48 protein-coding genes, 1 tRNA gene and 1 riboswitch (1 of these 50 only partly in view) are annotated in these 57,240 nt (G+C 67.5%); of the genes, 17 read left to right on the top strand and 32 right to left on the bottom strand.

Translation table 11 applies throughout. The features are described from left to right. Together HYV14_10935 and HYV14_10930 are read left to right on the top strand one after the other, a co-directional pair. Positions 1–181, top strand: partial view of a hypothetical protein gene (locus HYV14_10935; protein ID MBI2386515.1) — the end only. The gene continues 851 nt to the left of window position 1, outside the view; the window shows 181 of its 1,032 coding nt (coding positions 852–1,032); its start codon lies beyond the left edge, outside the window; its stop codon occupies positions 179–181. A gap of 452 nt (positions 182–633) precedes the next feature. Beyond that, positions 634–2,601, top strand: a complete 1,968-nt coding sequence (locus HYV14_10930) for a protein kinase (GenBank protein MBI2386514.1) — start codon at positions 634–636, stop codon at positions 2,599–2,601. A 29-nt stretch (positions 2,602–2,630) separates the two neighbouring features. On the opposite strand, the gene HYV14_10925 is transcribed toward HYV14_10930, so the two are convergent. The 11 genes from HYV14_10925 to HYV14_10875 form a co-directional block, all read right to left on the bottom strand. Next, positions 2,631–3,566, bottom strand: coding sequence for a hypothetical protein (locus tag HYV14_10925; protein ID MBI2386513.1), 936 nt, complete (start codon positions 3,564–3,566; stop codon positions 2,631–2,633). 80 nt (positions 3,567–3,646) lie between these two features. Further along, entirely contained in the window at positions 3,647–6,883 is a 3,237-nt protein-coding gene (carB, locus tag HYV14_10920; protein MBI2386512.1) for a carbamoyl-phosphate synthase large subunit, read from the bottom strand. Continuing rightward, entirely contained in the window at positions 6,861–7,442 is a 582-nt protein-coding gene (locus tag HYV14_10915) for a hypothetical protein (protein MBI2386511.1), read from the bottom strand. The genes carB and HYV14_10915 overlap by 23 nt, the downstream gene beginning before the upstream one ends. Further along, a complete protein-coding gene (carA, locus tag HYV14_10910) occupies positions 7,439–8,554 on the bottom strand; it encodes a glutamine-hydrolyzing carbamoyl-phosphate synthase small subunit (GenBank protein ID MBI2386510.1) in 1,116 nt (371 codons plus the stop codon). The genes HYV14_10915 and carA overlap by 4 nt, the downstream gene beginning before the upstream one ends. 161 nt (positions 8,555–8,715) lie before the next feature. Next, positions 8,716–10,902 carry a bifunctional phosphoribosylaminoimidazolecarboxamide formyltransferase/IMP cyclohydrolase gene (purH, locus tag HYV14_10905; protein MBI2386509.1) on the bottom strand — a complete coding sequence of 729 codons (2,187 nt, stop codon included), beginning with the start codon at positions 10,900–10,902 and terminating at the stop codon, positions 8,716–8,718. Continuing rightward, positions 10,902–11,879: a phosphoribosylformylglycinamidine cyclo-ligase gene (locus HYV14_10900; GenBank protein MBI2386508.1), complete on the bottom strand. Its 978-nt coding sequence runs from the start codon at positions 11,877–11,879 to the stop codon at positions 10,902–10,904. Before HYV14_10900 ends, purH begins: the two co-directional genes overlap by 1 nt. Continuing rightward, entirely contained in the window at positions 11,879–12,448 is a 570-nt protein-coding gene (locus HYV14_10895; GenBank protein MBI2386507.1) for an orotate phosphoribosyltransferase, read from the bottom strand. The genes HYV14_10900 and HYV14_10895 overlap by 1 nt, the downstream gene beginning before the upstream one ends. Beyond that, positions 12,445–13,152, bottom strand: coding sequence for an orotidine-5'-phosphate decarboxylase (gene pyrF, locus HYV14_10890; GenBank protein ID MBI2386506.1), 708 nt, complete (start codon positions 13,150–13,152; stop codon positions 12,445–12,447). The genes HYV14_10895 and pyrF overlap by 4 nt, the downstream gene beginning before the upstream one ends. Further along, the gene (locus HYV14_10885) at positions 13,149–14,147 is read right to left on the bottom strand and encodes a quinone-dependent dihydroorotate dehydrogenase (GenBank protein MBI2386505.1); all 999 of its coding nucleotides are present in this window, start codon (positions 14,145–14,147) and stop codon (positions 13,149–13,151) included. The genes pyrF and HYV14_10885 overlap by 4 nt, the downstream gene beginning before the upstream one ends. Next, on the bottom strand, positions 14,137–15,429 hold the full coding sequence (locus HYV14_10880; GenBank protein ID MBI2386504.1) for a dihydroorotase: 1,293 nt from the start codon (positions 15,427–15,429) through the stop codon (positions 14,137–14,139). Before HYV14_10880 ends, HYV14_10885 begins: the two co-directional genes overlap by 11 nt. Continuing rightward, complete coding sequence (locus HYV14_10875) at positions 15,422–16,345, bottom strand: aspartate carbamoyltransferase catalytic subunit (protein ID MBI2386503.1); 924 nt, start codon at positions 16,343–16,345, stop codon at positions 15,422–15,424. Before HYV14_10875 ends, HYV14_10880 begins: the two co-directional genes overlap by 8 nt. Positions 16,346–16,433: 88 nt before the next feature. On the opposite strand from HYV14_10875, the gene HYV14_10870 reads away from it, so the two are divergent. Further along, positions 16,434–16,733: a hypothetical protein gene (locus HYV14_10870; GenBank protein MBI2386502.1), complete on the top strand. Its 300-nt coding sequence runs from the start codon at positions 16,434–16,436 to the stop codon at positions 16,731–16,733. On the opposite strand, the gene HYV14_10865 is transcribed toward HYV14_10870, so the two are convergent. From HYV14_10865 to HYV14_10835, 7 genes are all read right to left on the bottom strand, one after another. Next, positions 16,730–17,350 carry a hypothetical protein gene (locus HYV14_10865; protein MBI2386501.1) on the bottom strand — a complete coding sequence of 207 codons (621 nt, stop codon included), beginning with the start codon at positions 17,348–17,350 and terminating at the stop codon, positions 16,730–16,732. The two genes, HYV14_10870 and HYV14_10865, sit on opposite strands and share 4 nt — an antisense overlap. A gap of 80 nt (positions 17,351–17,430) precedes the next feature. Continuing rightward, a complete protein-coding gene (gene hflB / locus HYV14_10860) occupies positions 17,431–20,286 on the bottom strand; it encodes an ATP-dependent zinc metalloprotease FtsH (GenBank protein ID MBI2386500.1) in 2,856 nt (951 codons plus the stop codon). A gap of 91 nt (positions 20,287–20,377) precedes the next feature. Then, positions 20,378–21,247 carry an EamA family transporter RarD gene (gene rarD / locus HYV14_10855; protein ID MBI2386499.1) on the bottom strand — a complete coding sequence of 290 codons (870 nt, stop codon included), beginning with the start codon at positions 21,245–21,247 and terminating at the stop codon, positions 20,378–20,380. Continuing rightward, positions 21,244–22,347 (bottom strand): 5-(carboxyamino)imidazole ribonucleotide synthase, encoded by a 1,104-nt coding sequence (gene purK, locus HYV14_10850; protein ID MBI2386498.1) that lies wholly within the window; start codon positions 22,345–22,347, stop codon positions 21,244–21,246. The genes rarD and purK overlap by 4 nt, the downstream gene beginning before the upstream one ends. Positions 22,348–22,355: 8 nt before the next feature. Next, entirely contained in the window at positions 22,356–22,811 is a 456-nt protein-coding gene (gene purE, locus HYV14_10845; protein ID MBI2386497.1) for a 5-(carboxyamino)imidazole ribonucleotide mutase, read from the bottom strand. 26 nt (positions 22,812–22,837) lie between these two features. Further along, positions 22,838–24,097: a phosphoribosylamine--glycine ligase gene (gene purD, locus HYV14_10840; protein MBI2386496.1), complete on the bottom strand. Its 1,260-nt coding sequence runs from the start codon at positions 24,095–24,097 to the stop codon at positions 22,838–22,840. A 23-nt stretch (positions 24,098–24,120) separates the two neighbouring features. Then, on the bottom strand, positions 24,121–25,998 hold the full coding sequence (locus HYV14_10835; GenBank protein ID MBI2386495.1) for a type II/IV secretion system protein: 1,878 nt from the start codon (positions 25,996–25,998) through the stop codon (positions 24,121–24,123). Between the two features lie 60 nt (positions 25,999–26,058). On the opposite strand from HYV14_10835, the gene HYV14_10830 reads away from it, so the two are divergent. Further along, positions 26,059–26,244 carry a hypothetical protein gene (locus HYV14_10830; protein ID MBI2386494.1) on the top strand — a complete coding sequence of 62 codons (186 nt, stop codon included), beginning with the start codon at positions 26,059–26,061 and terminating at the stop codon, positions 26,242–26,244. A gap of 81 nt (positions 26,245–26,325) precedes the next feature. On the opposite strand, the gene HYV14_10825 is transcribed toward HYV14_10830, so the two are convergent. From HYV14_10825 to HYV14_10780, 10 genes are all read right to left on the bottom strand, one after another. Continuing rightward, positions 26,326–27,624 (bottom strand): caspase family protein, encoded by a 1,299-nt coding sequence (locus HYV14_10825; protein MBI2386493.1) that lies wholly within the window; start codon positions 27,622–27,624, stop codon positions 26,326–26,328. Beyond that, entirely contained in the window at positions 27,621–28,991 is a 1,371-nt protein-coding gene (locus HYV14_10820; protein ID MBI2386492.1) for an amidophosphoribosyltransferase, read from the bottom strand. Before HYV14_10820 ends, HYV14_10825 begins: the two co-directional genes overlap by 4 nt. A 196-nt stretch (positions 28,992–29,187) precedes the next feature. Next, complete coding sequence (purQ, locus tag HYV14_10815; protein MBI2386491.1) at positions 29,188–29,961, bottom strand: phosphoribosylformylglycinamidine synthase I; 774 nt, start codon at positions 29,959–29,961, stop codon at positions 29,188–29,190. Beyond that, positions 29,958–32,381 (bottom strand): phosphoribosylformylglycinamidine synthase subunit PurL, encoded by a 2,424-nt coding sequence (gene purL, locus HYV14_10810; protein MBI2386490.1) that lies wholly within the window; start codon positions 32,379–32,381, stop codon positions 29,958–29,960. Before purL ends, purQ begins: the two co-directional genes overlap by 4 nt. Beyond that, positions 32,378–32,878, bottom strand: coding sequence for a phosphoribosylformylglycinamidine synthase subunit PurS (locus HYV14_10805; GenBank protein ID MBI2386489.1), 501 nt, complete (start codon positions 32,876–32,878; stop codon positions 32,378–32,380). The genes purL and HYV14_10805 overlap by 4 nt, the downstream gene beginning before the upstream one ends. Further along, positions 32,875–33,759 carry a phosphoribosylaminoimidazolesuccinocarboxamide synthase gene (locus HYV14_10800; GenBank protein ID MBI2386488.1) on the bottom strand — a complete coding sequence of 295 codons (885 nt, stop codon included), beginning with the start codon at positions 33,757–33,759 and terminating at the stop codon, positions 32,875–32,877. Before HYV14_10800 ends, HYV14_10805 begins: the two co-directional genes overlap by 4 nt. Next, positions 33,759–35,315 carry a glutamine-hydrolyzing GMP synthase gene (gene guaA / locus HYV14_10795; GenBank protein MBI2386487.1) on the bottom strand — a complete coding sequence of 519 codons (1,557 nt, stop codon included), beginning with the start codon at positions 35,313–35,315 and terminating at the stop codon, positions 33,759–33,761. The genes HYV14_10800 and guaA overlap by 1 nt, the downstream gene beginning before the upstream one ends. Position 35,316: 1 nt before the next feature. Next, positions 35,317–36,477: a GuaB3 family IMP dehydrogenase-related protein gene (locus HYV14_10790; GenBank protein MBI2386486.1), complete on the bottom strand. Its 1,161-nt coding sequence runs from the start codon at positions 36,475–36,477 to the stop codon at positions 35,317–35,319. 89 nt (positions 36,478–36,566) lie between these two features. Beyond that, on the bottom strand, positions 36,567–36,941 hold the full coding sequence (locus HYV14_10785) for a response regulator (protein ID MBI2386485.1): 375 nt from the start codon (positions 36,939–36,941) through the stop codon (positions 36,567–36,569). A 50-nt stretch (positions 36,942–36,991) separates the two neighbouring features. Further along, positions 36,992–37,441 (bottom strand): response regulator, encoded by a 450-nt coding sequence (locus HYV14_10780; protein ID MBI2386484.1) that lies wholly within the window; start codon positions 37,439–37,441, stop codon positions 36,992–36,994. 119 nt (positions 37,442–37,560) lie between these two features. Here HYV14_10780 and HYV14_10775 point away from each other — a divergent pair, with 119 nt between their 5' ends. The 6 genes from HYV14_10775 (at position 37,561) to HYV14_10750 (ending at position 43,219) form a co-directional block, all read left to right on the top strand. Continuing rightward, positions 37,561–39,498 (top strand): TIGR00730 family Rossman fold protein, encoded by a 1,938-nt coding sequence (locus tag HYV14_10775; protein ID MBI2386483.1) that lies wholly within the window; start codon positions 37,561–37,563, stop codon positions 39,496–39,498. 42 nt (positions 39,499–39,540) lie between these two features. Further along, positions 39,541–39,906: a DUF4234 domain-containing protein gene (locus tag HYV14_10770; protein MBI2386482.1), complete on the top strand. Its 366-nt coding sequence runs from the start codon at positions 39,541–39,543 to the stop codon at positions 39,904–39,906. Further along, complete coding sequence (locus tag HYV14_10765) at positions 39,903–40,208, top strand: DUF2752 domain-containing protein (protein MBI2386481.1); 306 nt, start codon at positions 39,903–39,905, stop codon at positions 40,206–40,208. The genes HYV14_10770 and HYV14_10765 overlap by 4 nt, the downstream gene beginning before the upstream one ends. Positions 40,209–40,220: 12 nt before the next feature. After that, positions 40,221–40,291, top strand: a tRNA-Gln gene (locus tag HYV14_10760). 70 nt (positions 40,292–40,361) lie between these two features. Beyond that, positions 40,362–41,408: a Fic family protein gene (locus HYV14_10755; protein MBI2386480.1), complete on the top strand. Its 1,047-nt coding sequence runs from the start codon at positions 40,362–40,364 to the stop codon at positions 41,406–41,408. Between the two features lie 83 nt (positions 41,409–41,491). Further along, a complete protein-coding gene (locus HYV14_10750) occupies positions 41,492–43,219 on the top strand; it encodes a hypothetical protein (GenBank protein MBI2386479.1) in 1,728 nt (575 codons plus the stop codon). 6 nt (positions 43,220–43,225) lie between these two features. On the opposite strand, the gene HYV14_10745 is transcribed toward HYV14_10750, so the two are convergent. Further along, the gene (locus HYV14_10745) at positions 43,226–43,453 is read right to left on the bottom strand and encodes a hypothetical protein (protein MBI2386478.1); all 228 of its coding nucleotides are present in this window, start codon (positions 43,451–43,453) and stop codon (positions 43,226–43,228) included. Positions 43,454–43,612: 159 nt separating this feature from the next. Beyond that, a complete protein-coding gene (locus HYV14_10740; protein ID MBI2386477.1) occupies positions 43,613–44,587 on the bottom strand; it encodes a hypothetical protein in 975 nt (324 codons plus the stop codon). Positions 44,588–44,925: 338 nt separating this feature from the next. Between HYV14_10740 and HYV14_10735 the strand changes: the two genes are divergently transcribed. From HYV14_10735 to HYV14_10720, 4 genes are all read left to right on the top strand, one after another. Beyond that, complete coding sequence (locus HYV14_10735; protein ID MBI2386476.1) at positions 44,926–47,661, top strand: hypothetical protein; 2,736 nt, start codon at positions 44,926–44,928, stop codon at positions 47,659–47,661. A 207-nt stretch (positions 47,662–47,868) separates the two neighbouring features. Next, on the top strand, positions 47,869–49,614 hold the full coding sequence (locus tag HYV14_10730; protein MBI2386475.1) for a glycoside hydrolase family 3 C-terminal domain-containing protein: 1,746 nt from the start codon (positions 47,869–47,871) through the stop codon (positions 49,612–49,614). Between the two features lie 168 nt (positions 49,615–49,782). Continuing rightward, positions 49,783–51,456: an ankyrin repeat domain-containing protein gene (locus tag HYV14_10725; protein MBI2386474.1), complete on the top strand. Its 1,674-nt coding sequence runs from the start codon at positions 49,783–49,785 to the stop codon at positions 51,454–51,456. Between the two features lie 329 nt (positions 51,457–51,785). Continuing rightward, positions 51,786–53,483, top strand: a complete 1,698-nt coding sequence (locus tag HYV14_10720; protein MBI2386473.1) for an ankyrin repeat domain-containing protein — start codon at positions 51,786–51,788, stop codon at positions 53,481–53,483. Between the two features lie 343 nt (positions 53,484–53,826). Here HYV14_10720 and HYV14_10715 read toward each other — a convergent pair whose 3' ends face one another. Together HYV14_10715 and HYV14_10710 are read right to left on the bottom strand one after the other, a co-directional pair. Further along, positions 53,827–54,351 (bottom strand): DUF1579 domain-containing protein, encoded by a 525-nt coding sequence (locus tag HYV14_10715; protein ID MBI2386472.1) that lies wholly within the window; start codon positions 54,349–54,351, stop codon positions 53,827–53,829. Next, the gene (locus HYV14_10710; protein MBI2386471.1) at positions 54,348–55,154 is read right to left on the bottom strand and encodes an HAD family phosphatase; all 807 of its coding nucleotides are present in this window, start codon (positions 55,152–55,154) and stop codon (positions 54,348–54,350) included. Before HYV14_10710 ends, HYV14_10715 begins: the two co-directional genes overlap by 4 nt. Continuing rightward, a riboswitch (TPP riboswitch) is annotated at positions 55,139–55,247 on the bottom strand. It overlaps the preceding gene by 16 nt. A 97-nt stretch (positions 55,248–55,344) precedes the next feature. Here HYV14_10710 and HYV14_10705 point away from each other — a divergent pair. The 3 genes from HYV14_10705 to HYV14_10695 are packed head-to-tail and all read left to right on the top strand — an operon-like array spanning position 55,345 to position 56,965. Then, positions 55,345–55,659 carry a helix-turn-helix transcriptional regulator gene (locus HYV14_10705; protein ID MBI2386470.1) on the top strand — a complete coding sequence of 105 codons (315 nt, stop codon included), beginning with the start codon at positions 55,345–55,347 and terminating at the stop codon, positions 55,657–55,659. 1 nt (position 55,660) lies between these two features. Then, positions 55,661–56,167 (top strand): SRPBCC family protein, encoded by a 507-nt coding sequence (locus HYV14_10700; protein MBI2386469.1) that lies wholly within the window; start codon positions 55,661–55,663, stop codon positions 56,165–56,167. A gap of 12 nt (positions 56,168–56,179) precedes the next feature. Continuing rightward, entirely contained in the window at positions 56,180–56,965 is a 786-nt protein-coding gene (locus HYV14_10695) for a DUF899 domain-containing protein (protein MBI2386468.1), read from the top strand. The last annotated feature ends 275 nt before the right edge of the window (positions 56,966–57,240 follow it).

Genomic DNA, 57,240 nt, shown 5'->3' with positions numbered 1-57,240 from the left:
GGTCATCGACTCCGCGGCGCTCGCCGCGGGGCTTCCCTGGGTCTGGGGCGCGGGTCCCAAGGCCGTGGCCCTCTATGCCGCGGCCGCCGTCTCGGTCATCGCCGCGCGCCAGGTTTGGCGCCGTCTGAGGCCCGTTCCCGAACCGAAGAAAGCCCGCCCGGGCTTCCAATACGACCGCTGAGGATTGCGTAAATTTTCGGTAAGCGGTATTGACGCCGCGGCTCTCGGGACGCATACTGTCGCATGGCGCATCCGGCGTATTCGGCCGTCGTCGTTCTCCTCCTCTGCGCTCCCGCCGCCCGAGCGCTTCCAAACGCCGATCAGGACGGCGGCGGGAATTTCTTCGAGCGTCTGTGGGAGCGTTTCGAGGATCGCTTCGGAGACTCGGGGTCGGGCTCAGGCACTGGAACGGGCAACACGGGGTCGGGAACGGGAACAGGCGACACGGGGTCGGGCACGGGAACGGGCGACACGGGGTCGGGCTCGGGCACGGGAACGGGCAATACGGGGTCGGGTACGGGTACTGGAACGGGCAACACGGGGTCGGGAACGGGCACGGGAACAGGCAACACAGGGTCGGGAACGGGAACGGGAACGGGCGACACGGGGTCGGGCACGGGAACGGGAAACGGCATGGGCACCGGGACGGGCACGCCGCCTGCCTCGGGCACGCCGCCCGCCTCCGGCACGCCGCCCGCCTCCGGCACGCCGCCTACCTCGGGCACGCCGCCCACCTCGGGCACGCCGCCCGCCTCCGGTACGCCGCCCGCCTCCGGCACGCCCCCCGCGTCCGGCACGCCTCCCGGTTCGCCCGCCTCGGGTGTTCCCGGGTCCGGCGGGCCTTACGGCGGCGCACCGTCGCCGGGGGCGTCCGACGGCGGCTCGGCCGCGGGGGCCGGACGCGGCCCCAAGGAGCCGATCTACGGCTTCAAGGGGCTCAAGAGCGGCATAAACTCCGATCCGCTCGCCGAGGCGCGAGAGGCCGCGGCCGCGCAGGCCGCCGCCGCCGAGGAGCAGCGGTTTCTTCACACCAAGGTCGGGGGCATCCCTCCGCCCGAGGGGAAGGTCGACCCGGTCGTCCGGGCCGCGGCGCTGATCAACTCGACGCGGAGCAAGCTCGATCTCGGCGACCGCGCGGAGGCGATCCGCGACGCGACCGCCGCGCTCGCGCTCGCGCCCGGCTCGCCGACGGCGCTGGGGCTTCGCGCCACGGCGTTGAACCTCTCCGGCCGCCACGTCGAGGCCGCCCGCGATTCGCGCGACGCCCTGAAGGCGCGGCCCGAGGAGGGGGCGCTGTGGGAGAATCTCGCGTGGGCGACCCTGCGCTCGGGCGATTACGCCGAGTCGGTCAGGGCGGCCGGCATGGCTTTGAAGATCAATCCGAAGAGCGCGCTGGCCCTCGCGACGCGCGGCTACGCCAAGCAGATGCTGGGCGACATGAAAGGCCTGCGCGAGGATCTGGAGGCCGCGGCCTCGCTCGACTCGCGTTTCGCCGATAAGGCCGCGCTGGCCCGCGCGGGGAAGAACGCCTACGACCCCGGCGCCGACGACGCGTCCTACCTGCTCGGCGCGGTCGCGGCGGTCGCGGGAGGCGCGTCGAAGAGCCTGCCGATGGCTCTCGGCGCCGCGGCGATGCTCATCGCCCTCGCGATCGTGGCCGGCTTCGGCTACGCTCTCGCCCGACGGGGAGACGCCCGGCGCGCGCCCAAGCTCGAGCCGCTGGCCGCGGCGCGCGCTCCCGCGGACAAGGGCCTGCTGGCCGGGAAGTACCGGCTCGAGGGCCTCGTCGGCAAAGGAGGCATGGGGGAGGTCCGCCGCGCGAAGGACATGACCTTGGGCCGGCCCGTCGCGATCAAGACCTTGGTCTCCGCGCTCGATCAGGGCCGCGAGGGCGCCGAGTGGCGCGCCCGCCTGCGCAAGGAGGCCATGACCGTGGCCGCCATCCATCACCCGGGCATCGTCGACATCTACGAGATCGTCGAGGAGGACGACGCGCTGCACCTCGTCTTCGAGTACCTCGAGGGCATCACCGTCCATTCGATGATCGCCCAGCAGCAGCGCCTGTCGCCGGCCCATTGCGCCCGCCTCCTGTCGCACGTCTGCGACGCGCTGGCGCACGCCCACTCCCGGGGGCTCGTCCATCGTGACCTGAAGCCGGGCAACATCATGGTCACCTCGACCGGGTACGTCAAGCTCCTCGATTTCGGCATCGCGCGGGCGCTGGGCGAGGCCGTCGGCGCGGGCGCCGCGCCGGGCGCCGCCGCGCCCGGCCTCCGCTTCGACCGCACCACGACGGTCGCGGGCACTCCCGTGTACATGTCGCCCGAGTCCGACCAGGGCATAGTGGGCCCCTCGGGCGACGTCTACTCCCTCGGCGTGTGTCTCTACGAGATGATGACCGGCCGCCGGCCCTATCCCGACGCGGCCACCTCCATGGAGAAGGCGTCGATCCACGTGACGCCGCCGAGCGCCCTGGCCCCCGGAGTGCCGCCGGCGCTCGACGCGCTGGTCGCGTCCGCCATGGCGGCGGACCCGGCCCGGCGGCCGCCGAACGTCGAGGCCTTCCGGGACGCCCTGAACGACGGCGTGCGCGGCGCATGAATCCGTTCCCCGGCTAGAGCCGGGGGCGCCTAAGCGCTGGTGGGAGAGGCGCCGTCGCGGCTGCGCTGGTGGTCGTGGCCGTCGCCGTGCTCGTGCTTGCCGTCCTGGTAGCCGAGCTTCTCGACGAGCTTCTTGAGCTCGTCTTCCTTGCCGTTCGTGGCGACGACGTCGGAGAGGTGCTCGAGGTAGACGATCGCCTCGTTCAGGGCGACGCGGACCTCGTCGTCGGACTCGCGCAGCGCCCAGAGCTTGAGCTGGCCGTGCAAGGTGAGCATGCGCTCCCCGCTCGGGTCCATCAGCTTGAGCCAATGATACTGGGTGCGGAAGGCGCTGATCTCGCCGGCGACCTCCTCCTCCGGGGTGAGCCGGCCCGCCTTTCGGTCGAGGGAGTGCTGGGCCTCGTGGGAGACGGTCGCGTAGGTGAAGGCGTCGCCGACGAGGATGCCGAGGATCTTCATGCGGTCGTTGAGCTTGACCAGGCCGCCGTCGAGGCGGTCGCGCATGTACTGGAAGATGCCCATCTGGTTCGGGGCCAGGACGCCCTCGGTGTCGTAGCTGAGGCTCTTGCTCTTCTGGAGCGCGACGGCCTGGGCGGCGGCGGCCTCGAGCGCGGGGGGCGGCGGCTCCTTATGCGTGCGCTTCCAGCGCTCGATGCGCAGCGCGGCCTCCTCGTTCATGCCGTCGATCGAGCCGACCTTGCCGGTGACCGGCTCGCGGTCCATGCGGCGGTAGTTCCCGACGGGAACCACGAGCTGCTGGTCGGGGAGCTTGTCGAAGAAGCCGTGGGCGCGCGTCTTGATCGAGACGTTGCTGACGGACAGGTCGGCGACGGCGTCGCGCAGGGCCTCGGCGCGGGCTTTCAGCGTCGCGGGATCGACGTATTCCCGCTCGGCGGGCGCGGGGGCCGGCTGGTCCGCGAGGACCGGGGCCGCCAGGAGCAGGAAAGCGAGGGCCTTGAGCGCCATCGTCTCAGTATATCGCAAGCCGCTCCTCGGGGCTCGGGCCCATGGGCCCAGGAATTGCGGGCCGTGAGGCCCACGCTCGACTAGGACTTAAGGCCTAGCTCGACCTCGTACGGCAAGGTCCGGTAATGCGCCTGGAGCGACTTGACCCCCATGCTCGCGCCCTGCAGCACCGCGATGGCGTGGACGGCCGCGCCGGCGCTGTGGAGGTTCGTGATGCAGGGGATGTTGAGCTCGAGCGCGGTGCGGCGGATGGAGAACCCGTCGGCGCGCGAGCGCTTGCCGGAGGGCGTGTTGATCACCAAGGACAAGGTCCGCTGCTTCATGAGGTCGACGACGTCGGGCTTGCCCTCGCCGACCTTCGCGACGCGCGTCGTCTCGAGGCCGTGACGGGTCAGGAAGTCGGCGGTGTTGCGCGTGGCCACCAAGGTGAACCCGAGCTGCCGCAGGGAGCGGGCCATGGGCACGATCTGGGCCTTGTCCTCGTCGCGCACGCTGACGAAGACGGAGCCGGAGGTCGGCAGCAGCATGCCCGCGGCCTCCTGCGACTTCGCGAACGAGCGGGGGAAGTCCGTGTCGAGGCCCATGACCTCGCCGGTGGACTTCATCTCCGGGCCGAGCCGGGGGTCCACGCCGGGGAACTTGATGAACGGCATCACGGCTTCCTTGGTCGCGGTGTAGGCCGGCTCCACGTCGCCCCGGAGCACGGCGGGCGCGAGGAGCTTCTTGAGCGGCTTGCCCATCATGACCCAGGTCGCGATGCGCGCGACGGGCAGGCCCGTGGCCTTGCTGACGAAGGGGACCGTGCGCGAGGCGCGCGGATTGGCCTCGAGGATGTAGACCGCGCCGTCCTTGACCGCGTACTGCACGTTCATCAGGCCGCGGACCTTGAGATGGAGCGCGAGCTTGCGGGTGTTCTCGCGTATCGTGACGAGCGCGGCGGGCGAGAGCGAGTGCGGGGGCAAGGTGCAGGCCGAGTCGCCGGAGTGGATGCCCGCCTCCTCGATGTGCTCCATGATGCCGGCGACCCAGACGTCCTTGCCGTCGCAGATCGCGTCGACGTCGACCTCGGTCGCGTCGGCGAGGAAGCGGTCGATGAGCAAGGACGGATGCGTCGCGGCCTTGAGCGCGCGGCCGACGTAGTCGACCAGGGACGGGTCGTCGTAGACGACCTCCATCATGCGGCCGCCCAGCACGTAGCTCGGCCGGACCATCACGGGGTAGCCGATGCGGCGCGCGATCTTGAGGGCGGCTTCCGCGGAGGCGGCGATGCCGGACTCGGGGGAGAGGATCTTGAGCTTCTTGAGGGCCGCGCCGAACAGGCGCCGGTCCTCGGCCATGTCGATGGCCGCGGGCAAGGTGCCGAGGATCGGAACGCCCGCTTTCTCGAGCTGGACCGCGAGGTTGAGCGGGGTCTGGCCTCCGAACTGGACGATGACGCCCATCGGCTTCTCGACGGCGATGATCTCGAGGGTGTCCTCCAGCGTCAGCGGCTCGAAGTACAAGCGGTCGGAGGAATCGTAGTCGGTCGACACGGTCTCGGGGTTGCAGTTGACCATCACCGACTGCCAGCCGTGCGCGCGCAGCGCCTTCGAGGCCTGGACGCAGCAGTAGTCGAACTCGATGCCCTGGCCGATGCGGTTCGGACCGGAGCCGAGGATGACCACCTTCTTGCCGCTCTTGGAGGGGAGCAGGTCGCCGGTCTCCTCGTAGGTCGAGTAGAAGTAGGGGGTGGTGGAGGGGAATTCTCCGGCGCAGGTATCGACGAGCTTGTAGGAAGGGCGGACCTTGAGGGCCCAACGGCGCTCGCGGATCTTTTGCTCTTTGACGCCCTTGGCCGACGCGATCTGGGCGTCGGAGAAGCCCAGGCGCTTCGCCGCGAACAGATGCTCGGCGTCCAACGGCATCGTTTTCAACGTCCTCTCGAAGTCGCAGATGTCCTGGAGCTGGTTGAGGAACCACGGGTCGACGCGGGAGACCTCGTGGATACGCTCGACGCTGAGGCCCTCGTCGAGGGCGGACTTGATGTGGTACAGGCGGCTCGAGGTCGGCGTGGCCACGCGCTGCAGGCGCGTCTCGGGATCGAGGGGCTCCGCCCCGCTCAGGCCCTTCTTGCCGCTCTCCAGGCCGCGCAGGGACTTCTGCAGGGCTTCCTTGAAGGTCCGGCCGATCGCCATCGCCTCGCCGACGGACTTCATCGCGGTGTCGAGCGTGAACTCCCCGAACTTCTCGGTCGCGAAGCGCGGGGCCTTCACGACGACGTAATCGATGGCCGGCTCGAAGCACGCGAGCGTGGCCTTCGTGATGTCGTTGGGCAGCTCGTCGAGGGCGTAGCCGACGGCGAGCTTCGCCGCCAGGCGGGCGATCGGGAAGCCGGTGGCCTTCGAGGCCAGGGCCGAGGAGCGCGACACGCGCGGGTTGATCTCGACGCAGATGCGGCGGCCGGTCTCGGGGTGGACGGCGAACTGGATGTTGCAGCCGCCGGTCTCGACCCCGACCTCGGAGATGATGCGCTTGGCGTCCTCGCGCATCTCCTGGTACTGCCGGTCGCTGAGGGTCTGGGCGGGGGCGACGGTGATCGAGTCGCCGGTGTGCACGCCCATCGGGTCGAAGTTCTCGATCGTGCAGACGACCACGAAGTTGTCCTTGTAGTCGCGCATCACCTCGAGCTCGTACTCCTTCCAGCCGAGCACGGACTCCTCGAGGAGGACCTTCTTGACGGGGCTCATCTCGAAGGCGGCGTGGACGCGGGTGCGCAGCTCGTCGTAGTGGTACGCGATGCCGCCGCCGGTGCCGCCGAGGGTGAACGACGCGCGCACGATGATCGGGAAGCCGAGGTCGCGGGAGACGGCCTTCAGGTCGCTCTCGTCGGTGACGACGACCGAGCGGGGGAGGTCGATGCCGATCTTCTGCATCGCCTGCTTGAACAGCTGGCGGTCCTCCGCCTTGCGGATCGTCTCCAGTCGCGCGCCGATGACCTCGACGCCGTGCTTCTTGAGGATGCCCTTCTCCGCGGCCGCGACGGTGAGGTTCAGGGCGGTCTGTCCGCCCAAGGTGGGGAGGATGGCCTGCGGCTTCTCGATGGCGATGACCTTCTCGAGGTACTCCGGCGTCAGCGGCTCGATGTAGGTCTGGTCCGCGAGCTCGGGGTCCGTCATGATCGTGGCCGGGTTGGAGTTGATCAGGCAGACTTCGTAGCCCTCTTCGCGGAGGGCCTTGATGCCCTGGGTGCCGGAGTAGTCGAACTCGCAGCCCTGGCCGATGACGATCGAGCCGGAGCCGACGACGAGGATTTTCTTAAGATCGCTTCGCTTGGGCATCGGGCATCGCTCCGCTCTTGGGGAAACTCTCGAGCCCGTCGGCGATCGCGCACAGCGCGCCGAGCAGGGCTTCCGTCTCGTTGAGGTCGCGCACGACGGGGACCTTCCAGACGACCCGGTACTGCTCTCCGACGAAGTCCACGGCGGGCAGCTCCGCGAGGCGCTGCTGCATGGTCGCGTCGAAGACGACGGAGCCGGCGTTCTTGTCCGAGCAGCGCGCGAGCAGCCGGTCGCGGAAGGCGGCCACGGCGGGCTCGAGCGCGTCGGGGACCACCATGCCGGCCCGCTTGGCCACGAGGTCCTTCGGCCCGCACTCGACGCGCAGGCTCGTCTCGGCGTTGAGCCAGGCGGTCACCGTGGCGCCGCCCTCGACGGACTCGATGGCGACCTTGCGTCCGTTCCAGGCGCCGCCGAGCCTCGGCGGATCGGACTCGTACTGGAGGCCGAGGACGCCCTTCATCGAGGGCCACTGCAGGGACGGGGTGTTGAGCTTGTGGTCGTGCCAGAAATACCAGCCGGCGGGCAGCGCGAAGGCGGCGAAGATGAGAAGTAAAGTCATCGGGAGCGGGCCTCCAGGCGGGCGAGCATCAGGTTCCGGAAGCGCTCGAACAGGTAGCGGCTGTCGTGCGGGCCCGCCGAGGCTTCGGGGTGGTACTGCACGGAGAAGGCCGGGAGCTCCGTGTGGGCCATGCCCTCGGAGGTGCCGTCGTTCAGGTTCACGTGCGTGGTCCTGACCGTCGACGGGAGCGTCTTGAGGTCCACGCAGAAGCCGTGGTTCTGGGAGGTGATCTCGATCTTGCCCGTCTCCAGGTCCTTCACCGGGTGGTTGGAGCCGTGATGGCCGAACTTGAGCTTGTAGGTCTTGCCGCCGAGCGCGAGGCCCAGCAGCTGATGGCCGAGGCATATGCCGAAGGTCGGCATGCGCTCGGCGAGGAGATGCTTGATCGTCTCGATCGCGTCGGTCACGGGCTCGGGGTCGCCGGGGCCGTTGCTGAGCAGGACGCCGTCGGGCTTGAGCTTGACGATCCGCTCCGCCGTCGTCGAGGCGGGGACCACGGTGACCTTGCAGCCCATCGCCGCGAGGCAGCGGAGTATCCCGTGCTTGACGCCGAAGTCCATGACGACGACGTGCAGCGGCCTCTCGGAGGGCTTGAAGCCGCCTTCCCAGGAGTAGGACTCCCCGCAGGTCACGACCTTCGCGAGGTTCAGGCCCGCCATCGAGGGAAGGGCCTTGGCCTTCGCCACCAGCCGCTTCTTGTCGCCGTCGAGGGTCGAGATGATGCCGCGCAGCGCGCCCTTCTCCCGCAGCTTCAGGGTCAGCGCGCGCGTGTCGATCTCCTCGATGCCCACGATGCCGTGCTTCTTGAGGAAGTCGCCGACCGGCTGCACCGACTCATGGTTGGAGGGGGTCTTGCACATCTCGCGCACGACGAAGCCCGACAGGCGGGGGCGGAGGGACTCGTTGTCCCCGGCCGTGATCCCGTAGTTGCCGATGAGCGGGTAGGTCATGACCACGCACTGCCCCGCGTACGAGGCGTCGGTCAGGATCTCCTGATAGCCGGTCATCGCCGTGTTGAACACGAACTCCCCGCCGGATTCTCCGGCGGAGCCGCACGCGCGGCCCGTGTAGACCGTCCCGTCCTCGAGCGCCAGCCAGGCTTTATCGTTCATGATCGTTCATTTTATCCACAAGGTGGGCTTCAACTGTTGTCGACAACAGTCGGTGATCGGCGGTGGATAACATTCCATACATTTTACAATTACTGCCGATGAAAAACTGTCGTTGACGACAGTTTTTGGAGTCCTCGCTGTGGACAGCGGGGATGACTTCTTCAATGCCGGAAGTGCCTCATGCCGGTCATCACCATCGCGAGACCGTGCTCGTCGGCGGCGGCGATCACCTCGGCGTCCTTGATGGAGCCGCCGGGGTGGATGATCGCGGAGATGCCGAGGGTGAAGGCGGCGTCGATGCCGTCGCGGAAGGGGAAGAAGGCGTCCGAGGCGAGCACGAGGGCGGACGGGCCCTCGTTGTCGCGCAGCCAGAGCTTGAACTTGACGCCGGCCATGTGGACCGAGTCCACGCGGGACATCTGGCCCGCGCCGATGCCGACGGTGCGGTCGGGGCCGGCGAGCACGATCGCGTTCGACTTCACGTGCTTGGCGGCGGTCCAGGCGAAACGGAGCGCGGCCTCCTCGTTCGCCGTCGGCGCGCGCTTGCTGACGACCTTCCAGTCGGGGCCGGCGACCGCCCGGTCGGGCTCGGTGACGAGGACCTCGTCGCCGATCGAGCGATATTGAAGCTCCGTCGTCGGTCGTCGCGTGCGGACTAGGAGCCGGACGTTGGGCTTCTTCGTGAGGATCTCGAGCGCCTCCGGCTCGTAGGCGGGGGCGACGAGGACCTCGACGAAGCGCTTGCTCAGCAGCTCCGCGATCGCGCGCGTGACCGGGCGGTTGAAGGCGAGCGCGCCGCCGAAGGCCGACAGGGGGTCGGTGGCCCAGGCCTTGTCGAAGGCGTGCTCGATCGTGTCCCCGGTCCCGATGCCGGCGGGCGTCACGTGCTTGAAAACGACGGCGGCCGGGACCTCGAAGTCGGAGACCGCGTCCCAGGTGCCGGCGGCGTCGAGGAGGTTGTTGTAGGAGAGCTCTTTGCCGTGGAGCTTGGAGAAGGACATGCCCGCCTCGGAGGCGTACAGCGCGGCCTTCTGGTGGGGGTTCTCGCCGTAGCGCAGGTCCTGGACCTTGATCAGGCGGCTCTCGAGCTTCGCCGGGAAGCCGCCGGCTTCCGGGGCGGCGGCGGAGCCTCCGCTCCAGGCGCCGGAGATCATCGCGTCGTATTCCGCGGTGTGGCGGAAGCCCGTCAGCGCCAGGCGCTTGCGCGTCTCCGGCGACAGGCGGCATTGCGCGGCGTTGAGCTCGGCCAGGACGCCCGCGTAGTCGGAGGGCGCGGTCAGCACGGCTACGTCCTCGAAGTTCTTGCTCGCGGCGCGGATCAGGGCCACGCCGCCGATGTCGATCTGCTCGATGACGTTCTGCTCGTATGGATCTTTCGACTCGGCCGCCGTCTTGGCGAACGGATAAAGGTTCACGACGACGAGATCGATGGGTTCGAGCCCGAAAAGCTCCGCTTCCCGCACCTGCTTGGGGTCCTTGCGGCGCAGCAGGATCGCCCCGTGGACGTGCGGATGGAGCGTCTTGACGCGGCCGTCGAGGATCTCGGGGAAGCCCGTCATCGTCTCGAGGGGTCTCACGGGAAGACCGGCCTGCACGAGGGCCTTGAAGGTTCCCGAAGTGGAGACGATCTCGACGCCCAGGTCGTGGAGGCCCTTGGCGAACTCGACCACGCCGGTCTTGTCCGACACCGAGATCAGGGCCCGCTTCAGGCGGGGCGAGGACTCGTGGGGGGAAGGCTTCACGACGAACTTCCCGTCCTCGATCCTGGCGCGGCCCTCGGCGAATAACGCCGCGGCGCGCGGATAGATCCAATGTTCCTGGGCGAGGACGCGCGCGGCCAAGGTCCCGGGCGTGTCGGTGGCGAGCACGGGCACGGTCGCCTGCAGGACGATCGGGCCGTGGTCGTACTCCTCGTCGACGACGTGGATCGTGGCGCCGCTGACCTTGGCGCCGGAGGCGACGACGGCCTCGTGCACCTTCTTGCCGTACATGCCCTGGCCGCCGAAGGCGGGGAGCAAGGCGGGGTGGACGTTGAGTATGCGCCCGGGATAAGCCTGGATGAGGGGGCGGGCGATCTTGAGCATGAAGCCCGCGAGGCAGATGAGCTCGACGCCGCGCTTCTTGCATTCCTGGGCGAGGAACGCGTTGTACTCGTCGGCGGTCGGGTGCTCGTTCTGCGGGCACACCAAGGTCTCGACGCCCAGGCGCTGGGCGCGGCGCACCGCGCCCGCGTCCTCCTTGTTCGAGACGACGAGGACGACCGACCCGCGCACGCGCCCGTCCGTGCAGGCGTCGAGCAGGGCCTGGAGGTTGGTGCCTTCTCCGGAGGCGAAGACCGCGATCTTCATCAGACGATCTCCACCTCGTGCTTGCCCTCGACGATCTCGCCGACGACGCGGGCCTCGGGGAGGGCCTTCTTCGCGGCGGCCAGGCTCTCGGGGCGGATGACGATGACGAGGCCGAGGCCCATGTTGAACGTGCGCCACATCTCCTTCTCGGGCACGTTGCCGCGGCGTTGGATCTCGCGGAACAGCGGGTTCATCTTCCAGGCGTCCTTGCGGAAGATCGCCTTCCTGCCGCGCGGGAGGATTCGGGGCACGTTCTCGACCAGGCCGCCGCCGGTGATGTGGGAGAGGCCCATGATGATGCCTTCCTCGGCGCGCAGCGCCTTCGCCAGCGCGTTGACCTCGTCGACGTAGATGCGCGTCGGGGTCAGGAGCGCTTTCCCGTATTTCGCGAGATCCTTGCCCTTGAACACCTGGCGCGCGAGCGAGTAGCCGTTGCTGTGGAGTCCCGACGAGGGAAGGGCGAGGATCAGGTCGCCGGGATAGATCTTGGAGCCGTCGATGACGTCCTGGCGCTTGACGATGCCGACGGCGAAGCCCGCGAGGTCGTACTCGTCCTTCGGGTACATGCCCGGCATCTCCGCGGTCTCTCCGCCGAGAAGGACGCAATGGCCCTGGCGGCAGCCTTCCATGATCCCGGCGATGATCTTCTTCGAGGTCTTCAGCTTCAATTTGCCGGTCGCGTAGTAGTCGAGGAAGATCAGGGGCTTGGCGCCGCAGCAGATCAGGTCGTTGACGGACATCGCGACGAGGTCGATGCCGATCGTGTCGTGCTTGTCGAGGGCGAAGGCGAGCTTGAGCTTCGTGCCGACGCCGTCGGTGCAGGCGACGAGGTCCCACGGCCCGCTGCCGTCGAGGTCGAGGGGGAACAGCCCCGCGAAGCCGCCGATGGCCGGGGCCTTCGCCTGGATGTGGTCGACGAGCTTGTCGGCGAGGTCGATGTTCACGCCGGATTTTCGGTAAGTGAGAGTGGCGGCCATTATTTTTTCTCCATGACGCGACTTCCAGGTTTTATGGCGGGAATGCCGGTCTTGCAAAGAGGGCATTCCTCGGGCTTCCAGGCCGTTATAGAAACTTTCCAGAGGGCGGAGTAAGGCGCTTTCAGATCGAGCGCCCCCTCCGTCCGGTCGATGATGGATAGGGCCCCGATCACATTCGCGCCGGAGGCGCGAATGACCTCGAACACTTCCTTGGTCGATTTCCCGGTGGTCACCACGTCCTCGACCACGACGACGTTCTCCCCCGGCTTGAGGGCGAATCCGCGCCGCAGCCGCACCACGCCGTCGACGCGCTCCGTGAAGAAGTGCCTCACGCCGAACGCCCTCGCGACCTCGTGCCCGATCATGAGCCCGCCCATCGCCGGGGACAGGACGAGGTCCGGCTTCACGGCGCTTTTCGCGGCGAGCGCCTTCCCGAGCCGCTCCGCCGCGCCGGGCTGCGCGAGCACGAGGGCGCACTGCAGGTAGCGGTCGCTGTGGAGGCCGGAGGAGAGCAGGAAATGGCCCTTGAGCAGGGCGCCGTTGTCGACGAAGAGCTGTTCGACGTTCATTCCTTGTCCAGCGCCTTGGGGGCGGCCGCCTTCATCTCGGCCAGGATGTCGAGCGCCGCCTTGCGCGGATCGGCCGCGTGGGTGATCGGGCGGCCGATCACGACGAAATCGATGCCGAGCTTCGCCGCCTCGCCGGGGGTCATCACGCGGCTCTGGTCGTTGAGGGCCGCGCCTTTGGGGCGGATGCCGGGCGTCACGAACTTCATGTCGAGATGAGGGAACGCCTTCTTCAGTATGCCCACTTCCTGGGGGGAGCAGATAGTCGCGTCCGCCCCGCCGACCCAGCCCTGCTTGGAGAGGGACTTCACCAATGAAGGGATCTTCGCCGAAGGCGAAAAAATCCTCACGTCCTTGGGGCCCATGCTCGTCAGGATGGTGACGCCCCAGAGCTTCGGCCGGGGCATGACCTCGGCGGCGGCGCGCAGCATGTCGGAGCCGCCCAGCAGATGGAGGGAGACCGCGTCGACGCCGAGCCTCTGGGCCTCGCGCACGGCGTGGGCGACGGTCTGCGGGATGTCGTGGAGCTTGAGGTCGAGGAAGACCTTCCCGCCGTGGCGCCGGACGATGTCGACGGCGCGCTTGCCGTGGGCGGTGAACAGCTGGAGGCCGACCTTGTACCAGACGATGGCGCCGTGGAGGGATTTAAGGAGGTCTTCCTGCTTCTTGATGGAGTCGACATCCAAGGCCACGATAATCTGCGTCACGACAAGCCTCGGGTGATCTTCTTCACCGTCGTCGGGCCGCCGTAAATCAGGCCGGTGTAGAGCTGGACGAGGTCGGCGCCCGCGTCCAGGCGTTCCTTGGCGTCCTCCGGAGCCTCGATGCCGCCGACGCCGATAATCGGAAGCTTCGTGAGCGAACGGACCTTGCGAACGAGCTCGGTCGCGCGGATCTTTAAAGGACGGCCGGAGAGGCCGCCGGCTTCATGCACATATCGCTCCGGGGTGCCTTCGCGGGAGATCGTCGTGTTCGAGACGACAAGGCCCTGAGCCGTTCGGCCGGCGACGTCGATGCACGCGTCGAGATCCTCGCCGGCCAAATCGGGGGATAGTTTCACGAGCACGGGCTTCCGCCCGGGATTCGATTCCTGGACGGTGCTTAATATATCCGCCAGATTCGTTGCCGTTTGCAGGTCGCGCAGGCCGGGAGTGTTCGGCGAGGACACGTTGATCACGAAGTAGTCGCCGTACTTCGCGAGGAGCTTGAAGGTCTGGGCGTAGCGTTTGGGCGCCAGGTTCGCGGGGGTGCCTTTGTTCAGGCCCAGATTGATGCCGAGCGGAACGGATGGTGGAGGACTCATGGACAAGCGCAACGCGACGGCCCGCGCGCCTTCCGAATTGAAGCCCATACGGTTCAGGATCGCGCCCTGTTCGACGAGCCTGAATAGGCGCGGTTTTGCATTTCCCGGTTGGGGCTCCAAAGTCACGGACCCGATCTCGAGAAAGCCGAAGCCTAGACCGGGGAGGATTGAAATTAATTTTCCATCCTTATCAAACCCTGCGGCCAGGCCGACCGGATTGGGAAATTTCATCCCGAACACCGTCTTCTCGAGATTCTGACCGCCATTCCCGGTCAATAGCGAGAGAACCTTATCGGCACCCGGAACGTGGGCCGCGAGGCCCATTAATCCCGACACCTCTTCGTGCACACGCTCCGCGTCGAGCGTGAACAGCCACGGCTTGATCGATTCATAAAGCATGAACCACGCGTCCGCCCGACAGTGTCGTCACGGCGCGACCCTTGAGCCTGCGTCCCGCGAACGGCGTGTTCCGGCTCTTGGAAAGGAACGGCGCCTCGGGCGTCCAGATCGCATCGGGGTCCACGACCACTACATCCGCGTCGGAGCCGGGGGCCAAAGTCCCCTTGGCCTTCAGGCCGAGGAGGCCCGCCGGTCCCGAGGACAGTCGCTCGACGAGCTTGCGGCGCGTGAGGACCTTCTTGTGGAACAGGTCGGTGAGAGCGACGGCGAGCGAGGTCTCGAGCCCGATGACTCCGAACGGCGCCAGGTCCATGCCGAGAGACTTGGCCGCGCACCCGTGCGGGGCGTGGTCGGTCGCGATGGCGTCGATCGTCCCGTCCGCCAGCCCGGCCAGCAAAGCCAGGCGGTCGTCGGCGCCGCGCAGCGGAGGGTTCATCTTCCAGTCGGCGTCGTAGCCGGGCAAATCTTTGTCGTTGAGGGCGAAGTGATGCGGGGCCGCCTCGGAGGTGATCCGGATCCCTCTTTTCTTCGCCGCTCGGATCGCGTCCACCGAGGCCGCGGCCGACACATGGGCTATGTGAAGCCGCGCTCCCGTGAGCTCCGCCAAGGCGATGTCCCGGACCACCTGGACGGTCTCCGCCGCCCACGGCGTTCCCTTCAGGCCCTTTCTCAAGGCCGCGGGTCCTTCGTGCACGCAGGCGCCGTTCGACAGGGAGAGGTCCTCGCAATGATCGATCACGAGCAGGCCCAGGTCCTTGGCGTACTCGAGCGCGCGGCGCAGGAGGCCGGCGTTCATCAGCGGGCGGCCGTCGTCGGACAGGGCGGCCGCGCCGGCGGCGCGCAGCTTGGCGAACTCGGTCAGCTTCTCGCCTTTCTGGCCGAGCGTGACGGCGCCGGCGAAGAGCACGGTGATTGCGGCGTCGGTCCGGGCCTTCGCGCGGAGGAAGGAGAGCTGGGAGGGGGTGTCGCAGACCGGCTCGGTGTTGGCCATCGCGAGCACGGTGGTCACGCCGCCGCGCGCCGCGGCCTTCGTGCCGGTCGCGATCGTCTCGTCGCCCTCGCGGCCGGGCTCGCGCAGGTGGACGTGCATGTCCACGAGGCCGGGGATGACCCACTTGCCCTTGGCGTCGATGGAGGGCACGCCCTTGAGCGAGGGCTTGCGGTGCAGCCCCGCGGCGACCGCGGAGATCCGTCCGTCCTCGATCAGCACGTCGCGCACCGCCTCGAGCTTGCGCGCGGGGTCGATGACGAGTCCGCCGGTGACGATCATCTGCTCAGGCAAGGGACCTTCCTTTCTCGCACAGCGAGAGCACGGCCATGCGCGCGAGGACGCCGTTGGCCACCTGCTCGAGGATCACGGAGCGGGGGCCGTCGGCCACCTCGGAGGCGATCTCGACGCCGCGGTTGATCGGGCCGGGATGCAGGACGAGCGCCTCGGGCTTCATCAGGTCGGCCCGGGCGGGCGTGAGCTGGTAGGAGAGCGCGTAGTCGGCCAGCGAGGGCACGAAGCCCTGGTCCATTCGCTCGATCTGAAGGCGAAGCACGTTGACGGCGTCGGCGCCCTTGAGGGCCTTCTCGACGTCGTGCTCGACGGTCGCGCCGAGAGCGGAGAAATCGTCGGGGCACAGCGGCGTCGGGCCGCAGAAGACGACCTTCGCCCCGAGCTTCTTGAGCGCGAACAGGTTCGAGCGGGCGACGCGGCTGTGGCGGATGTCGCCGAGGACGACGATCTTCCGGCCCTTGAAGCTCCCCCAGCGGTCGCGCAAGGTGAGCAGGTCGAGCAGGGCCTGCGTCGGGTGCTCGTGCCAGCCGTCGCCGGCGTTGATCACCGAGGCCTTGAGCAGAGGCGCCAGTTCCTCGAGCACGCCCGAGCGCTCGTGGCGCACCACGAAGTGCGTGACGCCGACGGCCTGCAGATTGAGGAAGGTGTCGAGCAAAGTCTCGCCTTTGGACAGGGAGGAGCCGACGGGCGAAAAGCTCAGCACGTCGGCGCCGAGGCGCTTGGCCGCCATCTCGAAAGAGGAGCGCGTGCGCGTCGAGGCTTCGGTGAAGATGAAGGCGACGGTGCGGCCCCCGAGGTCGTCGGCGGGAGGGGCGGTCTTGAACGAGGCGGCCAAATCGAGGATCGTCTCGATCTCTGCGGCGCTCAGCCCTTCCAGGCCGAGCAGGTCCTTTCTTTCCCAGGTAGTCGGCGCCAATTTTCCCCGGCGATGAAGTCCGCCTGAACGATTAGACTATTTTTAGAAAGCGCGCGTCCATCCGTCGGTTTGCTAAAATGGATCCGCCATGAGCTTCCATATCGAGCTGTCCAACGTCCGTCTCTTCGACGTCCTCCGCAACGCGCTGAACGGCGAGCTCGGCAGCGTCCTCGGCGTCGAGGGCGACAAGATCGCGCTGAAGCTCAAGACCGGCGAGATCGCGCGCTTCAAGTACGGCGAGCACTTCTTCCGGGTCTCCGAGGACGAGGCGATCGCCTTCCGCGCGGTGATCGCGGAGCTGCGCCGCCAGGCGTCCCTGCTCAAGCCGCGCAAGCGCGGCTCCCTGCGCAAGCCCGCCAAGAAAGCCGCCCCGAAGAAGAAAGCCTAGTCGAGGGGGCCCGGCTTCGCGGGCTTCTCCTTGGCGACGAACAGCAGCCGGTCGAAATAAGGCGAGGACTTCCCCGAGTCCCGCAGGCGCGCGGCGCTCCGCCGGAAGTCGGCCGCCTCCTGCGGCGTGCGCCGGCCCCGGAGGACCTCGTCCGCCAGGTTGAGGACGAGGAAGTTCTCGCTCTCGTCGTCGGAACGCGCGGTCAGCCGCTTCTCCGTCGCGTCGGCCTCGATCTTCTTGTCGAAACGGCCGAGGTCGTCGATCCTGCGCGCGGGCACTCGGTAGGCGACGGTCTGCTCGAGGCGGCCTCCGCCGCGCGTGAGGGTCCGCTGCATCGGCGGGACGCGGTAGACGACGGTCCGCTTCCACTGGCCGTTGCCTTCCCAGACGAGGCTGTGGTCCGTGGCTTGGCTCGGCTGGCCGTACTTGGCGATCATCAGGCGGGCCAGCCGGTAGGAGAAGGTCGGCCAGAGCAGGATGACCGATTCCGGGGTCTCGCCGGAGAGGGAAATCTCGGCGAGGTCCGGCTCCTCTCGGAACTGGGCGCGCGCCGCCGACGGGGCGCACGCGGCGAGCAGCAGGAGCCCCAAAGCCATTCTACACGCGGCGTCGTTCATGGGAGCCTCCACCGGAAAGCGGTCGAGTCCATTATACGGGCTGCGGCGTCGCCGCCCCATGGACGAAGAGTGAATTTATTTCAACGCTTCGGTCTCGGGTGCGCGATGGCCTCGATCTCGTCGGCCGACAGCGTCTCCTTGTCCATCAAGGCCTCGATCATCGCCTTGTGCTGGGCGGCGCCGGCGCGCAGGCGCGCCTCGGTCCTCTCCATGGAGGCCTTCAGGAGCTTGTTGACCTCCACGAGCGCCTTCGCGTCGGCCTCGCCGCCGAACGCGCTCTGCCCGTACTGGTTCGGGGCGGTCTGCGCGAGGCCCATGTCCTCGCTCATGCCGAGCTGCTGGACCATCGCCCGCGCCACGCGCGTCGCCGACTCGAGGTCCGAGCCGGGGCCGGTGGACCACTCGCCGTAGAAGATCTTCTCGGCGACGAGGCCGCCGAGCGCGGTGTCGAGGCGCGCCTCGAGCTCGGCGCGGGTATAAAGGTATTTGTCGCCCTCCTCGCTGCCGGACTCGGCGAAGCCGAGCGCCCCGGAGCCGTGGGGCATGATCGTGACCTTGTTGACGGGCACGCGCGCCTCCGCGTTCTCGTTGAGCAGGTTGGCCAGCACGTGGCCCGCCTCGTGCGCCGCGATGCGGCGCTTGAGGGGCTCGGACAGGCGCAGCGAGCGCTTGCCGCCGATCGTCGCGCGGTCGACGGCCTCGTCGATGTCGGCGCCGTTGATCGAGTCGGCGCCGCGGCGGGCGGCGAGCAGGGCCGCCTCGTTGATCACGTTCTCGAGGAACGCGCCGGAGAGCCCCGCGGTGCGGCGGGCGATCAGGCGCAGGTCCACCTCGGGGGCCAGGCGCGCCTTCTTCGCGTGCAGGGCCAGGATCGCCTCGCGGCCCATCGCCTCGGGCAGGCCGACGTGGATCTTGCGGTCGAAGCGGCCGGGGCGCGTCAGCGCCGCGTCGAGGGTGTCGGCGCGGTTGGTCGCGGCCACGACGAGGACGCCCGACGAGTTGTCGAAGCCGTCCATCTCCTTGAGGATCTGGTTGATCGTCTGCTCGCGCTCGTCGTTGCTCCCGCCGCCGGGGCCGCCGTCGCCGCGCTTCTTGCCGACGGCGTCGATCTCGTCGATGAAGATGATCGCGGGGGCGTTCTTGCGCGCCGTCTCGAAGAGCTCGCGCACGCGGCGCGCGCCCATGCCGACGTACAGCTCGACGAAGTCCGAGCCGGAGATCGAGATGAACGTGGCCGAGGTCTCGCCGGCGAGCGCGCGGGCGAGCAAGGTCTTGCCGGTGCCGGGAGGGCCTTCCATCAGGATGCCCTTGGGCATGCGGGCGCCGAGCTTCCTGAAGCGGGCGGGCTCGCGCAGGAAGTCGATGATCTCCTGGACCTCGACGAGGCTCTCGTCGATGCCGGCCACGTCGTCGAAGCGCGCGTTCGGCTTCTCGAGGTCCATCTTGGGGCGGGTGTTGATGCCGCCGGCCTGTCCTCCGGCGCCGCCGCCCATCATCCTCTTCATCAGCCAGACGAGCAGGAAGATCGGCAGGATCGCCATCGCGAGCATCATCAGGATGCCGCTCATGCTCGTGCCCTTGGGCTTGGCCATCTCCTCGGCGGCCTTGGCCGAGCGCTCGGCCGCGTCGGCGGTCCGCTTCGTGTCTCGGGCGATCTGCTCGAGGGCCGCGTCCTTCGGGTCCGCCTTGACCGAGTCCACGCCTGCGGGGGCCGTGATCGCGGCCGGGGCCTTGATCGTCTGCTCGATGGCGGGCGGCGCGACGGGCGGGGCCGACGGCGTGTTGTTGCTGAACGCCCACCAGCCGGCGAGGGCGGAGAAGAGGATGATCATCGGCAGCCACGAGCCCTTTTTCTTCGGGGCTTGCGGCGCGGAGGGGGCCGGTGCGGGCGAGAGGACCGGCTCGGGCGCGGGGCGGACGGAGTCGTAGCTGACCTCGGGCCCGGGGTCGACGCCGAGGGCGGTCAGGAGGCCGGCGGCGGCGAGGCGCACCGAGGCGTTGCGGTCCTTGTAGGAGGCCTTGATCAGGTCGTGGAGCGCGGGCGAGCCGGGCTTCAGGAAGGGGGCCTCGCGGGTCAGGCGCTTGAGGGCGGTGCGCTGGAGGTACCACCACGGATCGATGTGGACGTCCTTGGAGGTCTGGATGCCGGGACGGGCGGCGAGCGTGAGCAGGTCGAGGTAATGCGTCAGGGTCATCTCGATGGGCAGGGCGTCGAGTATGCGCTGCGCGCCGATCTTGACCTCGGCGCGGCGCTCCTTCTCGTCGACGATGGAGGCGGAGGCCGTCTTGAGCGCGGCGGCGGGGTCGGTCACGAGGAGCTTCTCCATCGCGGCGACGACGCGCGTCGCGGGAACGAACGGCTTTCGCGCGGGGCTCTTGGCGGCGGGCTTGGGCGCGGAGCGCGGCTGGGCGGGCTGGGGGCGGCCGAGTTCCGGTCCGCGGGGCGCGCCGCTCGGGCCTCCCGCGTCCACGGCGTCGACGGCGGGTCGGCGCACGAGAAGGCCGTCGAACAGGGAGGAGAGACGGCCGAGCGCGCCGTCGTTCTTGTCTCCGGCGGCGGGAGCCGTCAGCGCGGGAAGGGCGGCCGTCAGGGCGGCGGGCTTCGCGGCGAGAGGGGCCGCGGGAACGAGGGCGGCGGCGGGAACGGCGGCTATCGCGGGCGCGGCGGCCGGGGCCGCGGGAGCCGGAGCGAGGCTCGGGGCGGCGAGGGACGGAGCGGACGAAGTCAGCGCGGGGGTCGAGAGGAGTCCGGCGGCGGGGGTGAGCGACACGGCGGCTCCAGGGATCGCGCCGGCGGAGCCGGCGCGGGCCGACGCGGCGACCTGGCCCCAGGCCTGCGGGCCGGGCGCTCCGAGGACGAGGGAGGCCGTGAGGACCGAGGCGACGAGGCGGGAAAGCCGGATATTCATGAGATAAACCCCTGAAAAATTGATCACGGTCAATATTCTACGCGGGGCGGTCTCAAGGGAGGTTGGGCCGAACGGGACCGGAAAGGCCCGGCATAGGTCCCACGAAGCGCCGGGACTTTTAGGGCTTGGGCGGGAACCGCCGCGCCTTGATGGCCGCGTCGGCGCAATACAGGGCGACGGCGGCCCAGATCAGCGCGAAGCTGAGCAGGCGGCCGCGCGACAGCGGCTCGCCGAAGGCGAGGACCGCGATGAGGAACTGCAAAGTCGGGGAGAGGAACTGCAGGAAGCCCATGGTCTTGAGGTCGAGGCGGCGCGCGGCCTCGACGAACCAGAGCAGGGGGACGGCGGTGACTCCGGCGCCGCCCGCCAGCAGCAGCCAGGTCTTCGCGTCGGCGGGCGCGCGGCCGTGGCCGGCGAGCCAGGCCAGGCCGAGGATCGCGGGCCCCGCCAGGATGAAGGTCTCGAAGGAGAGGCCGACCAAGGCGTCCGCGTGAGAGACCTTCCGCAGCAGCGCGTACAGCGCGAAGGTCCCGGCCAGGGCGAGCGACAGCCAGGGCAGGTGGCCGTGTGCTTTCACGAGCCACAGCACGCCGGCCAGGGCGAGGACGGCGGCGGCGCCCTGCAGGCGGCGCATGCGCTCGCCGAGCACGAGGACGCCGAGCGCCACGTTGACGAGCGGGTTGATGTAGTAGCCGAGGCTCGAGTCGAGCACGCGCCGGTCCTCGATGGCCCGGATGTACAGGTACCAGTTCGCGCCGATGAGGGCGGTCGTCGCGAGGAGGGCGGCCGCGGTCTTCGGCTTGCCCGCCGCGCGGCGCAGGTCGCCCCAGCGGCCGCGCATGACGAACAGGAGGAAGAGCGCCGACCACGCGATGCGATGCATCAGGATCTCGAGCGCGGGCACGTGAGCCAGCAGGCGCCAGTACAGGGGGCTCAGGCCCCACAGCCCGAAGGCGCCCGCGGCGTAGGCCAGGCCGAGGCGGTTCATCCGCGGAGCTGTTGAAGCCGCTTGTCGGCCCGGTCGAACTCGGCCTCGGCGGCCGGGCCGACGACGGTGTAGTGCCCCATCTTGCGGCCGGGACGGGCGCCGGATTTCCCGTACAGGTGGAGCTTCGCCCCGGGGACGGCGTCGAGCGCGGACCACTTCGGCGCGCCCTTCTCCCACAGGTCGCCCAGGAGGTTGACCATCACGGCCGGTCCGGCGATCAGCTCCGCGGCGCCGAGGGGCAGGCCGCACACGGCGCGCACGTGCTGCTCGAACTGCGAGACGGCGCAGCCGCCCAAAGTGTAGTGGCCGCTGTTGTGGACGCGGGGGGCGATCTCGTTGACCAGGAGGGACTCGTCGTGCAGGAGGAACATCTCGACGGCCATCACGCCCACGTGGCCGAGCGCCTCGGCGACCTTCGTCGCGAGCGCGACGGCCTTGGCCGCCGTGTCGCGCGGGATCCGGGCGGGGGCGCGGGTGGCGTGGAGGACGCCGCCGCGGTGGACGTTCTCGGCGACCGGGTAGACGGCGATCTTCCCGTCGCGGCCGCGCGCGAGGATGACCGAGATCTCGGCCTTGAAATCGACCAGCTTCTCCCAGACGCAGGGCGCCTTGAGGACCTCGTCGGCCTTGGGCGCGTCGGCCTCGCTGCCGAGCCGGCACTGGCCCTTGCCGTCGTAGCCGTGGGAGCGCCGCTTGATGATCACCGGATATTTCCAGCCCGTCGCCGTCGCCGCCTCGCCGTAGGGGGTCTGCGGGAAGCCGTGGCGGCTGAGGAAATTCTTTTGGATCAGCCGGTCTTGGATGAGCCCGAGGACCGAGGGGGCCGGGAACAACGGCCGGACCTCCGCGACGGCCTCCAGGACCTTGACCGGTATGAGCTCCCATTCGAGCGTCACGACATCGGACGCCGAGGCGAGCTTCAAAGCCGCGGACGCGTCGTCGACCGCGCCGACGATCGGCATGTCCACGACCTGCAGCGCCGGGGAGGACGCGGAGGAGTCGAGCGCGGCGGTCCGGTAGCCGAGGGCCTTGGCGGCCTCGGCGATGAGGCGGCCGAGCTGGCCGCCGCCGAGTATGCCGAGGGTCTTCCCGGGCGCCAGCGGTCCCACTACAGCGAGTCCCGCAGGACCTTGCGCGTCTGCGCGTCGCGGAACTTCTTCACGCTCTTGGACAGCGAGGGATCGTTCAACGCGAGGATCTGCGCGGCGAGATGGCCCGCGTTGGCCGCCCCCGCCTCCCCGATCGCGAGCGTGGCGACGGCGACGCCGCGCGGCATCTGGTTGATCGACAACAGGGAGTCGAGGCCCTTGAGCGCGCGCGACTCGACGGGGACGCCGAGCACCGGGAGCCAGGTCATCGCCGCGGTCATGCCCGGCAGGTGCGCCGCGCCGCCGGCGCCGGCGATGATGACCTTGAGCCCCTTCTTCTCGGCCGAGGCGGCGTAGCTGAACAGCTTCAGCGGCGTGCGGTGGGCGGAGACGACCGAGGCCTCGTACGGCACTTTATAATCACGGAGAACGTCGGCGGCGGCCTTCATCGTCTTCCAGTCCGACTTGCTTCCCATGATGATGCCGACGAGCGGTTTCTTTCTCAAGCGAGGCTCCTTCCGAGGACTTTGGCGGCCACGTCCTTCCGCCAGCGCAGCCGCGGCCCGGCGACGCGGGGCAGGGCGGCGTAGGCGCGCTCGCGGGCGGCGGCGAGATCGGCGCCGAGGCCGACGACGGCGAGCACCCGCCCGCCCGCGGCGAGCCAGCGTTCCCCGTCCTTCTTCGTGCCCGCGTGGAACACCATCACGCCCTCGAGGCCGTCCGCGCCGCCGGGCGCGAGCTCCGCGCCGGCCTTCGGCGCCTCGGGGTAGCCCTCGGCGGCGACGACCACGGCCACGCAGGCTCCGGCGCGGGCCGGGACGCGGCTTTGGCGCAGCTCCCCTCGGGCGCAGGCGAGGCACAGCTCGAGGAAATCGGCGTCGAGCAGGGGGAGCACCGCCTGGGTCTCCGGATCGCCCAGGCGCGCGTTGAACTCGAGGAGCTTCGGCCCGTCGGGGGTGAGCATGAGCCCCGCGTACAGCACGCCCCGGAAATCGAGGCCGTCCTTCGCCAGCCCCGCGAGGGCGCGGTCGAACACCGTCTCCCGTATGGTCCGGAGCACGGCCTCGTCGAGCGGCACCGGGCACAGCGCGCCCATGCCGCCGGTGTTGGGGCCCAGGTCGCCGTCGAGCAGGCGCTTGTGGTCCTGGCTCGCGGGGAGCAGGGCGTAGGTCTTGCCGTCGAGCACGGCCATCATCGAGATCTCGGGGCCGCTCAGCAGCTCCTCGACGAGCAAGGTGCTGCCGGCGCCGGTGGCGGCGAGCGTCGCGACCGCCGCCTCGGCCTCCGGCAGCGCCGTGCAGACGATCACGCCCTTGCCGGCGGCGAGCCCGTCGGCCTTCACCGCGCAGGCGCCGCCGAACTCCCGGACCGCGGCGAGCGCCTCGGCCGCGCCGCCGACGCGCGCGCGCGCGGTCGGCAGGCCGTGGCGGAGCATGAAGTCCTTGGCGAAGGCCTTCGAGGATTCGAGCCGCGCGCCGTCCCGGCCCGGGCCGAACACGGGTATGCCCGCGGCGCGGACCGCGTCGGCGACGCCGGCGGCGAGCGGGGCTTCCGGGCCGATAATGACGAGCTCCACGCCCTTGCCGATACAAAAACGCGATACGGCCTTCGGGTCGAGGGGGTCGAGGGCGACGCGCTCGGCCAAGGCGCCCATGCCGTCGGAGCCCGGGGCGGCCCACAGCTTCGAGAGGCGGGGGCTCTTGGCCAACGCCCACGCCATCGCGTGTTCCCTGCCGCCGGAGCCGAGAAGGAGGACCTTCACGGCCTGATGATACCTAAATCGTCTTAGTCCGTCGAATCGACGACGCGGAACACCTCGGAGATCGAGATGGTCCCCGCGGCGGCCTTGCGCAGGCCGTCGGCGATCAGCGGGTCGTTGCCGTCCTTGAGCGCCGCCGCGCGCAGGTCGTCCAGGCCGGCCTTTTTCAGGATCAGCGACCGCAAAGTCGGGCTGACGGCGACGTACTCGAAGAGCAAAGTCCGGCCGAGGTAGCCGCTCTGGCGGCAGGCGGCGCAGCCCGCGCCGCGCTTGAGCCCCCTCATCAATCCGTCGGGCATGCGGATGCCGCCGCTTTTCACGCGGTGCTCGATCTCGGCGACCTCGGCGGCGGTCGGCTCGTAAGGCTGGGCGCAGGACTCGCACACGCGGCGGGCCAGGCGCTGGGCGGAGACGGCGGTCAGCGCGGAGGCGATCAGGAACGGCTCCAGGCCCATGTCGAAGAGGCGCGTGATCGCGCCGAGCGCGCTGTTGGTGTGCAAGGTCGTGAAGATCATGTGGCCGGTCAGGGAGGCCGACACCGCGATCTCCGCCGTCTCGAGGTCGCGGATCTCGCCGACCATGATCACGTTCGGGTCCTGGCGCAGGATCGCCCTCAGGCCCTCGGCGAAGCCGAAGCCGGCCTTGGGCTGGATCATCCCCTGGTTGATGCCCGGGATCTTCTTCTCGATCGGGTCCTCGAGGGTCACGATGTTCCGCGACGGGGAGTTGATCTGCTGGAGCAAGGTGTACAGCGTCGTGGACTTGCCGCTGCCCGTGGGGCCGGTCACGATGAACATGCCCTGGGGGCGGGTGCTCACCGCGCGCAGGGCGTCGGTGATCTTCGGATCCAGGCCGATCTCCTCGAGGGCCGGGACCTTCGAGTTCCGCGGGATCAGGCGCAGCACGGCCTTGTCCCCGTTCGGCGTCGGAAAGGTCGAGAGACGCAGGTCCACGTCCATGCCGTCCTGCGAGATGGACATGCGCGCGTCCTCGGGCCTGCTCGTGCCGATGCCGCGCTCCGGGTCCAGGCCGCAGTTGACCCGGATATGCGACACGATGCGCAGGTTCAGCGCGTTCGGGATCTGCATCATCTCCTCGAGGATGCCGTCGAGCCGGAACCTGACGCGCAGCGCGCTCTCCAGCGGCTCCAGGTGCACGTCCGAGGCGCGCAGCTTCACCGCCTCGCGCAGGATGCGCTGCACCGCGTCGGAGACGAGCTTCTCCTCCTCGGGCTTGGCCTTCCCTCCGCCGCCGAACATGCCGCCCTTCGTCGTCTCCTTGGCCCTCTTGACCATCTCGACGAACTCGGCCTGCAGCGGGAGGCGCTGCGGCTCGGCGCCCGCGGCGGGCGTCTTCACCGCGGCGGGCGTCTTCACTGCGGCGGGCGCCGGAGCGGGAGCGGCCGCGGGCGCCGGCGCGGGAGGCGGCGCCTCGGCGACGGCCGGTCCGGCGGAGTGGGTGGCGGGAGGCGCCGAATCGGGGACGGTCAGGTCCTGGAAGAGCTGGCTCGGCGGCTCGCCCGCGTCGGGCGAGGCCTGGCCGGGGCGTCCGGGCAGGTTGACCTCGACGGGAAGCGTGTCGGGGATCTTGTTGGGGATCTTCGGGCGCAGGTTCTCGAGCAGCCAGCGCTCGACGCCCTTGCGGACGACGGTGTCCACCTTGGCCCAGGTGACGAGCAGGGACTTGTCGCGCAGGGCCTGCAGCTCGGGTTCCGCGCGGCGCTCGGCGAGCTTCTCCCGGATCAGGCCCGAGCCCGCGCAGATCGCGGCGGGCTTATTGCCCCCGAGCCAGACCATGTAGACGCCCTCGAGGTTGTCGAAGTGCGGATCGTTCAGGTTGACGGCGTACAGCTCGCCCCAGACGTCGCCCTCGCAGCGGTTCCAATAGATCGGAAGTGAGGCCATGCTCTCCCTATATAGCCTCTCTCCCGGGAAAAAACAAGTCCCCTGCGGAGCGTTTATTTCTTGGGCTTGTCCTCGGCGGCGGGATCGCGCCATCCGCCGACATGGCGGGACGCCGTACAGATCCAGGTCGAGCTTGCCGGCGCGGGCCGGACTCGCGAGCAAAGCGGCGGCGACGATCAGGCGGGGATGACGGCGGCCGATGCGGAAAAATCCCTCGTTTTCCGCAAAATAAACATTATTTTTTAAGCGCTATTCACTTTCGGCGTCGGTGGTGAATAGCGCTTTGAATCTCGGCGCTATTTTTCGAAAAACGAGGGATTTTTCGCGTCAGCGCAGCGGCCAGGCCCCGTCGCCCTGAAGTTGGGGCGTCTGGTCGCGGTTGAGCCGGCGCGCCTCGTCCTGCACGCGCGGCGTCAGATACTCGGCGAGAGCCTTCGGGGTGGATTTGCCCGCGTTCATGCCCTCGAGCAGGAAATAGGTGAAGGCGCCGTGGCCCTTGTCGTCGAGCGAGCCCGAGATCTCGTTGGCGGCGGAGGCCGCGAGCACGGTCACCGTCGCGGGCGCCGCGCCGGTGTCGATCTTGGCGACGAGCGGCCGGGCGCCGGAGGCGAGCACCGAGCGCCCGCCCGCGCCCGAGAAGCAGGAGTCCATCGCGACGAGCACCTGCCGGGCGGGAAGCTCGCCGAGCTTTTTGTAGAGCTTGGCGACGGGATAGCCCGTGGACTCGAGGAAGTTCGGGTCGCCGTCCCACGGCACGAGGTAAGCCTGGCCGGTCTTCACGTCGGGCGCGCCGTGGCCGGAGAAATAGAAGTACACGCGGCTGTCGGCCTTGGCCATGCGGGGCAGCCACTGCTCGAGGTTCTTCTCGAGCGAGGCCTTCCCGGCCTTGGCTCCCTTGAGCAGGACGATGTTGCGCTCGGGCACGCCGAGGGCGCGGACGTGTGCCTTGAAGGCGTCCGCGTCGCGCTCGGCATAAGGGGCCTTCGACGCGATGTCGGAATAGGTCTCGATGCCGACGACGATCGCGAGGTCGTCGGGGCGCTCGGCGGCGGAGAAGCGCGGCGAGGGCGAGGCCGGGTAGGACGCGGCGGGCGCGGCCGCCGGGGCGGCGGCGTCTCCGCCCTTCACGGCCTTGGCGATGCGCTCGATGTCGGCCGAGCTGAGGCCCGAGGACGGGGCGGCGGGGGCCGGCCGTCCCGGGCGGCGGGCGAGGACGGCGTCGCCGGGGATGCTCTTGAACTTCTCCCCGTTCTCGTCGGAGAAGTCGGTGCACGCGGCCCGGGCGTTCATCTGGTAGCTGTTGGCGTCGTAGCGCGCCAGGACCTGACCGTTGTAAGCGGAGGAGACGATCGTCCGGTCGCTGAATGTCGCCGGGAAGTCGAAGGCGATGTCGCACTTGGACGGGTCCGGATTGCTCTCGAAGACGCCCGTGGCGAAGACCTCGCGCAGGCCCTGCATGCGGATATTGTTGATCATGCCCGGGCCGCCCTTCAGGCAAGCGCGCAGGGTCGAGCGGCAGGACGCGTCGCCGCCGACCTGCTGCATCAGGCCGGTGCCGGTGGTGGCGCAGGCGCCGAGGAAAAGTCCGAGGGGGAGCAGGGCGAGGGCGAGAAATCTCGAGCTCATTTGACGGCCTCCGTGACCTGATAATCGGGGATCGGGGTCGGGTAGCGGCGGGTGAAGCAGGCCGTGCACCAGCCGCTCTCGTCGCCCTTGCCGACCGCGCGCTGCATGCCCGCGAGGCTCAGGTAGTGGAGGCTGTCCACGCCGAGGTACTTCCGGATCTCCTCGATGGAGTTCTGGTTGGCGATGAGCTCGGCGGCGTAGGGCGTGTCGATGCCGTAGTAGCAGGGCGAGACGATGGGGGGCGAGGTGATCGCCATGTGGATCTCGCGCGCGCCGGCCTGGCGCAGCAGCTTGCAGATGCGCTTGCTCGTCGTCCCGCGCACGATCGAGTCGTCGACGAGGACGACGCGCTTGCCGCGCAAAGTCTCTGGAACGGGAGCCAGCTTGAGCATCGCCGCCTTCTCGCGCAGCTCCTGCGTGGGCTTGATGAAGGTGCGGCTGACGTAATGGGAGCGCATCAGGCCGATCTCGAAAGGCACGCCGCTTTCCTCGGAGAATCCCAGCGCGGCCGGTATGCCGGAGTCGGGCACGGGCACGACGATGTCGGCCTTCAGCCCGCTCATCTCGCGGGCCAGCGCCTTGCCCAGGTCCCGGCGCGCCGCCTGCACGCCGCGGTTGAAGATCATCGAGTCCGGGCGCGCGAAGTAGACCTGCTCGAAGATGCAGCGCGCGGGCGCGGGCACGGGCGGGAACGGCTTGAGCGACTTGACCGTGGTGCCCTCGACGATGACCATCTCGCCGGGCTCGAGCTCGCGCACGAGCTCGGCGCCGATGAGGTTGAGCGCGGTCGTCTCCGAGGCGAAGATGTGGGCGTCGCCGATGCGGCCGAGCACGAGCGGGCGGAACCCGTACGGGTCGCGCACCGCGATGAGCTTGTCGATCGTCAGCAGGAGCAACGAGTAGGCGCCCTCGACTTGGCGCAGGCTCGCGATCAAGGCGTCCTCGACGGGGCCCTCCTGGCGGGCGAGCAGGTGGATGATGACCTCGGAGTCGGTCGTGGACTGGAAGATGGCGCCGCGCCCCTCGAGCTTGTGCTTGAGCTGGATCGCGTTGGTCAGGTTGCCGTTGTGGGCGATGGCCAGCATGCCGTGGCCGGTCTTGTAGACGAGCGGCTGGGCGTTGCGGATGTGGCTTCCTCCGGTGGTCGCGTAGCGCACGTGGCCGATCGCGACGCGCCCGGGAAGGGCGGCGACGCCGTCGGCGAAGACCTCGGAGACGAGGCCCATGCCGATGCGCGTCTGGAACTCGCCGTTCTTGACGGTCACGATGCCCGCGCTCTCCTGGCCGCGGTGCTGTAAAGAGAAAAGGCCGAGCTGGGTCAGCTCGGCCGCGTCAGGACGCCCGGAGACGGCGAATATTCCGCACATACCTTAAGTATACCTGTTGAAAACGGGGCTGTCAGCGGGGCTCTTGCCGCCGGAGCCGTCTCTTTCTTGGTTCTTTGCTTTAAAGCATAACGGCCTTCGACAGCTCTAAATGAAGGCGTCTATTCCCCGTGGCTTTGCTTTAAAGCAAAGAACCAAAAGGGAGGTATGCCGGGGCAGCGGCGGCTCGTTCGCGGCGTCAGCGCGCGTAGTCGACGGCGTTCTTGAACATCTCCAGTCCGACGGGCGCCTTGCGGTAGGTCTGGCGCGTCCAGTTCGGATGGTGATGCAGCGACATGAACCGCTCGGGGTGGGGCATCAGGCCGAGGACGTTGCCCTCGGGGTTGGTGAGCCCGGCGATGTTGAAGATCGAGCCGTTGGGGTTGTGCGGGTAGCCCATCAGCTTGCCGTCCTCGGTGACGTATTGAAGGGCGATCGACTTCGTTTTCTTCAAGTCTTCGAGGTGGCGCGGGGATTTCAGCACGAGCTTGCCCTCGCCGTGGGCGACCGGCAGCTCGATCATCTCGGGCAGGCCCTTGAAGAACAGGCAGGAGGACTGGGTGTTGATGCGCAGATGGGTCCAGCGCGTCTCGAACTTGCCCGAGTCGTTGACGGTGAAGGAGGCGCTCTGGTCGCAGGCGTTGGAGTGCGGGAGGATGCCGGCCTTCACGAGGACCTGGAAGCCGTTGCAGATGCCGATGACGGGGCGGCCGAGGCGGACGAACTGGCGCAGGTCGGTCAAGGTGTGGCGCACCTGGTTGGCGAGGACCTTGCCCGCGCCGACGTCGTCGCCGTAGGAGAAGCCGCCGGGGATGGACAGGATCGCGTAGTCCATCAGCTTCTTCTTGCCGGAGCGCAGCTCCGTGATGTGGACGAGCTCCGGTTCCCCGCCGACGTGCTTGAACGCGTTCGCGGTCTCCAGCTCGCAGTTGACGCCGGCGGCGCGCAGGATCAGGACTTTGGGCTTTTTCATCCGAGGATCCTCGGCAGGGCGGTCTGCCACGCTTCCTTGAGCTCTTTGAGGGATTCCTCGAGGCACGTCGAGCCCTCGAGGCCCGTCACCTTGATGATCGGGTTGGCCGTGGTCTGGCCGACGCGGCGCACCATCGCGGACTTGGCGCTCTTGCCGAAGTGGCGCAGGAAGGCCGACTCGTCCTCGGGCTTCACCTCGACGAGTATCCGGGAAGGGGACTCCGAGAAGAGCAAGGTCTCGTTGGAATAGATGCGCGGGTCGCGCGGGCACTCGTCGAGGTCGAGCAGGCAGCCGAACTCGCCGGTGAATCCCATCTCCGCGGCGCACAGCGCCAGGCCGCCCTCGGAGAGGTCGTGCGCGGACAGGACGTGGCCGCGGGTCATCGCCGCGTGCAGCGCCTTGAAGCCGTCGATGGCGGAGGCGGGGTTGACCTTGGGGACTTCTCCCCCGACGCGTCCCAAGACGCGGTGATAAAGGGAGCCGCCGAGCTCGTCGTTGGTGCGGCCGATGAGGTAGAGGGCGTTGCCCGGGCCCTTGAAGTCCATGGTGACGGCCTTGCGCCCGTCGGGGACCGGGGCCACCGCCGAGACCAGCAAGGTCCCGGGGATCGGGAGCTCCTTGCCCTTCTCGTCCTTGGACTGGTTGAACATCGAGTCCTTGCCGGAGATGAAGGGGGCGGAGAAGCCCTTGGCCGCGTCGCGGCAGCCCTCGGCGGCGCGGACGAGCGCGCCGAGCTGCTTCGGGTCCTCGGGGCTGGCCCAGCAGAAGTTGTCGAGCAAGGCGGCGCGGGACGGGTCGGCGCCGACGCAGGTCAGGTTGCGCAGGGCCTCGTCGACCGCGGCCAGGGCCATCCAATACGGATCGATCCGGCCGTAGTCGGGGTTGAGGCCGTGGCCGACGGCGAAGCAGGAGAAGTCGTCCATGTCGCCGGTGGCGGCGTGCGGCCAGATCACGCAGGCGTCGCCGGGGCCGTCGTGGCGCACGCCCTGCAGCGGCTTGACGACGGTGCCGCCCTGGACCTCGTGGTCGTACTGGCGGATCACCCACTCGCGCGAGCAGACGTTGAGATGGCCGATCATCTCGCGCAGGGCGTCGCCGGCTTTCTTCGCGACGCCGCCAGCGGGCTTCGCGGCGTGGTTATTCGTCCAGACGGCCTCGCGCTCCACGCGCGGCAGGCCCTTGTGGAGGAACTTCATGTCGAGCTCGACGATCGTCCGCTCGTGGTGCGTGACCTCGAGCTTGCCGGTCCGGGTGAACTCGCCCAGGACGGCGAGTTCGCAACCCTCGGCGGCGAACACGGCCTCGAGCGCCTTGAGGCTCTTGGGATTGACGGCCAGGACCATGCGCTCCTGCGACTCGGACAGCCAGATCTCCCAGCTGTCGAGGTCGCTGACTTTCAGCGGGGCCTGCTCGAGGCGCACGCGCGCGCCGCAGTCCGCGCCGAGCTCGCCGATGGCCGAGGAGAAGCCGCCCGCGCCGCAGTCGGTGACCGAGCCGTAGAGCTTCTTGTCGCGCGCCGCGAGCAGGGCGTCGAGGACGCGCTTCTCCTGGATCGCGTGGCCGATCTGCACCGCGGAAGAGGGGGCGTCCGCGCCGAGGTTGGCCGAGGAGAACGTCGCGCCGTGGAGGCCGTCGCGTCCCGTGCGGCCGCCGACCGCGACGATCAGGTCGCCGGGCTTGACCTCTTTCTTGACGGCCCACTGGGGCATGATGCCGACGGTGCCGCAGAACACGAGCGGGTTGAGGCGGTAGTCGTCGTCGAACCAGATCCCGCCGCCGGCCGTGGGGATGCCCATGCGGTTGCCGTAGTCGCGCACGCCGGCGACCACGCCGCGCAAGGTGCGCGTCGGGTGATGCGCGCCTTCGGGGAGCGCGCCCTTGTAGTCCGGGCGGCCGAAGCAGAAGGTGTCGGTGTTGAGGACGGGCTTGGCGCCGAGGCCGACGCCCAGGATGTCGCGCACCACGCCGCCGACGCCGGTGGCCGCGCCGCCGTAGGGCTCGAGGGCCGAGGGATGATTGTGCGTCTCCACCTTGAACGCCAGCGCCCACTTCTTGCCGAACGCGACGACGCCCGCGTTGTCCTTGAACAGGGACAGGCACCAGGGCTTCTTGACGGCCTCGGTGGCGGCGACGATGGTCTCGGCGAAGAGGTTCTTGATCGTCCGCGTCTTCTTCCCTTCGACATACCTGATGGGAGAAGTGAAGGTCTTGTGCTTGCAGTGCTCGGACCAGGTCTGGGCGATGGTCTCGATCTCGGCGAGGGACGGCTCGCGCTTGAGGGTCTTGAAGTGGGCCTGGATCGCGCCCCACTCGGCGTCGGACAGGGAGAGGTGGCGCGAGTTGCCGATGACGCGCAGCTCCTTGGGCGACTTGCCGAGGATGGGGAACGAGTCTTGGGAGGTCTCGGCGAGCTGGCTCAAGGGTGGGCCTCGGTGACGACGACGCGGTGGATGAGAGGATTGGCCAGCGACTTGGCCACGGCCTTCTCGACCTGCGCCTTCACGGCGCGGCCGTTGAGCAGATAAAGCATCCCGCAGCGGGCGGAGGTCGGGCGCTGAAGGCCGCCCTCGGCGATCGCCTCGGCGACCGTCGCGCCGACGGGATCGGAGACGGTCGGCTTGAGCCAGACCTCGACGCGCCAGAAGTTCATCCCGTTCATCGGCGCGGGCGCGACGGGGACCAGGCGGAACTCCTGGGTCACGGCGTCGCAGAGGAGGTCCTTCGCGGCCTGGTGCGCCTGGTTGGCGGTCAGCGAGCCGGAGATCTCGTAGAGCCGGCCGGCCCGGACTTCCTTGAGGGCGCCCAGGCCCTGCTCCCGCAGGAGGGCGAAGGCCGCGGCGCCCTCGGCGTCGTTGAACTCGTTGCGGAGCTTGACCTCGATGAGGTGAACATTCTCCGCCTGGATCTTTATGCTCACTTGGTCACCTTTGCGAGGAAATCGCGATAGCGGGAGAGCGTGCCGTCCACGACGCTTTGAGGCAAAGCGGGGGCGGGGGGAAGCTTATTCCAGCCGGATTTCTCGAGATAATCACGCACGAATTGCTTGTCGAAGCCGTCCGGAGTCCTTCCGGGATGCCAATCCTTCTTCTCCCACACGCGGGACGAGTCGGGCGTGAGGATCTCGTCGATAAGACAAAGTTTTTCGTTGATGAACCCGAATTCGAATTTCGTATCGGCAAGAATGAGGTCTCTCTTCGCCAAGTGCTCGGCCGCGACGTTAAAAACCCGAAGGGTTAATCCTTCCAACGTCTTGGCAAGTTCCGGTCCTATCATCTCAGCCAAGCGTTCTCGCGAGATGTTCTCGTCGTGCCCCTCATCCGCCTTCGTCGCGGGCGTAAAAATGGGCGAAGGCAATTTGTCGGCCTCTTTGAGCCCCGCCGGAAGCGAGTGACCAACGACGTTGCCGTTGATTTTATATTCCTTCCAGCCCGACCCCGCGAGATACGCGCGCGCCACGCACTCGGCATCGATCCTTTTCGCCTTATGCACCAGCATCATCCGCCCGTCGAACCAGTTCTTATCCAGCTTCACGGGCAGTTGCTGTTGAATGGCGTCGAAATCAGCGGTGATCAAATGGTTCGGAACCACGTTTTTCGTCAGATCGAACCAGAACAGCGCCGCCGTGGTCAGGATCTTGCCTTTGTCCGGGATCGGCGTCGGCAGGACCACGTCGAACGCCGAGAGCCGGTCCGACGCCACGATGAGCAGCTTCTCTCCGAGGTCGTAGACGTCCCGGACCTTGCCCCGGCGCAGGAGCTTCAGTCCCGGTATGTCGACGGAGGAGGCGGTGCTCGTCATCATTCCCATTCGATGGTGGCGGGAGGCTTGGAGGAGATGTCGTAAGCGACGCGGTTCACGCCCTTGACCTCGCTGACGATGCGGCTGGAGATCTTCTGCATGAGGTCGTACGGGAGCCGCGACCAGTCGGCGGTCATGCCGTCGCGGCTGTCCACCGAGCGGACGACGACCGTGTTCTCGTAGGTGCGCCCGTCGCCCATCACGCCGACGGAGCGCACGGAGGGGAGGATCACCACGAACGCCTGCCAGACCTTGTCGTACCAGCCGGCGGCCTTGAGCTCCTGGCGCATGATCAGGTCGGCGTCGCGCAAGGTCTTGAGCAGCTCGGGGGTCACGGCGCCGAGCACGCGGATCGCGAGGCCGGGGCCGGGGAACGGGTGGGCGCCGAGCAGGTCCTGCGAGATCCCCATCTCCTTGCCGAGGAGGCGCACCTCGTCCTTGAAGAGCATCCGCAGCGGCTCGACCAGGCGCAGCTTCATTTTTTTCGGGAGCCCGCCGACGTTATGGTGGCTCTTGATGACGACGGAGGGCCCGTGCACCGACACGGATTCGATCACGTCCGGGTATAACGTTCCCTGGGCCAGGAAGGTCACCCCTTTGATCCGTTTCGCTTCTTTATCGAACACTTCGATAAACGTCTTCCCGATGATCTTCCGCTTCTTTTCCGGGTTCGAAACGCCCTTCAGCCGTCCGAGGAAGAGCTTCGACGCGTCCACGACCTTTAGATTGAGCTTCAGCTCCTGGCCGAGCACCTTCTCCGCGCGCTCGCGGTCGCCGTGGCGGCCGAGCCCGGTGTCCACGTAGATGCAGTAGAGGCGCGAGCCGATCGTCTTGGAGATCAGGGCCGCCGCGACGGAGGAGTCCACGCCGCCGGAGAGGGCGCAGACGACCTTGCCGTCGCCGACCTGCGTCTTAATCGCCGCGACCTGGGACTCGAGCAAGGACGACATGCTCCAGCGCTTCTCGAAGCGGCAGATGCGGCGCGCGAAGTTCTCGAGGACCTTCGCGCCGAGCGGCGTGTGCACCACTTCCGGGTGGAACTGGATGCCGTACTGGCGCTTCGCCTCGTCGGAGATCGCGGCGTAGGGCGCCGAGCCGGTGCGCGCGTCCACGCGGAAGCCGTTGTGCAGGCGCGAGGCGCTGTCGCCGTGGCTCATCCACACCTGCAGATGCCGGGGCAGGTCGGCGAACAGCGGGCTCTCGGCGACGATCTCGAGGTCGGCGTGGCCGTACTCGCGCTTCTTCGAGGGCAGGACCTTGCCGCCGTGCAGCTCGACGAGCAGCTGCATGCCGTAGCAGATGCCGAGCACCGGCACGCCCGCCTCGAACACGAACTTGTCCGGGCGCGGCGAGCCCTTCTCGTGGACCGACGCCGGCCCGCCGGACAGGATGATGCCGGCCGGCCTCGCCGCGAGGATCTGCTCCCGCGTCGCCTTGAAGGGCAGTATCTCGCAGTACACCTCGAGTTCGCGCAGGCGCCGCGCGATCAGCTGGGTGTACTGGCTCCCGAAGTCGAGGATCAGGATCTTCTCGGCTTCGAGAGCGGCGACGGTCATGCTACTTCCCCATCCCGATGCGCTGGGCCTTCTGGAAGATCTTGCCTTCCGTCTTGATCGAGGGAGCGATGATGATCTCGGTGGTCTGCATCTCGCGCATCGTCGAGGCTCCGACGGAGCCCATGCACGTGCGCAGGGCGCCGACGAGGTTCTGCGAGCCGTCGTCGAGGCGGGACGGCCCGTAGAGGATCTCCTCGAGGCTGCCGGTGATGCCGACCTGGATGCGGGTGCCGCGGGGCAGGTTGGCGTGCGGCGTGGCCATGCCCCAGTGGAAGCCCTGGCCGGGCGCTTCCTTCGCGCGCGCGAAGGCGGAGCCGACCATGACGCCGTCGGAGCCGCAGGCGATCGCCTTGCAGATGTCGCCGCCGGTGGACATGCCGCCGTCGGTGATGATCGGCACGTACTTGCCGGTGCGCTTGAAGTGGAAGTCGCGCGCCGCGGCGCAGTCGACCGTGCCCGTCACCTGCGGCACGCCGAGGCCGAGGACGCCGCGCGTGGTGCAGGCGGCTCCCGGTCCGACGCCGATCAGCAGGCCGGAGACGCCCGCGTCCATCAGCTCGGTGGCGACCGAGTAGGTCACGCAGTTGCCGACGACGACGGGGATCTTCATCGCCTTGCAGAACTTGGCGATGTCGAAGGGCGTGTACTTGGTCGCTTTGTGGCGGACGGTCGTGACGGTGGACTGCACGACGAAGATGTCGGCGCCGGCCTCCATCGCGATGCGGCCGTACTTCTCCGCGTTCTGCGGGATCGTGGAGATCGCGCAGGGCACGCCGGCCTTCTTGATCTGCTTGATGCGCTCGCCGATCAGCTCCTCCTTGACGGCGGGGCGGTACATCTCCTGCACGAGGCGGGTCGCCTCGTCGGGGGTGGCGCCGGCGATCTGGGAGACGACCTCGCGGGGCTTGTCGTAGCGCGTGCTGATCCCGTCGAGGTTCAGGACCCCGAGGCCGCCGAGCTTGCCCATCGCGATCGCGAACTCCGCGTCCACGACGCCGTCCATCGCCGAGGCGAGGAAGGGGATCTCGAGCTTGACGTGCCCGATCTGCAGGGTCGTGTCGACCTCGTCGGGGTTGACCGTCATGTCGCCGGGAACCAGCGCGATCTCGTCGAATCCGTAGGCCCTGCGGGCTTCACGGTCGCGTCCGATGAAAAAAGCCATCGTTATCCTCCGTCGGGAATGGGGTTGCGACGGCGATATGGTAACAAATTGCCGGGAGGAGCGTCTACGCGCGCGAGGACGCGGCTTCCTTAGGTCAGGGCCGCGGGAAGGAGCTCGGCGATCATCCCGTTGAGCTTCTCGAAGTCGAGAGGCTTCTCCAGGAAGCGCACGAGCGGATCGGAGGGCAGGCGGCGCGTCGCCCACTCCCTGTCGGCGGCGCTCATCAGGATGACGGGCGTATTCGCGGTGAGGTCGTTGCCGCGCAGGATCTCGATGACCCGGATGCCGTCCACGGACGGCATCCGCAGATCGAGGAGGATCAGGTCGGGGCGCTCCCAGGAGGCGACCTCGAGCGCGTCGGGGCCGTCCTTGGCGCCCAGTACGGTATGGCCCCTCTTCAGCAGGTGGACCGTGAGGAGCTCCACGCAGTCGGGGTCGTCGTCGACGATCAGAATCTTGGCCATCGCTAACTATAGTAAGTTAGCTGTCGCGGTTCGTCAAGGGCAATCTGGTCTCAGTCGAGGTCGAGGACGTCGCCGCCCCCGGAGCCGGCGAGGTCGTCGGGATCGTAGCGCGGGGCGGGCGGTGCCGCGGGCGCGCTCCCCGGAAGGAACTCGGACATGAGCTTCGACAGGTGGGCGAAGTCGACGGGCTTCTGCAGGAAGCGCGTGATGGCGTCGTCCTTGACCTGAGGCATGATCTGTCCGATCGGCGACGCGGTGAGGAAGATGATCGGCGTGGCGGCGGTGAAGCTGTTGCCGCGCAGGCGCTCGTGGACCTTCGCGCCGTTGGCCGCGGGCATGTTGAAGTCGAGTATGACCAGGTCCGGCTTCTCGCGCGAGGCGATCATCGGCGCCGACAGCCCGTCCAGCGCGACGACCACCTGATGTCCCGCCTCCGTCAGGCGCAGGCTCAGCAGCTCCACGATCGGCTGTTCGTCATCGATCACGAGGATCTTCGCCATATGAGGCTAGTGTACGGTTCGGGCCCCGATCCGTCAAGGACGCGCCTAGGACTTTTGCCGGGAAAAGAGGGGCCCGAGGGCCCAAGCGCTTCCTTACATAGGAGGCTATCCTCCTGGAGATGCCCATGAGATTGCTGCTGTCGGCGCTGCTGGCCTTCGGTTCCGCCGTTCCCGCCGCCGCGCAGGTCCACGCCGCCGTCCCCGGCTCGGTCTCCGTCGTTCCGTCCTTCTCTCCCGTCCTCTCGCCCGGCCTGGCGCCCTCGTTCTCGGGCCCCGCCCTGTCTCTGCCGTCGGCCCCCGGCCTCGCGGCGCCGTCGATCGCCCCGTCTCTCGTCCCGGCCCTCGCTCCCGCGGCGCTCGCGCCGATCCCCGCCCTCGCCGCCTCGGCGATCCCCGCGGCCGCCGCGTTCGTTCCCGCCGCGCTGTCGCACCCCGTCTCGGCGCCCGCCAAAGACGGCGGACGCCTCCGCAACGCGGGCACGAGCCTCAAGGACCTCGGCCGCCTCGTCGGCCTGTCCGAGGCGGGCGCCGCGGCCGCCGCCTTCGACGGCGCCGCCGCGAAGGCCGCCCTCGAGAACGCCGAGCCGGCCTCCCTCCCGCTCCCCCTCGGCGCGAAGAGCGTCTCCGTCGTCCGCCTCAACAGCGCCCGCGAGGCGAGCGGCGTCATCCCGCACACTCCGAACACCGAGCACTTCATCAACGAGCTCGCGTCGAAGTGGGACAAGATCGGCCATCTCGACCTGCGCGTCTACCGCGACTCGAAAGGCGACAGCTTCCGCGCCGTGGACCTGTCCGGCCGCCCCGAGCTCGCCGAGCACCTGCCCGAGGTCCAGGCGCACGAGGCCGCGCTGATCCGCAAGATCCAGCTGCACGCGAAGGACCTGCAGCTCGTCATCCGCGAGGAAGGCAAGACCCCCGACCTGATCGTCGAAGGCGTCGTCACCGAGATGAAGAGCCTGTTCCCCGGCGGCGAGTTCAAGGTCCAGCTCGCTCACGCTAACGAGCAGGTCCTCGCCCACGCGGCGCGACACCGCCTGGCTCCCGGCGCCGCCGCGATCAACCTGGAGTCCCGCGACGCCGTGCCCGTCGCCGAGCTGCGCTCCGTCATCAACGATTACGTCCGCACCGGCGCCCCGATCGGCCTGGCCAGCGTGTCGGTGTACGCGGGCAAGGACCGCCGGGTCTTCGTCCGCGGCAAGGACGGCCTGTTCAACGTCGAGGGCTCTCGCCTGCGCCGCCAGTCGGCCGCGAAGGCCGCCCTGCCCCTCGCCAAGCCCGCCGCCCGCTTCCTCGTCCCCGACGCCCTCGCCCTGGCCGCGATGCCGGACCCGGACGTCATCGTCCGCGAGCTGACCGAGCCCGCCCGCCGCCTGCGCGCCGCCGGCGTGCGCGCGACCGTCACCGTGTACGGCTCCGCCCGCATCCTGCAGCCCGACGTCGCCCGCGCCCGCCTCCAGGAGCTCGTCGACAAGTACGGCCGCAAGCCCAAGCGTCCCGAGGAGCGCAAGCTCGTGTACGCCGCGGTGCAGGCCGTCGAGATGTCCAAGTACTACGACATCGCCCGGCAGTTCGGCCGCCTCGTCGCCGAGGAGGGCGGCGGCGAGGTCGCCGTCGTCTCCGGCGGCGGCCCCGGCATCATGGAGGCCGCCAACCGCGGCGCCTTCGAGGCCAAGGGCCCGAGCGTGGGCTACAACATCATCCTCGACCACGAGCAGGGGTTGAACAAGTACGCGACGCCCGGCCTCGAGTTCGAGTTCACGAACTTCTCCACGCGCAAGATGGCCCTGCGCCACGGCTCGATGGGCCTCGTCTACTTCCCCGGCGGCTTCGGCACGATGGACGAGCTCTTCGAGGTGCTCACGTTGATGCAGACCGGCAAGATGCCGCGCGTGCCGATCGTGCTGGTCGGCGAGAAGGAGTACTGGGACAAGATCTTGGACTTCGACGAGTTCGCCCGCATGGGCCTCATCTCCTCCGGCGACCTGTCCCTCTTCCACTTCGCCGACACCGCGCGCGCCGCCTGGTCCGCGATCGTCGCCGTCCCCGCCGCCCGCTGACCGCGTCTTGACGGGCCGGGCCGGCCGTGGCATACTCACCCCATGACCACCGACAAGCCGCTGTCGTCCGAGCATCACATCGAGATCGCGATGGGCATCGTCCTGTCCATCATCACCTGCGGGATCTACAACATCTACTGGAACTACCGTCAGTTCCTGGCGATGAACGCGCTGCTCGGGCGCGAGGAGTTCAAGTTCGTCCCGTGGCTGCTCCTCTCCATCATCACCTGCGGCCTGTTCCACATCTACTACGAGTACAAGATGGGCGCCGAACTGTACGGCTGGCTCAAGGAGAACGGCCGGGACCCGAACCCGAACCTGCCCGTCATCGGCCTCGTGCTCGCCTGTCTCGGCCTGACCGTCATCACCGACGCCGTCTACCAGCACGAGATCAACAAGCTCTCATGAAGATCCGTCATCCCGTCCCGTTCTCCGTCGTCGCCGGCGCCGCGTGGCTCCTCTGCGCGGCGCAGGCGGTCACGGGCGCGGGGGGGAGCCTCGTGATATGTCCGTTCCGCCTGGCGACCGGACATATGTGCCCGGGCTGCGGCATGGGCCGCGCGGTCGTGGCCGCGATGCGGGGCGACTGGCTCGGGTCCTTCCACCTCCACCCGCTCGGGATACCCGTCCTCGCCGTCTGGACCGCCTGGCTCGCCGCCGAGGCCGTCAGGGCCGCCCGGTCTGGCGCGTCGGCCCGGTCAGTGCTATAATATCGTCATACTTGCGGGATGGTGAAATGGTATCACAGCGGACTCTGAATCCGCTTTTCTAGGTTCGAGTCCTAGTCCCGCAGAATTTAGACTGACAGTCGGAACGGAGCCCTCCTCTCGGAGGGCTTCTCGTTTTTGTAGACTCGTGGTCCGATGCCTTTTTTGCCGAAGTTCACGATCACCAACGCCGTCACGGCCGCCCTGACTCGGATCGAGCGGGCGCGCGGATTTCTGGATGCGGCCAAGCTCTCGGAGGACTGGATCTCCGAAATGCAGAACCGTGCGCTCCTCTTGGAAGCGCATCACACGACTCACATCGAGGGGACGCACCTGACCCTCGAGGAGTCGGAGAAGCTTCTTGCCGGTAAAAAGGTTCCCGGCGCTGATCCTGACGATACGCGGGAGCTCCTGAATTACCGCGACGCTTTCGATCTGGTAACCGAATACTTGGACAACGGGGAGCCCATCAGGGAGGCGCTGCTTCGCGAGATTCACAAACGGCTGGTCAAAGGCGTACGCGGCGACAAGGCGTCGCCCGGACAGTACCGCAAAGGCCAGAACTTCGTGGTCAATTCGAAGACCAAGCAGGTGATCTACACGCCGCCGCCTCCAGCCGAGGTTCCCGGGATGATGGCGGATTTGGTCGGCTGGCTGCGGACGGAGCACGGCGTCAACCCGGTTCTCGAAGCGGGCGTCGCTCAGTTCCAGCTTGTTCATATCCATCCCTTTGACGACGGCAACGGCCGGACCTCCCGGCTTCTATCGACCCTCTGCCTCTACCGCAAGGGCTACGACTTCAAGCGCCTGTTCACGATCAGTGAATACTATGACCGGGACCGGATCGCCTTCTACAAGGCTATCCAGGGCGTGCGCGAGCGGGGCATGGACCTGACGAACTGGCTGGAGTTTTTCACGGACGGCTTGGCGACTCAGATGCGGGAAGTCCAGGAGCGGGGCGAGAAGGTGATTCGGCTCGACCTCCTCGCGCGAAAGCATGCCCTAAACGACAGGCAACGAACGGCCTTGAGGCGCGCGGTCGAGCACGAGGGCCTGACTCTCAAGGACTTCATCGGACTCTTCAAGGATGCTCCGCGGCGGACTCTCCAGCGGGAACTAAAGGGCATGGTGGACAAAGGCCTGCTGATTCCCGAAGGGGCCACCAATAAACTCCGCTATCGGCCCGGCAAGTGGGCGGCCTAAACTTGCGCCAACTTGCGCCAAAACTTGCGCCAAACTCGCGCCAAGGCTTGCGCCTTGGAGGGCTTTGGAGAGGGAATTGACTCGTGGAAGAGCCATCCTTCGATGAGCTTTTAAGCCGGGAGACGCTGCGGGCCGCGGCCGGCGACACGTACTTCGAGCGCGGCGAGGACTACCTCGAGCAGGAGCTCGTGGAGCGCTTGCGCGTGCTGCCGGGCGTCATCACGGCGAAGGTGCAGGGTACGGAGACCTATGAGGTCCGTATCGCGGCGGCGAAGGGCGGGCTCGAATTCGACTGCACTTGCCCGTTGGGCGACGACGGCTCGGTCTGCAAGCATTGCGTGGCGGTCGGCTTGGCATGGATCGCCACGCGCGGTTCCTCCGACGAATACGCGGGCCAACTCGACGAAATCCGCCGCCATCTGACGGGTTTGGAGAAGCAGGCTCTCGTTGAGATGATCATGGGCCAGGTCGGCGATGACGACCGTTTCTTCCAAAGGTTGAGCTTGACCGCCCGGCGAGATGATCCCGGCGACCTCGCGGCGAGCTTCCGCAAGGCGATCGACCAGGCGACGAAGTCGGAGCGTTTCATCGACTACCGCTCGATGAGGGCCTTTTCACGCGGGCTGGAGGACTTGGTTCGCGAACTGTCGTCGGCGATTCCCTCTTATCCCGAGGAGTGCGTGGGGCTTGCGGAGTATTTCCTGAGCGGGATCGAGAAGAAGATCCATTCGTTGGACGACTCCGCCGGCTACATGCGGCCGATCATCGAGCGCATCGAGGAGCTGCATCACGCGGCTTGCGTCGCCGCCAAACCGGAGCCGAAGGCCTTGGCCCGGCGCTTGTTCGACCGGAGCCTTCATTCGGAGTGGGATGTATTTCATGGCGTGGTTCGGACCCATGCCGACGTGATGGGGCGGGAGGGATTGGCTGAATACCGGCGCCTCGCTCAGGCAGAGTGGGCGAAGATTCCTCAAAAAGAGCCCGGCGCAAAGAGCCAGTCCTCCGACGGGAGCTTTCGTATCAGGTCCATCATGGAGACGTTGGCCGAAGTCTCCGGCGACCTTGAGGAGTTGGTCGCGATCAAGAGCCGCGACCTGTCCAGCCCGTATTATTATCTTGGAATCGCGGAGCTTTACATGAAAGCGGGCCGCCACGATGAGGCGCTGGATTGGGCGGAGAGAGGCCTCAAAGCCTTTCCCAAGGAAGCCAATTCGCGACTTCGGAATTTTCTGGCGGGGGAGTATCATCGGCGCAAGCGTCACGATGAGGCCATGGAATTGATCTGGAAGAATTTCGGGGATAGCCCGGAACTGGGGACATACCAGGACTTGAAGGAGTATGCCGAGCGGGTGCGGCAGTGGCCGAAGTGGCGGGCGAAGGCCATCGGACTGCTGCGCGAGCGCTTCGAGACGGCTAAGCGCAAGAACTCGACGCAGTCATGGATGACGCCGGATCAATCCAGATTGGTCGAGATACTCCTTTGGGAGAAGGACGTGGATGGAGCCTGGGCCGAGGCCAAGGCCGGCGGATGCCACCCGGAATTCTGGATGACGCTGGCCCATCTTCGCGAGAAAGATCATCCCCAAGACGCCGTGCAGGTCTATCGCGCCGAGATCAGGCGGCTTCTGGAGAGAATGGGTAGTCCGGACTACGCCGGCGTCGTCCGTCTTATTCGCGCTGTCAGGGAGTTGATGAACGGCCTTAGCCGAGAGCGTGAATTCGCCGCGTATCTGAACGAGATGAGGACGGTCTACAAGCGCAAACGCAATTTTATGAAGCTGCTTGAGAGGGTGAAGTCCGTCGCGATCTGAACGGGATCAGAGTAGGCGTAAAATCTGATTGAGACGGGCCGTTGTCATGTCGAGCTGCTTGGCGATGTCCTTGCGCGTCAAGGCGGGGAAATTCAGCAGCTTCTGTTGGCACTCTCGGGCGAGAAGAATTTGATCCTTGAGTGAGCGAGTCTTGGGCCGAGTGAATTTTTCACGGGCGGCTTCGACGAATGCCTCATGCGTCAAGAGGCGCTTCTCGCCCTTGGCCGTGTTCATCGCACCGAAGGAAAACTCGAACATAAGGCCTTTCCCGTTTTGAGGAGCGTCGGATTCGGGCAGCCAATTTGACTAACAGAACCTCACTCGTACCAGGGCCGCTCGACGAGCGGCCTTTGGTATTTGTGGGGAGACGTCAGTGCTGATGGCCTGACAGGGTCACGACAAGGGCGGCAAAATGAAGGAGCGCTTGAAAAGTCTCCACCGACCGCCGAAAAACGTCGATTGAACATAAATGATCGTTTGTTCAAAGGCTGACTGGGAGAGGCCGCGCCAGGCGAGATAGGATCTAAAGTCGAAGGCAGTTGTCACGTCGCCGTTCGAAAACCGGTCGGAAGCACCGGAGGGGTGGGTATGGCGGCCTCGAATTTTAGTGATCGATGACAGCGGGATGCCGTTCTCCCTTATCTTCCCGAGGAGCCATTCGAGCTCTCGCTTCAACAATTCCCCACCCAGATGATCTTGTGCCCCGCTGAAGTACCGGCCTATCGCCACCCGTTTCCCGGCCTCGCCAAAAGCTTCCCAGACCGCGTGCTCGCTATTGCTGCTGCGGGTCTTCTCCCACAACCTGATGTCGTGCTGATCGATACGCTCGTCGCCTTTCGCTGTGTTGGGCGGATACTTCCCAAGTTCTAAAAACCCTCGCCCGAACTCCGCCCAGGGCGCGCCGACGGTCGGTGGTATCCTCGCAGAAACCGGGGCGTGAAAGTCTCCGACAGATCCGCCGCTCGCCGACGAATCGAAGGTCGTCCTGCCTTCGTGCGCCAGCGTTTCGCCGGATGCCTGGCCGCCCGGGGTTTCCCCTGCGTCCTGGAGCGCAGTCAAGGTCTGGGCCGGGGTGCCGCCTCTGTGCATTGCAGCGACGGCCGGCAGGATTTTGGCGGGAGGCGCTGACGCTGCGGCCGGGTTGATCTGCGGCACGGTGAGCCCGACCACAGGCAAGAGTAATTGCGGCGCGGTGAGCCCGACCACAGGCAAGAGTAATTGCGGCGCGGTGCCATAAGCAGTCATCGGCAGGGTGGTCGGCCTGGCTAAAGCACCAAATGTTGCTTTGCCTCCGACGACCTGCGCGAATAACAGAGCGGGCGTGATGGCTAAGAATCCAGCCAAGGCAAGTCCCAATGACTTCTTCATGGTATGAGTATGAATCGGTCGAGTCGTTTCAGTCAGGGTCCTTCGGCCCACCTCTTCGTGTAAAAAGGCCCAGCATCGCCCACTACGTGCCTGCCTTTCGGGCGGCTCGGGGCGTTGAAGCCGGTTCGAGTAACGTCCTATTCCCGTGGTCGGTTTTGGGCCAAAACAGCCACTTTGGGCAGTTTAAACTCACTTCCGGCTCCAGCCCAGGTTCGAATACTGCCAAACGACGGGCAGCCAATCTTGACGTGAGCTATCCTCAAGGATAGTCGAAGCCCTCCGAAAGGAGGGCTTTTCGTTTTGATGTTCGGGTAAATAGATAGAATCATCCTCAAGATATGCGGTCGAAGACCATCGCTTTCCTTTTCACCGACATCGAAGGCAGCACCCGCCGTTGGGACTCCCACCCGGATGAGATGAGCGAGGCTCTTGCCCGCCATGACGCGCTGATCCGCCGGGCTGTGGACGCATCCGGCGGGCGAGTGTTCAAGGCCATAGGCGACGCGTTCTGCGCGGTCTTCCCGACGCCGGGAGAAGCGCTTGCGGCCGTCTTGGCGGCGCACCGCGCGCTGGACGCGCAGTCATGGGGGGTGCTGGCGCCGTTGCGCGTGCGCGCCGCGATCCACTTCGCAGCCGCCGAGGAACGCGACCAGGACTATTTCGGCCCGGCTCTCAACCGCGTCGCGCGGCTGCTTTCGGCGGGACATGGCGGGCAGACGCTGCTCTCCCGAGCGGCGGCGGATGCCGTTGCGGACGCCCTGCCCAAGGGGGTGTCGCTGCGCGACCTGGGAGAGCGCCGATTGAAGGATCTCGTCCGCCCCGAGCATGTCTTTCAGGTCGTCGCGCCGGGACTTCCGGAGGATTTCCCGCCGCTGCGCACGCTCGAGGGACGGCCGAACAACCTCTCCGCGCAGGCCACGGCCCTCATCGGCCGCGAGACGGAGCTTGCCGAGATTCGCCGGTCGATCCGGCGCGACGGCGTGCGGCTTCTGACGATCTCCGGGACGGGAGGCGCGGGCAAGACGCGGCTGGCGCTGCAGGCCGGCGCCGACTTGGTCGATGAGTTCGCGCACGGCGCTTGGTTCGTCGCGCTCGCCGCGGTCCGCGAGCCGGGCCTGGTCCTTCCCGCGATCGCCGCGGCGCTGGGCGTCAAGGAAGCCGCCGGCCTGCCGATCCGCCGGATGCTCACGGACTTCCTGGGCGAGCGCCAGCTGCTGCTGATACTCGACAACTTCGAGCAGGTGCTCGACGCCTCCGCCGAGGTGGCGACGCTGCTCGAGGCGGCTCCAGGCCTCAAAGTGATCGTGACGAGCCGGAGCTTGCTGCGCATATACGGCGAGCAGGACTTCGCGCTGCCCCCGCTCCAGCAGGCCGAGGGCGTGCGGCTCTTCGCCGAGCGGGCGCGCGCCGCCAAGTCGGACTTCTCGGTCACCGACGACAATAGGGCCGACGTCGCCGCGCTCTGCGCCCAGCTCGACGGCCTGCCGCTCGCCATCGAGCTGGCGGCCGGCCAGAGCCGGCTGTTCTCTCCGAAGGCGCTGCTGGCCGAGCTGAGCCGCCGCGGCGCGGGGCCGCTCGACGTCCTTTCCGGGGGCGCCCGGAACTTGCCCGAGCGACAGAGGACGCTTCGCGGAGCGATCTCATGGAGCTACGAGCTTCTCGACGCGGCCGAGCGCGAGGCCTTTCGGCGGCTGGGCGTCTTCAGCGGCGGTTGGGACCGCGAGGCCGCCGCCGTGGTGCTCGGCGAGGAGCGCGTCATGCCGGTGCTGGGCTCGCTCTTGGATAAGAGTCTCGTGCGCGCCAACTCGGAGGGCGAGGAGGTCCGTTTCGGGATGCTGAGGACCCTGCGGGACTTCGCCCATGAGCGCCTCAAGGAGCACGGCGAAGGCGGCGATTACCGGCAAAGGCATGCGGACTATTATCTCGCGCTCGCCCAGATGGACGGCGCGAGGCTCGAGGGACCCGATCAGCAGCGGTGGTCCGAGCGGCTCGAGAGCGAACTCGGTAATTTCCGCGCGGTCCTCGATGACGCTCGGGATCGGCGGGACGCGGACGCCGCGCTGCGCCTCGGGGCCGGCCTGGGGCCCTTTTGGAACCAACGAGGCCTATACACCGAGGGCCGGGACCAGCTCGAGTCCGTGCTCGGCCTGGACGAGGGTCCGCCGACGGCCGCGCGGGCGCGCGCGGTCCTCGCGCTCGGGCAGATGCACGCCGGGCTCGGAGAGCTGCCGCAGGCGCTTGCCCAGCTTGAGAAGGCCGATGGGCTCTTCCGGACGCTCGGCGATGCGAAGGGCGAGGTCGACGCGCTCACGGCATTGACACGGGTCTTGGTATTCCGCGGCGAGCATGAGCGCGCGCAGCGGGTGACGGAAGAGCTGATCGAGAAGACCGTCCGGCTTGGTGAGCCGCGCCGGCGCGGGCTGGCCTTGGCCCGGGCGGCCTCCCTCGCCCTCGATCGCGGCCAAGCTGAGCGCGTGGCGCCGATGCTTGAGGAGGCGCTCGTCCTGGTGCGCCAAGCGCACGACAAGCTCAGCATCGCCACGCTCTTGAACACGCTGGGAGAGCATGTGCGCGCCGGTGGGGATTTCGCGCGAGCGGCCGGACTCTACGAGGAGAGCCTGACGCTCTCGCGGGAGCTGAGCAGCGCATACTGGTCCACGGTGGCGGCGGGGAACCTTGCGGTCTGCCTGCTGCGGCTGGGCCGGTCCGCGGAGGCGCTGCCTCTGGCGACGGAGACGCTGACGGCCGCGCATTGCAGCGGAAACAAGCATAACGTGCCTCCCGGGCTTATACTCGTCGCCGCGCTGGCCGCGGCGGCGGGAGAGCCCGAGCAGGCGGCGGTCCTTCTGGGCGCGGCTGAGAAGCTCCTGGGCGAGCAGAACGCCGTTCTCATCTACGCGGATCGGGTCGAGTGCGACGAAACGACTCGATCGGTTCGGGCCGCTCTGGACGCCGGAGCCTACGAGTCCGCGCGGGCGGCCGGCCGCGAGCTGACCTTATGCTCGGCCGTCGAGCGGGCGCTGAAGTTGGCTTCGGACCTCAAGGGAACCGCCAGCGGAACATCGCACAGGTGAACTTGCTCGTAAGACGCCGTGTCGGTGGCCGCCGCGATCAACTTACTCCGGAGTACGCAGCCTGCCGATGACGGGCAGCCAATCTTCAGATGAGAGCCCTTCGGCCGCTAGGTCGGAGGGCTTTCGCCTTTTTAGTAGGCTACCACCGTCATGAAAGATTCTCATCAGAGGCGAGATATCACGCCACGCTTACGGTGGCCGGGAGTTTTGAAGAAATCGCTGCTCTTGGCGCTGGTCCTGTCGATCGCGGCCGGGACCGCGGCGCGCGCGGAAACGTGGGCGGAGCGAACTCTTCGCGGCATGACGCTTGAGGAGAAAGTCGGGCAGCTCCTCATGCTTTCCGTTTTTGCCGGCTGGGACAAGACCGAACTCGACGCAACCCGCGAAGCGATACGCTTATACAAGCCCGGAGGCCTTATCTTTTATCGGGCCGATTCAAAGACCCACGTCGGCTTGGTCAATGAGATGCAGGGTTTGAGCGGCCAGCCGCTCTTGATAGCCTTGGACGCGGAATGGGGCTTGAGCATGCGGCTCTCCGATGCGATCCGGTTTCCCCGCAACATGACCTTGGGTGCGCTGACGGACGACGGACTTCTCCGGTCCCTCGGGTCCGAGATCGGCCGCGAACTTCGTGTCGTCGGCGTCCACCTGAACCTCGCTCCGGACGTCGACGTCAACAACAACCCGAAGAATCCGATCATCAACGACCGGTCGTTCGGCGAGAACCCGCAGAAGGTCGCGGCGAAGGGCGCCTCGTACATGCTCGGCATTCAAGCCGCCGGGGTCTTGGCCTGCGCCAAGCACTTCCCGGGCCACGGCGACACGGACGTCGATTCCCATCTCGACCTGCCGCGCATCCCGCACCCGCGGGAAAGATTCGATCGGGTTGAATTCATTCCTTTCAAAAAACAGATCGAAGACGGCGTCGCGGCCGTGATGATCGCGCATCTTTCGGTCCCGGCCCTGGAATCGGATGCTAATCGTCCGGTCTCGCTTTCGTCGCAGGTCATCACCGGATTGCTGCGGCGGGAGCTGGGGTTCGGCGGCCTGGTCGTCTCGGACGCGTTGGCGATGGCGGCGATCACCAAGGCTTATCCGGGAGGACAGGCCATGGCCGAGGCCGCTTTCGCCGGGACCGACGTGCTGCTCCTGGGAAGCGACAACGGGAAGATCCTTCCCGTCCTTTCTCAGCAATTGCCGGACGGCTTCAAGAGGATCGCCGAAGCCGTTCGTTCCGGCCGGCTGCCGGAGGCGGAACTGGATCAGAGGGTCTTGAGGATCTTGCGCGCCAAGGAAGCCCTCGGCCTCGATCGCGAGCGCCTCGTGCCGGCCGAAAATCTCTCGGACAAGCTGATGACGGCGGGGGCTATGAAGCTGAAAAAAGACCTCTATCGCAAAGCCCTGACGCTCGTTCGCAATGACGGCGATTTTCTGCCGTTGCGACTGGGACGAAAGATCGCTCACGTGCAGATCGGAGCGCCTCCGCGCCTGCGCGGGCTGCACAACCGCTTTCCTTGGTTCTTTCGCCGCTCGGCGTATACTCCGTTCGCCAAAGCCTTGGCTGAGCGTATTCCGTTCAGCGCCTTCTATGCCTCCTCACGTCCGACTCCGGACGAGACCCGGCGGATGATTGAAAGATTGTCCGGATATGACGCCGTGATCGTGTCTATCCAAGGGATGACGCGCAAGGCTGCCGAGGGGTATGGCCTGACCGCGGAGGGTCTGGATATGCTCGCGCGCGTCCGCGCTTCCCGTAAGCCGACGGCTCTCGTCGTCTTCGGCAATCCCTACAGCCTCGCGCTCGCGGGTCCACAGACGGCCGTTCTTGTCGCTTATGAAGACGATCCGGAGGCGCAGGCAGGAGCCGCCGAGGTGGTTTCCGGCGCGCTCAAAGCGGAAGGGCGCCTGCCCGTGACCGCCTCTCAGGACTTCCCGGAAGGATCGGGACTTTGATTCATGGCCGTCCTCGCCACGGCCGCGGCTTTCGGGTCGGGAGCGCCAAACGGAAGCGGGCCTCGAAAGTTCTTTCTATCGAATGGCTCAGGCAGCCAACTTTGACTCCCGGCGAACACGAGCCCTCCGAAAGGAGGGCTTTTCGTTTCGGGGTTTGTGATTTATAGTATGTTCATCGTCATGAAACAGTCCCGCCCCATCCCTTTGGCCGCCGCGACCGCTGCCGTGCTCCTCGGCCTCACCTGCGCGATGTCGGGCTGCATGGCCATGGGCGGCAATGTTTGGAAAATCCAGCGCACATACAAGGCCATGGAGAGCGGCACGGCCGACGATGTCATGCGCGAGCTCGGTTCCCGCGATCCGGCGCGGCCCATCGTGGATGTTGTCGGCACCCCTACGCTGTGGGAGTTGACGGACAAAAAAGGGCGCCAGGATGTGGTCCACCGCCTCGTGGACGCCGGCCATCCTCCGCCGAAGGGAACCTTCGTTCGTTGGGCTCTCCACGACCCTGCGCTGGGCCGCAAGTTGCTTGCCCGCGGAGTGAGCGTGGACGAGCGCGACGATTACGGCGCCACCGTTTTGATGGGAGCCGCCGGCCACGGTGACATCGAACTGATGCGGTTCATGTTGGATAAGGGCGCCGCGCCCGGCACCCTTACTTATAATCACCGGACGAATGCGCTCATCGCCGCCGCCAAAGCCTGCAAACTCGAGGCCGCCCGCTTGCTTCTCGAGCGCGGCGTGGGCGTTGACGCTGTCGGTTCGGACGCGCCGACGGCCCTGCTTCACGCCGCCGAGCAGGGGTGCGTTGATGTCGCCATGCTGCTCCTGGAGCGCGGCGCGGATCCGAACAAGTCGGGCGTGAACCGATGGACGGCCTTCATGTACGCGACCAAGAACGGTGATATCGCCTTGGCCCGGGAACTGGCCCGCCGCGGTGCGGACGCGTCGGTCCAGAGCAAGGACGGCATGTCGGCCGAACGGCTGGCCAAGGAGAGCGGCAACTCGGCCATCGTCGCCATGGTCACGCAGGCTCTCAGCGGTGCCCCCGTCCCCGCCGCCGCTTCGCCGACGCCGAGGGCGCCGGTCTTGCCCGCCCCGTCCTCCCCCGGATTCTCATCGGGCGAGCGTCCCGACGACCTGGCCGTCGTCGTCGGCATCGAGACCTACTCCGACATCGCCTCCAAGGCGCCTTACGCCGAGCGGGACGCGGACGCGTTCAAGGCTCACATGCGCGCGCTCGGTGTGCCCGAGCGCAACATCGTCCTGCTCAAGGGCTCCAAGGCGAGCCGGTCTTCGCTCGTGAAGAATCTGGAGCAGTGGCTGCCGCGCATGGCCAAGCCGGACAGCCGCGTGTACTTCTATTTCTCCGGCCATGGCGCGCCCGAGGTAAAGACCGGGCAGGCCTATCTCGTGCCGTGGGACGGCGATCCCAACTTCCTGGAATCGACCGCCTACTCCATCAGGCAGCTCTACCAGACGCTCGGGAAACTTCCCGCCAAGCAGGTACTCGTCGCCATGGACTCCTGTTTTTCCGGAGCCGGCGGACGCTCGGTGCTGGCATCCGGCGCGCGGCCTCTCGTGGGAAAGATCGAGACCGGCGTCGCGCCCGCGAGGATCACGGTTCTCGCGGCCTCCGCTTCCAACGAGATCTCCGGCTCGCTCGATGACAAGGGCCATGGGGCCTTCACCTATTTTCTGCTTCAGGGCCTCAGCGCGGGCAAGACGACGCCCCAAGCGCTCCTGGACTACCTGACGCCGCGCGTGCAGGACGAGGCGCGCCGCCTCAACCGCGATCAGACACCGCAGCTCCAGGGCGACGGATCATGGTCCTTACGATGAGGGGGCTTCCCGGCTGGCCGGTTCGCGCCGGCCGAGTTCGAGGATGCCGCCTGACCGTATTCCAGTGATTTGAATTCGGCAATTCTCCGAAAAACGTCTCCGGCATCCCGGAGCCAGCTGCGAAGTTTGTCCAATCCGGCAGCCAAATTTCGTCGCAAAATGGCCCTTCAAGGTGAAGGGCTTTTTTCATGCTCATCGCGCCGCCCGGATTAGGACTCGATCTTTTCCTGGAATAGGTTGACCTGCGAATCGGGGCGACGTTGATATTCCCAGGACGAACGCGCCGCGCACACTACTGGAAAGCGGCTCCCAACTCGTATAATCAAACCATGTCTCGACTTCGCGCCGCCCTCGCGGCCCTACCGCTCACCCTCTTGCTCGCGTCCTGTGCCGGAGGCCCGTCGCGCCCGACGGTCGTCCTCAATCCGCTCAATGCAGCCGCGCAGAACGCGGACGCGGTCTCGATTCGGGCCCAACTCAAGGAGGGAGCTGATCCGTGCGCGAAAGACGTCGACGGGCGTTCGGCCGTCTCCCGCCTTTTCTACAACGGGGGCCGCATGGCCGACGCGATCCTGCCGGCCGCCGTCGAGCGCGGATGCCCCGCGGCGCTCTACTTCGCGGCCGCGCTGGGGCGGGCCGAGTCTGTCCGCGACTTGCTCGCGAAGGGCGCGCCGGCGCGCGGCGTAGATGCGGATTGGAGACCGATCGACGGGGCGGCGGCGGGCTTGCCCGGGGCCGGCGGCGAGACGCCCGGCCACGTTGAAGCGGCCCGGATGCTGCTGGACGCGGGCGTGGACCCCAACGCCAGGCGAGAGAACGGTTATTCGCCCCTGCACTTCGCTATCACCAATAATCACCCTGGCGTCGCCAAGCTCCTGCTCGAGCGTGGGGCCAACCCGAACGATGAGGGCTATCAGGGCGAGCCGCTACTCGGCAAGGCGGCGAGCCATGGGCATATCGCGACGGTCCGTTTGATGCTCGAAAAGGGCGCCGACCCGGAGCCGGCGATCGCAGCTCTCGAGCGGAGCGTCACATACTGGCAAGGCAAGCTCTCACGGCCCTATGCCGGAGTCTATGAGCAAAATCAGCTCCAGGCCGCGCGCAACTCGATCGCTCTGATCCAGCGTCTCGCCGCCGAGCGCCGCGCGCCAGCCGCTGCGGGCGGGACGACGAGGGAGGAACTCGCGAGCATCGTCGCGGCCGCCGTCGAGAAGGCCTCGGCGAAGCGCGTGACCGCCGGAGCTCCGCCCGAGCCGAGCTCGGATGTGGACCAGCCGTCATACCGACGCCCCGCGCGCCCGTCCGACCTCGCCGTCGTCGTCGGCGTGACAAAATACTCCGACCTCGTCGAGGCTGCATACGGCGAGCGCGACGCGGAGGCGGTCAAGAATCATCTCATCGCCCAGGGCTTCCCGAGCCGCAACGTCGTGCTGCTCTCCGGAGAGAAGGCCTCGCGCTCGGCTATCGAGAAGTTTGTCGAGACCTGGCTGCCGCGCAACGTGACTTCGGACTCGCGCGTGGTGTTCTACTTCTCCGGCCACGGAGCGCCGGACCCGGTCAGCGGCAAGACCTATCTCGTGCCGTGGGACGGCGACCCCGGCTTCCTCGAGAACACGGCCTATCCCATCGCGCGCCTGTACGAGAAGCTGGGCGCGCTCGAGTCTCGCTCCGTGCTTGTCGCGCTCGACGCCTGCTTCTCGGGTTCCGGCGGACGTTCGGTTCTTGCCAAGGGCGCGCGCCCACTGGTCGCGCATGTCGCGAGCGCCGCGGTTCCGAAGAACCTGACCGTGCTCGCTGCCGCCGCGGGCAACGAGATCGCTTCGACCGCTGACGAGCAAGGCCACGGACTGTTCACTTACCACCTGCTCAAAGGCTTGACGAGCGCGGCTCGCGGCGCGGACGGTGTGCTGTCCGCGCGCGCGTTGCATGAATATCTCACCCCGAAGGTCCAGGACGCCGCCCGCCGTCAGAACCGTTCGCAGACACCGACCTTGATCGGGGAAGCGGGTCTTGAGGTCGCGCGCTGAGCTGAGGTGCATCACCGCGGTGAGTAGGTGCCGATGGCGGCGGTAGCCGTTCTAGAATCGTCCTGTTCCCATTCACTGCTCGCGTATTCAAGTCAGACGCAATGCTGAATTATTCGCCTCATTTTCAAAAAGCCAGGTTCTGATATCGTCTGTTTCCCGCAGCCAATTTTGACGCAACTATCCTCAAGGATAGTCGAAAGCCCTCCGGCAATGGAGGGCTTTTCTTTTGTCGGGTTATGGGCTGGTCTAAGCGGACCATGAGCCAAACTCCCGCTTGCTGGTTTTTGCCGGCATCACGCTCAGGATAGGCCAAAGCCGCCGCCGCGTCAAGCGCGGCTAGCGCTCAAAGCCGGCGGCGCGAGTAGACGATCTCCATGACGCGCACAAGCTTGCCCTCGGGCGGGCCGATCCAGGCCTCGTAGGTGAACCGGTCGGGCCCGACGAGCGTCATCACTTCCTCGATGCGCAGCGGCTTGCCCGAGGCGGCGTCATCGATCGTTCCGCGGGTGCGGATCGCCTTACCCGAGGGGTCGGGCGGGCCCTCCGTTCGCATGATGGCCGTGCTGAGGTCGTCGAGCCAGAGTGAGACATACCGGCCCTTCGTGTTGTCGAAGCCGACATAGCCTACGCCGGAGGTGGGCTTGCCGAGATGGCGGCCTTCTTGGCGTTGTTCGAGGAAGCGGCCGCCGAGGATAAGACGGAGCTCGGCTGTGCCGGCGCTCTCATGCGGCGCCGTCTCGGGCTGCCGCCAGAAGCGCGCATGGATATCCCATGTGCCGGCGAAGTCGGCGAGGCGCTCGTGATGGCGGCCGGGAACGGTCGCGTCGGCGGACCATGCCAGCCCGGCGAGAAGTATAAGGAGCCTCATCGTCGGAACAGGGCGATGATCTCGCGAATCTCACGGATGACGAAGTGGGCGGCGGAGAAGTCCTCGTCGTCGTTGTATCCGTTTCGCAGACCTGCGACCAACAGCCCGGCCTTGCGCGCCGCTTCGATGCCGGCGGCTGTGTCTTCGACGGCCAGAGTATGGCGCGGAGAGGCGCCCAGCCGTCGGAGGGCCAATAAGTGCGTCTGCGACTTGCCGAGCGCTCTTTGATCGGGCGGCAGATCGTCGGAGCTGACCACGGCGCCGAAGGCGCTTTCCAGCTGGAACCGGTCGATCATTCTTCCCACGGAGAATCGTGTGTTCGCCGAGGCGAGGGCCACGGGTACGCCGGCTGCTTTCAGGGCGTCGGTCGTCTCGAGAAGGGTCGGCTCGAGCGCCGCGAGCGTGCCGTAGATCGTGGAAGCCACGGCTTCGCGCCGCCGCGTGTATTCCTCGTATCCGAGCGTCGCCCCGCGGTTCTGCGTGATCCAGCGGTGAACCTCAGGCAGGCTCTTCCACTTGATGTGCTTGAGGTCGCCCTCGGCCCAGGCAGGGGCGACCGTTCGCAGGAACGCTTGCCCGTGCTGGGTCCAGAGCGCCCCGCTGTTGAGCGCGACCACGCCGTCCATGTCCAGCACGACGGCTTGGAGCGGCAGCAGGCGGGCCTGCTCGAGGCTCGCCCGGAACGCGACGGCCGACGGCATCCTGCCGAGACCCGCCGGGGCGGCCTGCAGCCGTCCGGCGAGGAGCAGTAGGAATAAAAAAAGCCGCCCGCAGGACGCGAACGGCATGAATATCTCTTTCATCGTCCCTCCGCTGGAATTACCCAGATCAGGTTGTTAGGGTCGGCCTCTTAAGGCCCTCTCAGCCCGATGTATCGAGCTCCCCTGCGGCGTCATCATATCAAATGGGCGGCGCCGGGCGCCGAATTTTTATTTGGGCCTTGACAGGCAACTAATTAGTTGCATATAATGGGGTGTGGAAAAACACGCCGCCGTGAGCGCCGCCGATCTGGTCTTCAAGGCCCTGGCCGACGCGGGCCGTCGCCGCCTGCTGGACCGCCTGCGCGTCAAGAGCGGGCGCACCCTCAACGAGCTGTGCGAGGGCATGGACATGAGCCGGCAGGCGGTGACCAAGCACCTCGACCAGCTGGAGGAGGCGGGGCTGGTGGAGACGCGGCGTGTCGGCCGCGAGCGACTGCACTACCTCAATGCCGTGCCGATCCACGACATCGCGCGGCGCTGGATCCGGCCCTTCGAGGAGGGCCGCCTGGACGCCCTGCGGAATCTGAAGTCTCAATTGGAGAGATGACATGACCACGAGAACGAAGACGGAGACTTTTGTCTATGCGACCTTCATCCGCACCACGCCGGAGAAGCTGTGGGAGGCGCTGACCAGCGGCGACTTCAGCGAGAAGTACTGGTTCGGCTTCCGCGTCGAGGTGGAGCAGCGGGTGGGCGGCCGCATCCGCATCGTTCCGCCCAAGGGCATGGAGCAGAAAGGCGACCACGCCGGCGAGGTCCTGGCCTGCGAGAAGTACAAGAGGCTCACGTACACCTGGAAGGTGATCGACACGCCGGAGAAGGCCGCCAAGCGCGACGGCCTCTCGCGCGTGACCTATGAGCTCACGCCCATGGGCGACCAGGTGAAGCTGCGCCTCATCCACGAGAACCTCCTCCCCGAGGACATCGTGACGGACCCGAACTCGTTCCAGGGCATCAACAACGGCTGGCCGGCGGTGATCAGCAGCCTGAAGAGCCTGCTGGAGACGGGCGAGGCGATCGCGTTCGTCCTGCCGAAAGACGCGAAGGGCTGCTGAGCGGAGGCGATCATGAAAACGAAAACGGCGACGATGCACGCGGTCGGAACGCGCGAGGAGTGGCTGAAGGCGCGGCTCAAGCTGCTTAAAGAGGAGAAGGAGCACACGCGGCGCGGCGACGAGCTGGCGTTGAAGCGGCAGGAGCTGCCGTGGGTCCGCGTCGAGAAGAAATACGCGTTCGCGACCGAGGAGGGGGCAGCCTCGCTGGCGGACCTGTTCCAGGGGCGCTCCCAACTGCTGGTTTATCACTTCATGTTCGGGCCTGACTACGCCGCCGGCTGTCCGTCCTGCTCTGCGATCGCCGACGGCTTCAACGGCTTCGCCGTCCACTTGGCCGACCACGACGTGATGCTGTGGGCGGTCTCGCGGGCACCGCTGGCCAAGCTGAAGGCGTACAAGAAGCGGATGGGGTGGACGTTCCCGTGGGCGTCCTCCCACGGCGGCGACTTCAACTTCGACTACGGCGTCGGGTTCACCGTGGAGCAGCAGTTCGAGAAGGGCGTCGAATACAACTACCGGCGCCAGCCCCCCATGTCCACGGACGTGTCGCGCGCGATGCCCGACGCGCCTAAGCAGTTCGCGGCCTCGTGCGGGACCGACGCGGCCACCTACTTGCGCGAACTGCCGGGCATGAGCTCGTTCGTGAGGAAGGGCGGCGCCGTCTACCACGCCTACTCGACCTACGCGCGCGGGCTCGACGGCCTGTGGGGGATGTATCAATGGCTCGACCGCGCTCCCAAAGGCCGCAACGAGGCCGGCCCCTGGTGGCGCCGTCACGACGAGTACGGCAAGCGCTGAGGCGCGGGAGGAGCGAACATGTGCCCACTCTGCGCCGCGGCGATGCTGATCGCGGCGACGGCGTCCGTCGGCGGGTTATTGATCGGCTTTCGTCGCCAGCGACGGGGGGCTCGAGCAGCCGATCTCGATTTAAACTATCCTCAATCCTGATTTTGCGCGACACCGCTTAATCTGCTGAAATCCCGTCGAGGGAGACGGCCGGGTCGAGGATAAAACTGTGCAAGCTATCACCGAATTGCCGTACGAATTTACCGACAAGCCGGTGACCGCATGGG

The organism is Elusimicrobiota bacterium (assembly GCA_016182905.1).
Lineage (GTDB): Bacteria > Elusimicrobiota > Elusimicrobia > UBA1565 > UBA9628 > GWA2-66-18.
Note: the sequence above shows the minus strand (reverse complement) of the source record. Positions and strands in the feature narration are given on the sequence as shown.

Excerpts from the sequence above, each read along its gene's own strand:
- HYV14_10770 (MBI2386482.1), top strand. The coding sequence starts at position 39,541 with ATGACCACCGACAAGCCGCTGTCGTCCGAGCATCACATCGAGATCGCG.
- HYV14_10865 (MBI2386501.1), bottom strand. The coding sequence starts at position 17,350 with ATGAACGACGCCGCGTGTAGAATGGCTTTGGGGCTCCTGCTGCTCGCC.
- HYV14_10915 (MBI2386511.1), bottom strand. The coding sequence starts at position 7,442 with ATGACTTTACTTCTCATCTTCGCCGCCTTCGCGCTGCCCGCCGGCTGG.
- HYV14_10755 (MBI2386480.1), top strand. The coding sequence starts at position 40,362 with ATGCCTTTTTTGCCGAAGTTCACGATCACCAACGCCGTCACGGCCGCC.
- guaA (MBI2386487.1), bottom strand. The coding sequence starts at position 35,315 with ATGACCGTCGCCGCTCTCGAAGCCGAGAAGATCCTGATCCTCGACTTC.
- HYV14_10900 (MBI2386508.1), bottom strand. The coding sequence starts at position 11,879 with ATGGCCGCCACTCTCACTTACCGAAAATCCGGCGTGAACATCGACCTC.
- HYV14_10825 (MBI2386493.1), bottom strand. The coding sequence starts at position 27,624 with ATGAGCTCGAGATTTCTCGCCCTCGCCCTGCTCCCCCTCGGACTTTTC.
- HYV14_10765 (MBI2386481.1), top strand. The coding sequence starts at position 39,903 with ATGAAGATCCGTCATCCCGTCCCGTTCTCCGTCGTCGCCGGCGCCGCG.
- HYV14_10820 (MBI2386492.1), bottom strand. The coding sequence starts at position 28,991 with ATGTGCGGAATATTCGCCGTCTCCGGGCGTCCTGACGCGGCCGAGCTG.
- HYV14_10870 (MBI2386502.1), top strand. The coding sequence starts at position 16,434 with ATGAGCTTCCATATCGAGCTGTCCAACGTCCGTCTCTTCGACGTCCTC.
- HYV14_10745 (MBI2386478.1), bottom strand. The coding sequence starts at position 43,453 with ATGAACACGGCCAAGGGCGAGAAGCGCCTCTTGACGCATGAGGCATTC.
- HYV14_10790 (MBI2386486.1), bottom strand. The coding sequence starts at position 36,477 with ATGGCTTTTTTCATCGGACGCGACCGTGAAGCCCGCAGGGCCTACGGA.
- rarD (MBI2386499.1), bottom strand. The coding sequence starts at position 21,247 with ATGAACCGCCTCGGCCTGGCCTACGCCGCGGGCGCCTTCGGGCTGTGG.
- HYV14_10715 (MBI2386472.1), bottom strand. The coding sequence starts at position 54,351 with ATGAGGCTCCTTATACTTCTCGCCGGGCTGGCATGGTCCGCCGACGCG.
- HYV14_10895 (MBI2386507.1), bottom strand. The coding sequence starts at position 12,448 with ATGAACGTCGAACAGCTCTTCGTCGACAACGGCGCCCTGCTCAAGGGC.
- purE (MBI2386497.1), bottom strand. The coding sequence starts at position 22,811 with ATGGGAAGCAAGTCGGACTGGAAGACGATGAAGGCCGCCGCCGACGTT.
- HYV14_10740 (MBI2386477.1), bottom strand. The coding sequence starts at position 44,587 with ATGAAGAAGTCATTGGGACTTGCCTTGGCTGGATTCTTAGCCATCACG.
- purH (MBI2386509.1), bottom strand. The coding sequence starts at position 10,902 with ATGAAGATCGCGGTCTTCGCCTCCGGAGAAGGCACCAACCTCCAGGCC.
- HYV14_10735 (MBI2386476.1), top strand. The coding sequence starts at position 44,926 with ATGCGGTCGAAGACCATCGCTTTCCTTTTCACCGACATCGAAGGCAGC.
- HYV14_10930 (MBI2386514.1), top strand. The coding sequence starts at position 634 with ATGGGCACCGGGACGGGCACGCCGCCTGCCTCGGGCACGCCGCCCGCC.
- purQ (MBI2386491.1), bottom strand. The coding sequence starts at position 29,961 with ATGAAAAAGCCCAAAGTCCTGATCCTGCGCGCCGCCGGCGTCAACTGC.
- HYV14_10785 (MBI2386485.1), bottom strand. The coding sequence starts at position 36,941 with ATGGCCAAGATTCTGATCGTCGACGACGACCCCGACTGCGTGGAGCTC.
- HYV14_10835 (MBI2386495.1), bottom strand. The coding sequence starts at position 25,998 with ATGGCCTCACTTCCGATCTATTGGAACCGCTGCGAGGGCGACGTCTGG.
- HYV14_10885 (MBI2386505.1), bottom strand. The coding sequence starts at position 14,147 with ATGCTTTATGAATCGATCAAGCCGTGGCTGTTCACGCTCGACGCGGAG.
- HYV14_10700 (MBI2386469.1), top strand. The coding sequence starts at position 55,661 with ATGACCACGAGAACGAAGACGGAGACTTTTGTCTATGCGACCTTCATC.
- HYV14_10925 (MBI2386513.1), bottom strand. The coding sequence starts at position 3,566 with ATGGCGCTCAAGGCCCTCGCTTTCCTGCTCCTGGCGGCCCCGGTCCTC.
- HYV14_10695 (MBI2386468.1), top strand. The coding sequence starts at position 56,180 with ATGAAAACGAAAACGGCGACGATGCACGCGGTCGGAACGCGCGAGGAG.
- HYV14_10775 (MBI2386483.1), top strand. The coding sequence starts at position 37,561 with ATGCCCATGAGATTGCTGCTGTCGGCGCTGCTGGCCTTCGGTTCCGCC.
- HYV14_10725 (MBI2386474.1), top strand. The coding sequence starts at position 49,783 with ATGTTCATCGTCATGAAACAGTCCCGCCCCATCCCTTTGGCCGCCGCG.
- HYV14_10720 (MBI2386473.1), top strand. The coding sequence starts at position 51,786 with ATGTCTCGACTTCGCGCCGCCCTCGCGGCCCTACCGCTCACCCTCTTG.
- carB (MBI2386512.1), bottom strand. The coding sequence starts at position 6,883 with ATGCCCAAGCGAAGCGATCTTAAGAAAATCCTCGTCGTCGGCTCCGGC.
- carA (MBI2386510.1), bottom strand. The coding sequence starts at position 8,554 with ATGAACGATAAAGCCTGGCTGGCGCTCGAGGACGGGACGGTCTACACG.
- HYV14_10710 (MBI2386471.1), bottom strand. The coding sequence starts at position 55,154 with ATGAAAGAGATATTCATGCCGTTCGCGTCCTGCGGGCGGCTTTTTTTA.
- HYV14_10780 (MBI2386484.1), bottom strand. The coding sequence starts at position 37,441 with ATGGCGAAGATCCTCGTGATCGATGACGAACAGCCGATCGTGGAGCTG.
- HYV14_10800 (MBI2386488.1), bottom strand. The coding sequence starts at position 33,759 with ATGACGAGCACCGCCTCCTCCGTCGACATACCGGGACTGAAGCTCCTG.